The 55,824-nt window shown below is 61.2% G+C and carries 52 protein-coding genes and 2 pseudogenes (2 of these 54 only partly in view); 22 read left to right on the top strand and 32 right to left on the bottom strand.

Annotated elements, in window-relative coordinates; genetic code table 11:
- Nucleotides 1-554: the 3' portion of a class II aldolase/adducin family protein gene (locus CH92_RS14830; protein WP_025242555.1), read on the top strand. It extends 193 nt beyond the left edge of the window; only the last 554 of its 747 coding nucleotides appear in the window; its start codon lies off the left edge, out of view; the stop codon is at nucleotides 552-554.
- A 53-nt stretch (nucleotides 555-607) separates the two neighbouring features.
- A complete protein-coding gene (locus CH92_RS14825) occupies nucleotides 608-1,537 on the top strand; it encodes a 2-hydroxyacid dehydrogenase (RefSeq protein ID WP_025242554.1) in 930 nt (309 codons plus the stop codon).
- A 135-nt stretch (nucleotides 1,538-1,672) separates the two neighbouring features.
- Here CH92_RS14825 and CH92_RS14820 read toward each other — a convergent pair whose 3' ends face one another.
- The gene (locus tag CH92_RS14820; RefSeq protein WP_025242553.1) at nucleotides 1,673-3,238 is read right to left on the bottom strand and encodes a class I adenylate-forming enzyme family protein; all 1,566 of its coding nucleotides are present in this window, start codon (nucleotides 3,236-3,238) and stop codon (nucleotides 1,673-1,675) included.
- Between the two features lie 286 nt (nucleotides 3,239-3,524).
- Here CH92_RS14820 and CH92_RS14815 point away from each other — a divergent pair, with 286 nt between their 5' ends.
- Entirely contained in the window at nucleotides 3,525-3,863 is a 339-nt protein-coding gene (locus CH92_RS14815) for a hypothetical protein (protein WP_025242552.1), read from the top strand.
- Nucleotides 3,864-3,957: 94 nt separating this feature from the next.
- On the opposite strand, the gene CH92_RS14810 is transcribed toward CH92_RS14815, so the two are convergent.
- The 3 genes from CH92_RS14810 to CH92_RS14800 all read right to left on the bottom strand — a co-directional run bounded on the left by CH92_RS14810 (nucleotide 3,958) and on the right by CH92_RS14800 (nucleotide 5,793).
- Nucleotides 3,958-4,761 carry an OmpA family protein gene (locus CH92_RS14810; RefSeq protein ID WP_025242551.1) on the bottom strand — a complete coding sequence of 268 codons (804 nt, stop codon included), beginning with the start codon at nucleotides 4,759-4,761 and terminating at the stop codon, nucleotides 3,958-3,960.
- A 42-nt stretch (nucleotides 4,762-4,803) separates the two neighbouring features.
- On the bottom strand, nucleotides 4,804-5,199 hold the full coding sequence (locus tag CH92_RS14805; protein WP_038623048.1) for a DUF4398 domain-containing protein: 396 nt from the start codon (nucleotides 5,197-5,199) through the stop codon (nucleotides 4,804-4,806).
- 252 nt (nucleotides 5,200-5,451) lie between these two features.
- Entirely contained in the window at nucleotides 5,452-5,793 is a 342-nt protein-coding gene (locus tag CH92_RS14800) for a hypothetical protein (protein ID WP_025242549.1), read from the bottom strand.
- Between the two features lie 199 nt (nucleotides 5,794-5,992).
- On the opposite strand from CH92_RS14800, the gene ppc reads away from it, so the two are divergent.
- From ppc to CH92_RS14745, 11 genes are all read left to right on the top strand, one after another.
- Nucleotides 5,993-8,629, top strand: a complete 2,637-nt coding sequence (gene ppc / locus CH92_RS14795; protein ID WP_025242548.1) for a phosphoenolpyruvate carboxylase — start codon at nucleotides 5,993-5,995, stop codon at nucleotides 8,627-8,629.
- A 246-nt stretch (nucleotides 8,630-8,875) separates the two neighbouring features.
- Nucleotides 8,876-9,523 (top strand): adenylate kinase, encoded by a 648-nt coding sequence (adk, locus tag CH92_RS14790; RefSeq protein WP_025242547.1) that lies wholly within the window; start codon nucleotides 8,876-8,878, stop codon nucleotides 9,521-9,523.
- 427 nt (nucleotides 9,524-9,950) lie between these two features.
- Complete coding sequence (gene tsaB, locus CH92_RS14785) at nucleotides 9,951-10,628, top strand: tRNA (adenosine(37)-N6)-threonylcarbamoyltransferase complex dimerization subunit type 1 TsaB (RefSeq protein ID WP_025242546.1); 678 nt, start codon at nucleotides 9,951-9,953, stop codon at nucleotides 10,626-10,628.
- Nucleotides 10,629-10,687: 59 nt separating this feature from the next.
- Nucleotides 10,688-11,050 carry a hypothetical protein gene (locus tag CH92_RS14780; RefSeq protein ID WP_235206157.1) on the top strand — a complete coding sequence of 121 codons (363 nt, stop codon included), beginning with the start codon at nucleotides 10,688-10,690 and terminating at the stop codon, nucleotides 11,048-11,050.
- A 15-nt stretch (nucleotides 11,051-11,065) separates the two neighbouring features.
- On the top strand, nucleotides 11,066-11,941 hold the full coding sequence (locus tag CH92_RS14775; RefSeq protein WP_038623045.1) for a DUF72 domain-containing protein: 876 nt from the start codon (nucleotides 11,066-11,068) through the stop codon (nucleotides 11,939-11,941).
- A gap of 56 nt (nucleotides 11,942-11,997) precedes the next feature.
- On the top strand, nucleotides 11,998-12,690 hold the full coding sequence (locus CH92_RS14770) for an extensin family protein (RefSeq protein WP_025242543.1): 693 nt from the start codon (nucleotides 11,998-12,000) through the stop codon (nucleotides 12,688-12,690).
- 55 nt (nucleotides 12,691-12,745) lie between these two features.
- Nucleotides 12,746-13,528 carry a class I SAM-dependent methyltransferase gene (locus CH92_RS14765; protein WP_025242542.1) on the top strand — a complete coding sequence of 261 codons (783 nt, stop codon included), beginning with the start codon at nucleotides 12,746-12,748 and terminating at the stop codon, nucleotides 13,526-13,528.
- A gap of 349 nt (nucleotides 13,529-13,877) precedes the next feature.
- On the top strand, nucleotides 13,878-14,297 hold the full coding sequence (locus tag CH92_RS14760) for an HPF/RaiA family ribosome-associated protein (RefSeq protein WP_025242541.1): 420 nt from the start codon (nucleotides 13,878-13,880) through the stop codon (nucleotides 14,295-14,297).
- 327 nt (nucleotides 14,298-14,624) lie between these two features.
- Entirely contained in the window at nucleotides 14,625-14,885 is a 261-nt protein-coding gene (locus tag CH92_RS14755; RefSeq protein WP_021207567.1) for a hypothetical protein, read from the top strand.
- A gap of 166 nt (nucleotides 14,886-15,051) precedes the next feature.
- The gene (locus CH92_RS14750; RefSeq protein ID WP_025242540.1) at nucleotides 15,052-15,300 is read left to right on the top strand and encodes a DUF2789 domain-containing protein; all 249 of its coding nucleotides are present in this window, start codon (nucleotides 15,052-15,054) and stop codon (nucleotides 15,298-15,300) included.
- Between the two features lie 174 nt (nucleotides 15,301-15,474).
- Nucleotides 15,475-16,299 (top strand): inositol monophosphatase family protein, encoded by an 825-nt coding sequence (locus CH92_RS14745; RefSeq protein WP_025242539.1) that lies wholly within the window; start codon nucleotides 15,475-15,477, stop codon nucleotides 16,297-16,299.
- A 71-nt stretch (nucleotides 16,300-16,370) separates the two neighbouring features.
- On the opposite strand, the gene CH92_RS14740 is transcribed toward CH92_RS14745, so the two are convergent.
- The 3 genes from CH92_RS14740 to CH92_RS14730 all read right to left on the bottom strand — a co-directional run bounded on the left by CH92_RS14740 (nucleotide 16,371) and on the right by CH92_RS14730 (nucleotide 19,308).
- Nucleotides 16,371-16,850, bottom strand: coding sequence for a DUF3597 domain-containing protein (locus tag CH92_RS14740; protein WP_025242538.1), 480 nt, complete (start codon nucleotides 16,848-16,850; stop codon nucleotides 16,371-16,373).
- 130 nt (nucleotides 16,851-16,980) lie between these two features.
- Complete coding sequence (locus CH92_RS14735) at nucleotides 16,981-18,264, bottom strand: mechanosensitive ion channel family protein (protein ID WP_025242537.1); 1,284 nt, start codon at nucleotides 18,262-18,264, stop codon at nucleotides 16,981-16,983.
- Nucleotides 18,265-18,573: 309 nt separating this feature from the next.
- Complete coding sequence (locus tag CH92_RS14730; RefSeq protein ID WP_025242536.1) at nucleotides 18,574-19,308, bottom strand: sulfite exporter TauE/SafE family protein; 735 nt, start codon at nucleotides 19,306-19,308, stop codon at nucleotides 18,574-18,576.
- A gap of 233 nt (nucleotides 19,309-19,541) precedes the next feature.
- Between CH92_RS14730 and CH92_RS14725 the strand changes: the two genes are divergently transcribed.
- Nucleotides 19,542-20,435 (top strand): CAP domain-containing protein, encoded by an 894-nt coding sequence (locus CH92_RS14725; protein ID WP_025242535.1) that lies wholly within the window; start codon nucleotides 19,542-19,544, stop codon nucleotides 20,433-20,435.
- 9 nt (nucleotides 20,436-20,444) lie between these two features.
- Here the strand turns inward: CH92_RS14725 and CH92_RS14720 are convergent, their stop codons facing one another.
- Nucleotides 20,445-20,816: an STAS/SEC14 domain-containing protein gene (locus CH92_RS14720; RefSeq protein ID WP_025242534.1), complete on the bottom strand. Its 372-nt coding sequence runs from the start codon at nucleotides 20,814-20,816 to the stop codon at nucleotides 20,445-20,447.
- A gap of 347 nt (nucleotides 20,817-21,163) precedes the next feature.
- Nucleotides 21,164-21,445 carry a peptidylprolyl isomerase gene (locus tag CH92_RS14715; RefSeq protein ID WP_025242533.1) on the bottom strand — a complete coding sequence of 94 codons (282 nt, stop codon included), beginning with the start codon at nucleotides 21,443-21,445 and terminating at the stop codon, nucleotides 21,164-21,166.
- Between the two features lie 196 nt (nucleotides 21,446-21,641).
- On the opposite strand from CH92_RS14715, the pseudogene ppk2 reads away from it, so the two are divergent.
- Nucleotides 21,642-22,567: pseudogene (ppk2, locus tag CH92_RS14710) on the top strand (polyphosphate kinase 2).
- Here the strand turns inward: ppk2 and CH92_RS14705 are convergent.
- From CH92_RS14705 to CH92_RS14665, 9 genes are all read right to left on the bottom strand, one after another.
- Nucleotides 22,561-23,538 carry a PstS family phosphate ABC transporter substrate-binding protein gene (locus tag CH92_RS14705; protein ID WP_025242531.1) on the bottom strand — a complete coding sequence of 326 codons (978 nt, stop codon included), beginning with the start codon at nucleotides 23,536-23,538 and terminating at the stop codon, nucleotides 22,561-22,563. The pseudogene ppk2 and the gene CH92_RS14705 sit on opposite strands and share 7 nt — an antisense overlap.
- 20 nt (nucleotides 23,539-23,558) lie before the next feature.
- Nucleotides 23,559-23,786: a hypothetical protein gene (locus CH92_RS14700; RefSeq protein WP_021207578.1), complete on the bottom strand. Its 228-nt coding sequence runs from the start codon at nucleotides 23,784-23,786 to the stop codon at nucleotides 23,559-23,561.
- Between the two features lie 19 nt (nucleotides 23,787-23,805).
- Nucleotides 23,806-24,969: a Na/Pi symporter gene (locus tag CH92_RS14695; protein ID WP_025242530.1), complete on the bottom strand. Its 1,164-nt coding sequence runs from the start codon at nucleotides 24,967-24,969 to the stop codon at nucleotides 23,806-23,808.
- Between the two features lie 222 nt (nucleotides 24,970-25,191).
- Nucleotides 25,192-26,742 carry a glycerol-3-phosphate dehydrogenase gene (gene glpD, locus CH92_RS14690; RefSeq protein ID WP_051517564.1) on the bottom strand — a complete coding sequence of 517 codons (1,551 nt, stop codon included), beginning with the start codon at nucleotides 26,740-26,742 and terminating at the stop codon, nucleotides 25,192-25,194.
- A 611-nt stretch (nucleotides 26,743-27,353) separates the two neighbouring features.
- Nucleotides 27,354-28,112: a DeoR/GlpR family transcriptional regulator gene (locus CH92_RS14685; protein ID WP_025242528.1), complete on the bottom strand. Its 759-nt coding sequence runs from the start codon at nucleotides 28,110-28,112 to the stop codon at nucleotides 27,354-27,356.
- A gap of 144 nt (nucleotides 28,113-28,256) precedes the next feature.
- Nucleotides 28,257-29,768 carry a glycerol kinase GlpK gene (glpK, locus tag CH92_RS14680; protein ID WP_025242527.1) on the bottom strand — a complete coding sequence of 504 codons (1,512 nt, stop codon included), beginning with the start codon at nucleotides 29,766-29,768 and terminating at the stop codon, nucleotides 28,257-28,259.
- A 12-nt stretch (nucleotides 29,769-29,780) separates the two neighbouring features.
- Nucleotides 29,781-30,656, bottom strand: coding sequence for an MIP/aquaporin family protein (locus CH92_RS14675; protein WP_025242526.1), 876 nt, complete (start codon nucleotides 30,654-30,656; stop codon nucleotides 29,781-29,783).
- A 297-nt stretch (nucleotides 30,657-30,953) separates the two neighbouring features.
- Nucleotides 30,954-32,609, bottom strand: a complete 1,656-nt coding sequence (locus CH92_RS14670; protein WP_025242525.1) for an FMN-binding glutamate synthase family protein — start codon at nucleotides 32,607-32,609, stop codon at nucleotides 30,954-30,956.
- A gap of 98 nt (nucleotides 32,610-32,707) precedes the next feature.
- Nucleotides 32,708-33,133 (bottom strand): DUF1810 domain-containing protein, encoded by a 426-nt coding sequence (locus tag CH92_RS14665; protein ID WP_025242524.1) that lies wholly within the window; start codon nucleotides 33,131-33,133, stop codon nucleotides 32,708-32,710.
- Nucleotides 33,134-33,329: 196 nt separating this feature from the next.
- On the opposite strand from CH92_RS14665, the gene CH92_RS14660 reads away from it, so the two are divergent.
- The gene (locus CH92_RS14660; RefSeq protein ID WP_025242523.1) at nucleotides 33,330-33,641 is read left to right on the top strand and encodes a hypothetical protein; all 312 of its coding nucleotides are present in this window, start codon (nucleotides 33,330-33,332) and stop codon (nucleotides 33,639-33,641) included.
- Nucleotides 33,642-33,734: 93 nt separating this feature from the next.
- Here the strand turns inward: CH92_RS14660 and CH92_RS14655 are convergent, their stop codons facing one another.
- From CH92_RS14655 to CH92_RS14630, 6 genes are all read right to left on the bottom strand, one after another.
- Nucleotides 33,735-34,766 (bottom strand): potassium channel family protein, encoded by a 1,032-nt coding sequence (locus CH92_RS14655; RefSeq protein WP_025242522.1) that lies wholly within the window; start codon nucleotides 34,764-34,766, stop codon nucleotides 33,735-33,737.
- Between the two features lie 161 nt (nucleotides 34,767-34,927).
- A complete protein-coding gene (locus CH92_RS14650) occupies nucleotides 34,928-37,363 on the bottom strand; it encodes a helicase-related protein (protein WP_025242521.1) in 2,436 nt (811 codons plus the stop codon).
- A gap of 227 nt (nucleotides 37,364-37,590) precedes the next feature.
- Complete coding sequence (locus CH92_RS14645) at nucleotides 37,591-39,117, bottom strand: DHA2 family efflux MFS transporter permease subunit (RefSeq protein WP_025242520.1); 1,527 nt, start codon at nucleotides 39,115-39,117, stop codon at nucleotides 37,591-37,593.
- A gap of 13 nt (nucleotides 39,118-39,130) precedes the next feature.
- A complete protein-coding gene (locus CH92_RS14640) occupies nucleotides 39,131-40,333 on the bottom strand; it encodes an efflux RND transporter periplasmic adaptor subunit (RefSeq protein ID WP_025242519.1) in 1,203 nt (400 codons plus the stop codon).
- A gap of 9 nt (nucleotides 40,334-40,342) precedes the next feature.
- Nucleotides 40,343-41,809 carry an efflux transporter outer membrane subunit gene (locus CH92_RS14635; protein WP_025242518.1) on the bottom strand — a complete coding sequence of 489 codons (1,467 nt, stop codon included), beginning with the start codon at nucleotides 41,807-41,809 and terminating at the stop codon, nucleotides 40,343-40,345.
- Nucleotides 41,802-42,272, bottom strand: a complete 471-nt coding sequence (locus CH92_RS14630; protein WP_025242517.1) for a MarR family winged helix-turn-helix transcriptional regulator — start codon at nucleotides 42,270-42,272, stop codon at nucleotides 41,802-41,804. The genes CH92_RS14635 and CH92_RS14630 overlap by 8 nt, the downstream gene beginning before the upstream one ends.
- Nucleotides 42,273-42,556: 284 nt before the next feature.
- On the opposite strand from CH92_RS14630, the gene CH92_RS14625 reads away from it, so the two are divergent.
- Nucleotides 42,557-43,291 carry a DUF72 domain-containing protein gene (locus tag CH92_RS14625; protein ID WP_025242516.1) on the top strand — a complete coding sequence of 245 codons (735 nt, stop codon included), beginning with the start codon at nucleotides 42,557-42,559 and terminating at the stop codon, nucleotides 43,289-43,291.
- A gap of 45 nt (nucleotides 43,292-43,336) precedes the next feature.
- On the opposite strand, the gene CH92_RS14620 is transcribed toward CH92_RS14625, so the two are convergent.
- Together CH92_RS14620 and CH92_RS14615 are read right to left on the bottom strand one after the other, a co-directional pair.
- Entirely contained in the window at nucleotides 43,337-43,933 is a 597-nt protein-coding gene (locus tag CH92_RS14620) for a hypothetical protein (RefSeq protein ID WP_025242515.1), read from the bottom strand.
- Between the two features lie 209 nt (nucleotides 43,934-44,142).
- The gene (locus CH92_RS14615; protein ID WP_025242514.1) at nucleotides 44,143-45,006 is read right to left on the bottom strand and encodes an SDR family oxidoreductase; all 864 of its coding nucleotides are present in this window, start codon (nucleotides 45,004-45,006) and stop codon (nucleotides 44,143-44,145) included.
- A 244-nt stretch (nucleotides 45,007-45,250) separates the two neighbouring features.
- On the opposite strand from CH92_RS14615, the gene CH92_RS14610 reads away from it, so the two are divergent.
- Entirely contained in the window at nucleotides 45,251-45,688 is a 438-nt protein-coding gene (locus CH92_RS14610) for a hypothetical protein (RefSeq protein ID WP_025242513.1), read from the top strand.
- Between the two features lie 338 nt (nucleotides 45,689-46,026).
- Entirely contained in the window at nucleotides 46,027-47,214 is a 1,188-nt protein-coding gene (locus CH92_RS14605; protein ID WP_025242512.1) for a sugar transporter, read from the top strand.
- 188 nt (nucleotides 47,215-47,402) lie between these two features.
- On the opposite strand, the gene CH92_RS14600 is transcribed toward CH92_RS14605, so the two are convergent.
- Both CH92_RS14600 and CH92_RS14595 read right to left on the bottom strand, forming a co-directional pair.
- On the bottom strand, nucleotides 47,403-48,716 hold the full coding sequence (locus tag CH92_RS14600; protein ID WP_025242511.1) for a methyl-accepting chemotaxis protein: 1,314 nt from the start codon (nucleotides 48,714-48,716) through the stop codon (nucleotides 47,403-47,405).
- An 87-nt stretch (nucleotides 48,717-48,803) separates the two neighbouring features.
- Nucleotides 48,804-49,223 carry a septal ring lytic transglycosylase RlpA family protein gene (locus CH92_RS14595; RefSeq protein ID WP_025242510.1) on the bottom strand — a complete coding sequence of 140 codons (420 nt, stop codon included), beginning with the start codon at nucleotides 49,221-49,223 and terminating at the stop codon, nucleotides 48,804-48,806.
- Nucleotides 49,224-49,512: 289 nt separating this feature from the next.
- On the opposite strand from CH92_RS14595, the gene CH92_RS14590 reads away from it, so the two are divergent.
- Nucleotides 49,513-51,537 (top strand): TonB-dependent siderophore receptor, encoded by a 2,025-nt coding sequence (locus CH92_RS14590; RefSeq protein ID WP_235206229.1) that lies wholly within the window; start codon nucleotides 49,513-49,515, stop codon nucleotides 51,535-51,537.
- A 27-nt stretch (nucleotides 51,538-51,564) separates the two neighbouring features.
- Here the strand turns inward: CH92_RS14590 and CH92_RS14585 are convergent, their stop codons facing one another.
- Nucleotides 51,565-52,341 (bottom strand): transporter substrate-binding domain-containing protein, encoded by a 777-nt coding sequence (locus tag CH92_RS14585; protein WP_025242508.1) that lies wholly within the window; start codon nucleotides 52,339-52,341, stop codon nucleotides 51,565-51,567.
- On the opposite strand from CH92_RS14585, the gene CH92_RS22500 reads away from it, so the two are divergent.
- The gene (locus CH92_RS22500; protein WP_423832382.1) at nucleotides 52,229-52,477 is read left to right on the top strand and encodes a PPE family protein, SVP subgroup; all 249 of its coding nucleotides are present in this window, start codon (nucleotides 52,229-52,231) and stop codon (nucleotides 52,475-52,477) included. The genes CH92_RS14585 and CH92_RS22500 overlap by 113 nt on opposite strands.
- Before the next feature lie 32 nt (nucleotides 52,478-52,509).
- Here CH92_RS22500 and CH92_RS22405 read toward each other — a convergent pair.
- The 3 genes and pseudogenes from CH92_RS22405 to CH92_RS14575 form a co-directional block, all read right to left on the bottom strand.
- Nucleotides 52,510-52,638, bottom strand: a pseudogene (locus CH92_RS22405) (hypothetical protein); the annotation flags it as partial.
- A 336-nt stretch (nucleotides 52,639-52,974) separates the two neighbouring features.
- Nucleotides 52,975-54,864, bottom strand: coding sequence for an ankyrin repeat domain-containing protein (locus tag CH92_RS14580; protein WP_158491125.1), 1,890 nt, complete (start codon nucleotides 54,862-54,864; stop codon nucleotides 52,975-52,977).
- Nucleotides 54,865-55,472: 608 nt separating this feature from the next.
- A protein-coding gene (locus CH92_RS14575) for a hypothetical protein (RefSeq protein ID WP_025242506.1) crosses the window boundary here: on the bottom strand, nucleotides 55,473-55,824 show its 3' end. It continues 467 nt past the right edge of the window; 352 of the gene's 819 nt are visible here — the last part of the coding sequence; its start codon lies off the right edge, out of view; its stop codon occupies nucleotides 55,473-55,475.

Below are 55,824 nucleotides of genomic sequence, written 5' to 3'. Positions count from 1 at the left end.
CGTCGTTGGTCAAGGTCGACAGTGAGGGGCAAATCGTCCAGAGCGGCAGCCTGCATCGGGTCAATCCCGCCGGTTTCACCATTCACAGCGCGATTCACATGGGACGTGAAGACGCCGGAGCGGTCATGCACCTGCATGCGGCTGATGGCACGGCGGTCTCGGCGCATCGTGACGGTCTGCTGCCGCTGAGCCAGACGGCCATGCTTTGTCTGGATCACATCACCTATCACGAATACGAAGGCGTGGCGCTGGACCTCAGTGAGCGTGAGCGGCTGATAGCCGACCTCGGTAGCAAGCAAATGATGATTTTGCGCAACCATGGCGTGCTCACCGCCGGCGCAACCGTAGCCGAAGCTTTTACCTATCTCTATTTCCTGATGAAAGCGTGCGAAATTCAGGTACGTGCCCAGTCCTGCGGCCCGACCCACATGCCATCCGCCGCCGCCATCGAGACCACTCGCCAGCAATCGGCTGGGCTGGGCAGCGCCGCCAAGCTGACCTGGCCAGCCCTGTTGCGCCTGCTTGAAGCCAACGGTCACGTCTACGCCATTTAACGCTAGGCTGGCAGGCCGCATTTTTTTTTTAACCGAGCAGAAGCCGAGTGCCCATGAAAATCCTCTTCGTCGCCGCCGATCCCAAGCCCGAACGCTGGACCAATCTGATTCAGCAGCACCTGCCGGGGGCTGAGATCCAGGTCTGGCAGCCGGACATGCCGAGCTGGGGCGCCGATTACGCCATCGTCTGGCATCCGCCAGCGGCGCTATTTGACAAGGAGCCGCAGCTCAAGGCGATCTTCAACATGGGCGCTGGTATCGATGCGCTGGTACGGATGTCGAACTTGCCGCGCAATATTCCGGTGGTGCGCCTGGAAGATGCCGGCATGTCCGTGCAGATGGCCGAGTACGTCGCTTACCACGTGATCGGCATCAGTCGCGACATGGATGCCTACCGCGAGCAGCAGGCCGCCGGCCAATGGAAGCTGCGACGACCCATCGAGCGCAGCGAGTGGCCGGTTGGGGTGCTTGGGCTCGGTCAGATCGGCCAGCGAGTTGCGCGCACTTTCGCCGGGCTGGATTACCCGGTCTGCGGCTGGGCGCGCTCCAGCCACGCCATCGACGGCGTGCGCAGCTTTGCTGGCGAGGCGGAACTCGACCACTTTCTGGGTGAAACCCGGGTGCTGATCAACACGCTGCCGCTGACCGACAGCACCCGCGATCTGATCGATTACGAGGTGTTGTCGCGGCTCCGGCCCGACGCAGTGGTGATCAACGTCGGCCGCGGTGAACATCTGGTGGACGAGGATCTCTGTCGCGCCATCGAAGAGGGCCGCGTCTCCCGCGCAGTGCTTGATGTGTTCCGTGAAGAGCCACTGCCGACGACGCATCCGTTCTGGAGCATGCCGCAGGTGACCATTACACCCCACGTCTCGGCCCGCACCCTGCGCGAAGCGACCATCTCCCAGATCAGCGAGAAAATCCTCGCGCTGGAGCAGGGTCAGGCGATCAGCGGCGTGGTGGATGTCGAACGCGGCTACTGACAGCGCCCCGGCTGACCGTTGGAAGGACTAGGGCTGCTCGAGACAACGCATCGCCTGAGGGCTTTATCAGGTCTGAGCCCCAGAAAACAACCAGGCGCGCCCCGCCTGTTGGTGGCGAAAGCGGTGGCCCTGTCTTCAGTCCGCAGTGCCGTGCTCGGCCTGGTAGCGATCGCGCAGTTCGCGCTTGAGGACCTTGCCGATGGCGCTGCGCGGCAGTTCGTCGGTAAACGCCAGACGCGCGAGGCGCTGGGTCTTGCCCACGCGTCCGTTGAACCAGTCCAGCAGCGCTTCGGGTGTTTCCGTCGCGACGGCAGTGGGCACGACGAAAGCCACCGGCGTTTCTCCCCAGCGGGTGGATGGCACCCCGATAACGGCCACATCGGCAATCCCAGGATGCTCGCGCAGAATCGCTTCCAGATCGCTCGGGTAGAGGTTGAAACCGCCGGAGATAATCATGTCCTTTTTGCGGTCTAGCAGCGTAAGGAAGCCCTCGGCGTCGAAGCGGCCGACGTCGCCGGTACGGATGAAGCGTTTGCCGCTGGGATCGAACCATTCGGCCTCTGCGGTTTTCTCCGGCTTGTTCAGATAGCCGGTCATCATCGCCGGTGAGTGTCCGACTATCTCGCCGGTCGCGCCCTCGGGCAGTTCGTTGCCTTCGTCGTCGATAACGCGGATGTCGTGCCCCTCGGCGGGCTTGCCGACGGTATGCAGTTTTTCCGGGTAGTCATGGGCGGCAAGGATGCAGGTGCCGCCGCCTTCGGTCATGCCATAGGTGTCGACAAGCCCGCCTGGCCAGCGCGCCAGCACATCGGCTTTCAGCGCTGCATTGAACGGCGCGCTGGTGCAGAACTTGTAGCGAAAGCGGCTGAGGTCGTAGCGAGCGAAATCCTCGCGGGCCATGATTCGCTGGTATTGCACCGGCACCAGCATGGTATGGGTCACGCCATGCTGCTGCGCGAGCCGCAGGTACTCACCGGCCTCGAACTTGCCCATCAGCACCACGGTGCTGCCCAGGGCCACTGTCGGCAGAAAGGCGACCAATGTGGTGTTGGAATACAGCGGCGTGGAAATTAGCGTGGTGGCATCGTCGTAACCGTATGCGGCACTGCGGCGCACGTGGGCCCAGCGCATGGCATGGGACTGCACGATGCCCTTTGGCTCGCCGGTGGTGCCGGAGGAATAGATGATGTTGAACGCCCAGTCCGGTTGGATCGCCACGGGCGAGGTCGCCTCGTCGCCGAGCCATGCCGATAGCGCGTTCGTACTGGCCTGATCCAGGCTCAGGAGCGGGCAGGGCAGCCGCGCCATGACCGGGGACAGATGTTGGGCAGCTGACGCATCGACGAACAGCAAGCGGGGCGAGGCGTCGGCCAGCATGGTCAGCAGGCTCTCGGCGCTGGCCGAAGGAGCCAGAGGCGCCACCGCTACGCCGGCGCGCAATGCGCCGAGAAACACCACGGCATATTCGATGGAGTTGAAGGCGCAGATCGCGATGCTATTACCGGGTTTCATGCCATCGCGCTGCAAGGCCGCAGCGACACGGTTCATGCGCTCGTCCAGTTGGCCGAAGCTCAGCTGGCGGCCATCCTGGATCAACGCGGGGTGATCCGGCCGGTGTTTGGCCCAGTGCGCGATGAGCTCGGGCACAGCGGCGAAAGGCTGGTCGAGGCTGATGGTGTCGGGGCGGGCGGAAATATCCATGGCGGGCTCGTCCTGTCGTATGAAGTGTGGCGATGCCGTGGGGGCGCTGGCGCAGTCGCGCCGAATCTAAGCAACGATCAGCGTTAATCGCGCGCGGGTGAAGCGTTATTCGCGTCAGCGATGCCAGGCGATCAACACAGACTAGTCTGGCTGGCACGCTGCCAGCTGCGCTCGTGATCCGACAGTTCACACGTCATTGCTGGCGCGGAGGTGAAACGACGTAGCCTTCGCGCCGGGACTCGGTTTTTTGCGACAATGCCGCCTCTTTGATCAGGCGAATCCGTCCATGTCCGAACGCAATCCAATTCCGCTGATCCTCACCGCCATCGGCAGCGTCATCGGCACCGTTGCGGTGCTTTCCTACTATGGCTACGTGCATATCGCCAAGCCGGAAGACGCGCTGTTGCTGGCCGATTACACGATGCTCAAGACCGTTCCGGGGGAGGATTACCGCGTCTCGCTAAAGCCCGCACCGCAGATAGCCGACTGCATCGATGGCGTGCTGGTACTTTTCGACACCGAACAGAAGGGCTTGAGCGGCGTGCTGGTGGATAAGCAAAAGCGCGCGATTCGCTGCATGAGCCAGGGCGTTCCGACGGCGGCAGAGCCGGCAACCAAGCCCTGACATTTCGATTCGGCGAGGCCCGGCGTGAAACAAAAAGCCCGCCATGACGGCGGGCTTCGGCGGTTGATGTTGTCAACCGTCAGGCAGCGCGGCATTACCGCATCGACGAACGCGGTGCAACGCGTTGATTGTCGTTGGAGATGGTCACCTCGACACGGCGGTTCATCGCCCGACCTGAGTTCGAGTCGTTGCTCGCCACCGGATACTCTTCCCCGTAACCGACCGCCTGGATGCGCTGCGCATCGACCCCAGCATGGGTCAATGCACGCCGGACAGACTCGGCGCGCCGCTCGGACAGCTGCTGATTGTAGGAATCCGAGCCAGTGCTGTCGGTGTAGCCCTCGACCATCACCTTGCGCTCTGGATTTTCGTTCAGGAAGTCGGCGAGCTTCTGCACGCCGCGCATACCGGACGGCTTGAGGTCCGCCTTGTTGAGATCGAACAGGACATCACCGAAGGTGACCAGTGTGCCGCGCTCGGTCTGCTTGGCTTGCAGGTCCTGCTGGAGCTTGCGGATCTCGTCCTGCTGGCGCTTGAGTTGCTGCTCGCGTGATTCAAGTCGGGCTTCGGCGCGCTTGGCGGATGCCTTCTCGATGTCCTGCTCGGCAGTACGCAGGGCGATGGTCTGCTCGGCGAGCTCGATGCGGCGCTTGGCCAGATAGGCAAGCTGATCGACCTTTTCCTCGTCCGCGTCGTTCAGATAGGCCTGGTTGGCCTTTTCCAGCGACTTGCCGGCGTCTTCGGTTTCCAATGCGGCCAACTTGCTGGATCGGGCGTCGGCTTGCAGCTGAGAATACTGCCCACGCGCTTGCTCAAGGTTCTGGTTGGGCTGCGAAGAGCAGGCAGCCAGTCCGATGCTCATGGCCAGTACGGTAGGGAGCGTCAATAATTTATTCATAACGAATCATCCTGTGTTGAAGGCGAGAGTTGAGTGGGGTGATCACTGGACGCTGCGCATGCTTTCTTCGCGCAGCTCTTGAATACCCCGGTTGGCGTCCTCTACTGCCTTCTGCGCTTTGGCTGCCTGGGCCTTGCGCTCGGCGACGCGTGCATCCCACTCGGCCTGTTCGGCCAGCTTGCGCGCTTCGTCGTAGTTTTCTTTCTGCATGGCCAGTTCGGCCTGCTTCCATTTTTCCTGCGCGGCGCGCATTTCAACCGCGGCATATTCGGTACCGCCCGCACTGACCGCGCTGCGAACCGCGGATTCGGTCACGGCGAACTGTTCGTTCGGTGGATTGCCGGCACAACCAACCAGCAGTAAACCTCCCAATGCAACGGCTGCCAGCTTGGGTAACTGAAATCGCGATAGGGGGCTTTCGATGGTGTTCATTTTCATAGCCAGTCTCCAGTGGAAGATCGGAACGGTGCCCGTGAGCGTGTGTTTGGCCTCTACGGGAAGGCCCAGCAATCAGAGCGGGCATGTTTTTGTGAGGGCGTCAGGCCGCAATCGTTCCAGTTAAAAGACAAACGAAGCGCCTGGAGATGGCTTTTTAGAGCTGTCGAGGGAAAAGCGGGGCGGCTGCGTGAGGACGCCTCGCTGAGTTGAACGACTGGCTGGCAGGGGGCCAGCCATGCCCGCGGCGCCGTGTCAGGGCTGTTCCGACTGCTCTGCAAGCAGACGCTCGAGATGCTTGCGCGAAAGGGCGAGAAAGCGCGGCGTCGGGCCGACGTCTTCGTAGATCGGGTCGCCCTGTTCGTCGGTCGAAATCACCTTGGTGCCCCGTTGATAGGGGAGGCTGGTCTCGATGCCTTCGAGCGCGGCGCCGACCAGCTCCCCCAACAATTCCTCGGTACTGCGCTTGGGATACATCTCCGCCAGCGCGGCCAGCCGTGCGGCGCTTTCGACATCCAGTGGAATGGTGTATCGAGTGGCGCTCATGCGCCCGGTGGCGCTGCTTTCCCATTCACGGACCAGTTCTGAAATCTTCATCTAGCTCCATCCTTAGCCCGCCGTGGCGAGCGATATTGGCGTGTAATGCGAGCGACCGTCGAACAGACTTGCTTCGCGATGTCTTGTCTTCGACGAACACGCTGGGCACTCTGTTTGGAGGGTTCTTACAGCGTAGCCGTTCAGCATCGGTTGCAAATCGGTTGCGCGCCTTCGATGGCGCAGCCTGGGAGACAGGAACATGGCGAAGATCGACGCGCGGTTGCGCGAGAACGTTCATCTGCTTGGCGAATTGCTGGGCAACACCATTCGCGAGCAACACGGCGTTGCTTTCCTCGACAAGATCGAACGCGTCCGCAAGGGTGCCAAGGGCGCACGTCGTGGTTCGGCCGAGGGGGCCAGACTGTTGCAGGAAACCCTCGACGGACTGGCCGACGACGAGCTGCTGCCAATGACTCGCGCCTTCAACCAGTTCCTCAACCTGGCTAATATCGCCGAGCAGTATCACCAAGTGCGCAGGCGGCGGCCCGGCGAGCCGGCTCCGTCCGAAATCGGCGTGCTGGGTGGCTTGCTCGAGCGGCTCAAGGGCGAGAGTTTCGGTCAGGAATTCCTGGCGCGGCAGGTGGGGCGGCTGGAGATCGAGCTGGTGTTGACGGCGCACCCGACCGAGGTGTCAAGACGCACGCTGATCCAGAAATACGATGCCATCGCCGCGCAGTTGGCGGCACGCGACCATACCGATCTCGGCACGGCGGAGCTGGCGCGGATCGAATTGCGTCTGCAGCGGCTGATCGCAGAGGCCTGGCACACCGAGGAAATCCGTCGCAGCCGACCGACGCCGGTGGAGGAGGCGAAGTGGGGCTTCGCAGTCATCGAGAATTCGCTCTGGCAGGCGCTGCCCAATACGCTGCGGCAGACCGACCAGGCGCTCTACCGCAGTACCGGTCTGCACTTGCCGTTGGATGCGGCGCCGATCCGCTTCGCATCCTGGATGGGCGGAGATCGCGATGGCAACCCCAACGTCACGGCCAAGGTGAGCCGCGAGGTGCTTCTGCTGGCGCGCTGGGTGGCGGCCGACCTGTTCCTGCGCGATGTCGAGGGGCTGATCACCGCGCTGTCGATGCAAACCGCGAGCGACGAACTGCTGCGCCACACGGGCGAATCGGCCGAACCTTACCGGGCTTTGCTCAAGAATCTGCGTGAGCGGCTTCAGGCCACGCGGGACTGGGCCAGCGCTGCGGTAGAACGAGATCAGCCGGCGCCACCCATGGTCCTGCAAGACAACTGCGAGCTGCGTGAACCGCTGGAGCTCTGCTACCACTCGCTGCACGCCTGCGGCATGGGCGTGATCGCCGATGGCGCGTTGCTCGATAGCTTGCGTCGGGTTGCCGCGTTCGGCCTGTTTCTTGTGCGCCTCGATATCCGCCAGGACTCGACCCGGCATGTCGCAGCGATGGCGGAGATTACTGATTACTTGGGGATTGGCCAGTATGACCAGTGGGACGAGCCGCGGCGCTTGGAGTTTCTCCAGCGCGAGCTGAACAACCGTCGCCCACTGTTGCCGTCGCATTTCCAGCCGTCTGCCGATACCGCGGAAGTGCTGGCAACCTGCCGCGTGGTAGCACAGGCACCCGGTGCATCGCTCGGCTCCTATGTCATCTCCATGGCCCGCGGCGCGTCGGATGTATTGGCGGTGCAGTTGCTATTGAAAGAGGCGGGCCTGCAACGACCGATGCGCGTCGTGCCATTGTTCGAGACACTCGACGACCTGAACAATGCGGGCCCCACCATCGACCAGCTGCTGGGATTGCCCGGCTATCGCCAACGCCTGCACGGCCCGCAGGAAGTGATGATCGGCTATTCGGACTCGGCCAAGGACGCCGGCACCACAGCTGCCGCCTGGGCGCAGTACCGCGCGCAGGAAAGCCTCGTCGAGATCTGCCGTGAACATCAGGTCGAACTGCTGTTGTTCCATGGCCGTGGTGGCACCGTCGGGCGCGGCGGCGGGCCCGCTCATGCGGCGATCCTTTCACAGCCGCCGGGATCGGTGGCGGGGCGCTTCCGTACCACCGAGCAGGGCGAAATGATCCGCTTCAAGTTCGGGCTGCCGGACATCGCCGAACAAAACCTCAGCCTGTATTTGGCTGCGGTTCTGGAGGCGACGCTGTTGCCGCCGCCGATGCCGGAGCCGGATTGGCGCGAAATCATGGAGCAACTGGCTGGCGCAGGTGTCAAGGTTTACCGCAGTGTGGTGCGTGATCACCCGCAATTCGTCGAGTACTTTCGGCAGGCCACGCCCGAGCAAGAACTCGGCCGCCTGCCGTTGGGCAGCCGTCCGTCGAAACGCCGTGAGGGCGGCGTCGAGAGTTTGCGGGCGATTCCCTGGATATTCGCCTGGACCCAGACGCGGCTGATGTTGCCCGCCTGGCTGGGCTGGGATCAGGCGTTGCAGGCCGCGCTGGAGCGCGGCGAAGGTGATCGGCTGAAACAGATGCGGCAGCGCTGGCCGTTCTTCAGTACCCGTATCGATATGCTCGAGATGGTATTGGCCAAGGCGGATGGCGACATTGCCAAGCGCTACGACGAGCGCCTGGTCACTGTGCAATTGCAGTCCCTGGGTCACGATTTGCGTGACAGATTGTCGCAGGCGGTAGCGGCGGTGCTCGATCTGACCGGACAGTCCGAGCTGCTGGCACACAGCGCCGAGACCCTTGAGGCGTTCAGCCTACGCAATACCTATCTCGACCCGCTGCATCTGATGCAGACCGAACTGTTGGCCCGTTCACGGCAACAACGGAGCCCGGCGGAAAGCCCTCTGGAGCAAGCCTTGCTGGTCAGTGTCGCGGGTATTGCAGCCGGGCTGCGCAACACCGGCTGAGGCCGTGAAAGAGTGCTCGTGACGCGTCGGATAAACGTCGTCACGACCGTGCGGCGACGTTTTCCCGCCTTCATGTTTGGCGGCAGGCTCGCCGCACATGAGGCCATGAGGGTCGCTTGTCTGCTTTCTGTGCGCTGTGTATCGTGTTCAACCTTTTGTCGCATGGCGGCAAACCCGATTTTTTGATTCGCCAGAGGTATTCCATCGACCTGGCGGCACCCTTTGCAAAACTTGAGGACTCACTCCATGCGCGTAATTCTGCTGGGAGCGCCCGGTGCCGGGAAAGGCACACAGGCACGCTTCATCACCGAGAAGTTCGCCATTCCGCAAATTTCTACAGGCGACATGTTGCGTGCAGCGGTCAAGGCCGGCTCGCCGCTGGGCCTGCAGGTCAAGGATGTCATGGACAGCGGTGGCCTGGTTTCCGACGAAATCATCATCGCGCTGATTCAGGAGCGTTTGCAGCAGCCCGATTGCGCCAATGGTTTCCTGTTCGATGGCTTCCCACGCACTATCCCGCAAGCCGAAGCGCTGCGTGATGCCGGCGTGAAGTTGGACCACGTGCTGGAAATCGCTGTGGATGACGAAGAGATCGTCGGTCGCCTGTCCGGCCGTCGCGTGCATCCTGCGTCTGGTCGCGTCTACCACACCGAGCACAACCCGCCGAAGGTCGCTGGTGTCGATGACCTGACTGGTGAGGAGCTGATTCAGCGCAAGGACGATCTGGAAGAAACCGTTCGCCATCGCCTGGGCGTCTATCATTCGCAGACCAAGCCGCTGGTGGCCTTCTATCAGAACCTCGAAGCTACCGAAGGCACGCCCAAGTGCAATCGCGTCGAAGGCGTCGGCTCGGTGGAAGAGATCACCGCCAAGGTGATGGCTGCGCTCAGCTAAACGGTAATTTTGCTGTCGCTAACGGCCCGCTTTTGCGGGCCGTTGTCGTTTTAAGGCGGATAGGTAATCGAGGGTCGCTCTTGAAGCCGCACCTGTCTACGGTGCGCAAGCGCTAATCATCTGGCCGCTACCATGAGAACTATCTAGAGGTGGGTGCTCGGGTTGGCTATGAGCGTCGCGGCCCTGAGCGCTTTAGCCGCTACCGAGTTACAGCATTGGCTCAGCTAGGTGGCAATGCAAATCGAAAAAATGATCGCTGCCAATGCCAACAAGGATACCGATGCGGTGTGCGATATGGATAACACGTCCGGCCTTGTCCGCTAAGGCCTACGACACTGTAACCCGTCGTTCGTCGGGCCGCAGCGCTGGCAAAAAAAAACCTAAACCGTTTTAATGCCCGCCCACTCGGCCACCTGCATAAATCATCATGACTACTCTGCTGGCGCTGGACACTGCGACCGAAGCCTGCTCCGTTGCATTGCTGCATGACGGCAAGGTAATCAGCCACTACGAAGTGATACCGCGGCTGCATGCGCAACGGTTGCTGCCGATGATCAAGGACCTGCTGGCCGAGGCGGGCATCGCTCTCTCGGCGGTCGATGCACTGGCCTTCGGCCGCGGCCCTGGTGCCTTCACTGGTGTGCGTATCGCTGTCGGAGTGGTGCAGGGCCTGGCGTTCGCGCTGGAGCGCCCAGTACTGCCGGTCTCGACGCTAGCGACCATTGCCCAGCGGGCCTATCGCGAGCATGACGCGGCGCAGGTGGCGGTGGCCATCGATGCGCGCATGGATGAGGTCTACTGGGGCTGCTATCGCATGCATGAGGGCGAGATGCAGCTGGCCGGGATCGAAGCCGTGTTGCCGCCGGAACAGGTCAGTCTGCCGCGCGATAGCGCCGGAGACTGGTTCGCTGCCGGCACGGGCTGGCGCTATGGCGAGCGGCTTTCGGTGCAGCCTTCCGCGGCCGATGCGACACTGCTGCCGCATGCCGAGGACCTGTTATGTCTAGCGACCTATGGCTGGCAACGGGGGGAAGCGGTGGAGGCGGATCAGGCCCAGCCTATCTATCTGCGCGACAACGTCGCGACGCCGAAGGCGGTGCGCTGACGGACGGCATTGCCAATTTGAAGGCAGCCCGATAGAGTCGGTTCCACTTCGAAAGGTGAATGATGCGTCTTAACGGTCTCGCTCCCTCAGCCTATCCCATCGAACGCGCTCCCCTGCGGGAAAGCGCGCCGGTACCTTATCGCGAAAGCGAAAAGGCTGCGGAGCAGGCGCGCGAGTCAATCGTCACTCCGTCGAGCCAGACCGACGCTACCTACGAACACCTGTCCCGGCAAAACCGTAGCGAGTCCATTGACTATGGCTCGGTCATTTCCGGTGACTTCATGCCGGCGCGCTTCGAAGCCATGATGGAGCGGCCGTTGAACAACCGTGCGGCGCAGGCGCTACATAGCTATGGCACTACCGCCAGCTTCAGCGCCAATCTCGATGCCCATGAAGTGCTCGGTCTGGATCTCTACGCCTAGGCGTACTAACCGCGTTTGAATCTTCCTTATTTTCTCGGCTGCCCATCCTGGAACGACGCCGCTTGGCGTGGGTCGCTCTATTCGCCAGGATTGCCCGCAACCGATTTCCTTTCCCGCTATTGCTCTGTCTTCAACACCGTCGAGGGCAATACGACGCTCTACGCTTGGCCATCGGTGCAGAAGATCGAACGCTGGACGGCCTTGATGCCAGAAGGGTTTCGCTTTTGCGCCAAGCTGCCACGGGAGATCAGTCAGGCGCCGGATCTTCGCGACGTGTTGGAGCTGGTTCTATCGTTCCGCTCGTTGCTGGCGCCGCTGGGATCGCGAGTCAGCCCGTTCTGGCTGCAATTGCCCGCCAACTTTGGCCCGGCTCGTCTCGGTGAGCTGGCGCAACTGATCGAGACCCTGAACCGACCGCTCGCCGTAGAAGTAAGGCACAGCGCGTTCTTCGCTAAAGGAGAGGAGGAGCGGTCGCTGAATCGATTGCTGCTTGAGCGGGGCGTGGAGCGCATCTGCATGGACACCCGCGCGCTGTTCAGTTGCCAGACGCGTGATACTGCCGTGCTCCATGCGCAAAGCAAAAAGCCGCGGCTGCCGGTGCGTCCGGCGGCGTTTAGCCAGTCGCCGCAGCTACGCTTCGTCGGGCATCCCGAGCTCGCGGCGAACGACCGCTTCCTCGCGCCCTGGCTGGACAAGGTGGCGGGCTGGATCGAGGCGGGCATGCGTCCGCATGTCTATCTGCATACGCCTGACAACCGGCTGTCGCCCGATCTGGCCATGCGATTCCATGAGCGACTCGGCGAGCTATTGCCAGGTCTGCCGCCGCTTGCCGTGGCGCCGATGCAGAGCGAGTCGCAGCTGTCGCTCCTGAGTAGCGAACGTCGCTCGTGATGTACCGGTAGCCGGCATCGCTGCAACCTTGGCGTGCCGGTGTTGCCAAAATCGACATGACTTTTGGCCGTTTCTTTCTGTTGCTGCTGCTCGCGTTGGGCGGGTTCGTCTACGCGGTATGGCGTGGTCACGTCGACGTCCCGCCGAAGTGGAACCCCTGGGCGCCGCTGAATATCCGCGAGGCGCCAAACCTGCTGACGTCTTTCAAACTGAGGCGTCTGCAGGAGGATCGGGGGTTGTGCGAACAGGCGCTGGCGACCTCGGATCTGAAATACGTAGCCGTGCCGGACAGCACGCCTCAGCCTGGCTGTCCGGTCGAGAACGCCGTGCGCGTGACCGGCTCGGCCGTGCGCTTCAACAACGCCTTTCTCGCGACTTGTCCACTGGCGGCGGCGTACGCGCTGTTCGAACGCCACGGCTTGCAACCTGCGGCGCAACAGGTGTTCGGTCAGCCGGTAGTGCGCGTCGATCACTTTGGCAGCTTCGCCTGCCGCAACATCGCGCGCAGCAATCGGCGCAGCCAGCATGCCTCGGCCAATGCGCTGGACCTGGCCGGGTTCAGATTGCAGGACGGCACGCGCATCACCGTCGCACGCGACTGGAAAGGCGATGACGACAAGGCGCGCTTCCTTCGCCAGGTCAAGGCGGCTGCCTGCGAGGCGTTCAGGATCACCCTGAGCCCCGAGTACAACGCTGCTCACCACGATCATTTCCATGTGGATATGGGTGGTTTCGGCCTGTGTCGCTGAGGCATGCCGGCGCTCGCTCTGGCAAAATGCGGCGTTTCCCGCCACCGAGCTGCGTATGACTGCCTCATCTCCTTTGGTTCGTGTCGAAGCCCTTGCGCCTCAGTTCGCCGAGCAGGCCGGTGTCTGGGCGTCGCGGCTGGGCTTACCTTTACAAGCGGATGAGGCAGATTTCGCCCTGCAGCTGGGCGAAAGCGGGTTGCAGCTGCAGTTCCTCGGCCCCCAGGCGCCGGGCGCGGTCCGGGTGGATTTTGTCGAGGGTGGCGCCGCACATCGTCGTCAATTCGGCGGAGGCAGCGGACAGATGATCGCTAAGGCGGTCGGCATCCAGTCTGGGATTCGCCCCAGCGTGCTGGACGCAACAGCCGGGCTCGGCCGCGATGCTTTCGTGATGGCAACATTGGGCTGCGACTTGGTGCTGTTCGAGCGTCAGCCGCTGATTGCCGCGTTGCTGGAGGACGGTCTGAGGCGTGCGTGCGAAGACACCGATGTGCGAGCGATCGTCGAACGCATGCGCCTTCGGCACGGTAATGCCATCGAGCTGATGGCGCAGTGGCAGGGAGATCCGCCTCAGGTGATTTATCTCGATCCAATGTTCCCGCACCGTGAAAAGAGCGCGTTGGTGAAAAAGGAGATGCGCCTGTTCAGGCCCTTCGTTGGGGACGACCTGGACGCGGGTATCCTGCTCGAGCGGGCGCTGGCGCTGGCCAGCCATCGCGTGGTGGTGAAACGGCCGCGTAAAGCGCCGACCATCGACGGCCCCAAGCCGGGCTATTGCTTGGAGGGCAAATCCAGCCGCTACGACATTTACCCGAAGAAGAAGCTATCCGCCGGCCAATGATCACTGGCTGACGATGATCCGATTCGGCGGTGGGAACAGGGCACCCTGATGAGTCTTTGCAATCTTCTGTAACCAAGCGGCTGGAGGCCTTGTGTGCTGGTGCTCGGCTGTGGCCGCACGGAAGGCGGGTTCGATTGCCCGGCCTTCGTCGTGCTCGCGGCGTTGCGTTGGCCTTGCTTAATGTCGCCAACAATGGCATTTCTAGCCCGTGCTCCCGTTGCTTCGCAAGCGGTGTAACTGCGTCTGTCGCCGCGCACCGTGCGGCCACCAACGAACCGGGGGCACGTTCTGGATCAGGCCGTTTGTGGGCTGAACGGTGGTTACCTAGATCGCGTAGAAGGAAGAGCATATGCAGATCCAAGTACATAGCGATAACCACATCGAAGGAAGCGCCCGTCTCGTAGACTGGGTAAGCGGCAATGTAGCCGACAAGCTCGACCGGTTCGACGATGAAGTCACCCGCGTCGTGGTGCATCTGAACGACGAGAACGGCGTCAAGGCCGGCGCCCACGACAAACGATGCCAGATCGAGGCCCGCCCGAAGGGGCAGCAACCGGTCTCTGTTACGCATAAGGCGGCCTCCTTGGAACTGGCCGTGGATGGTGCCATCGACAAGCTCAATAATGCCCTTAAGCACCAATTCGGCAAACTGCGCAGCAAGCGCGTGTCGGCACCGACGCCGATCGAAGGTGAGACCCTTGAAGTCGAAGACCGGGACGCCTTGTTGGAAGCAGATTTCCTCGCTGACGAGCAATTGCGCACCTCCTGAAGTTGGCTATCCATCGTTCTTCCGGGACGTAGCCTGATGGCTGCGTCTGCCACTCATTTCCCATCCGAGCCGGCAGGCATCGCTCCGCGGTGCCTGCGCCTCGTTCGCAAGTCTGCCAGCCAAAGCCTGCCCGACCACAACCTCCTCCCGAGCGACCACCGGACCTGTCGCACCCCAGCGCTTGTGCTATACCCAATCCAGGTACTGCGCGAGGAGCGTCGGCTAACGGCGCGCTCGGCTCGTGGCGGACCGTGACGAGAGGGGGGCAATCGGCCGTGTGTGCGTTGTTCAGGAACTGCCCACGGCTATCAGCAGCGAGGTGACAACATGACCATGATGCAATGCGAATATCGCGATCACGTCATTACTGCCGAAGTAATGGAACATCCCGGTACCCCGACTCCTTGGGCCGGCGGTTGCCGAATCAGCAATCCGCAGGGACAGGTCACTCGGCGTATGGCGCTTCCGGTCGGACACGCCTTCATGGCGGAGCTTGAGCAAGCGCAGCGGGCATCCATCGCCCACGGCAAGTGGCTGGTGGATCAATGCCTGGATCAAGGCAGGCAACTGTTCGACAAGGCAGCCTGAATTTCTTGCGGGCCGCGCCCATGGGTGATGCCCGCTTCTTTCTTTCGGCCAATGTTGATCCGCGTGGCAGAGCGTTCCGTTGAACTGTTGGCCGTGCTGAAGCCTCTACTGGGAGTATCGCCTGCCTCTGAGCAGCGCCAAATCGACCTGGATGAGGAGCCGTTCGATGGAACTTCCCAACAAAGACATGAGCACATTATTCGAGCAGCTGGGCCTGCCTTCAGATCCAGACAGCATTGACGATTTCATCGCCGACCATGCGCCGCTGCCCAACCACGTCAAGCTTGCCGAAGCGCCGTTCTGGAGCGATGCGCAGCGTGCTTTCCTGGCCGATGAGTGGATAGAGGACGCCGAATGGGTGCCGATCGTCGATGAACTCAACGCCCGCCTTCACGAGGAGCAAGCGCAGCCCTGACCGGTCAGGCGTGGCAAGCTCTGCGCACAACATTCCAATGTGGAGCGCCAGCCGGACGCGCTGTGTGGCGAAGGCTGACGAGGCGGGCGTTTGCCTGCCAGTAATGATTCACTAGAATTCGCCGCTACCGCGCGACGCTGCGCTTCGTTGTCGACCCGTGCAAGAAGGACAACCATGAATTCCGACCCATCGGCCGCCAGTTCTCTCGATATCGCAGCCCGCTACGCATGCGCCAAAGCCCTCTCGCTAGAGGCGGCGCAGCTGGGCATGGACTACTACCGCAAGCGCGATGTGCTGACGGTGGAGCACAAGGGTGACGATCTGCAGGACGTGGTGAGCATTGCCGACAAGCAGATCGAAGATTTTATTCGTGCCCGATTGGCTGAGCGCTTTCCCGAGGATGGCTTCCTCGGCGAGGAAAGTGGTTCCGCCGATCTCGGCGCTCGCTGCGTGTGGGTGATCGATCCCATCGACGGCACGGCCTGCTTTGTCAATGGGCTACATAACTGGTGCGTCTCGATTGGCTTGCTGATCGACGGCGAGCCGTATCTAGGCGCCATCGCCGATCCCAATCACAACGAACTGTTCCATGGCTGCCTGGGGCAGGGCGCGTTCGTCAACGACACGCCCTTGAAGGTGAGCGACGCCTCTCATGTAGGGCAGGGCGTGACCGCCACTGGCACCTTTCACCCACGTGGCAAAGAGCACTTCATTCCCTTTCTCGAAAAACTGTTGGCCGAAGGCGGAATGTTCTTTCGCAACGGCTCCGGCGCGCTGATGACTGCCTACGTAGCGGCTGGGCGATTACTTGGTTATTACGAGACCGAGCTGAAGAGCTGGGACTGCATGGCCGGGCTGGTCATGGTGAAGGAGGCGGGTGGCTGCATGAACGATTTCTTCCGCAATGACGGGCTGCTACGTGGCAATCCCTATCTGGTTGCCTGCCCGGGCGTCTATTCGCAGCTGGCGGAAATGATCGGTCCTTCGCTGGACGGTTGAGGTCGCAGCGGACGTCGAAGCGCCCGCAGCTGCGTTCGCACGGCCGCGTGCGAACGGACCCTGGCTCGGTATCAGGTACGCAGCTCGGGCGGAACCGTACCGCCGTGTTCGGCGAGTTTGTGCATGACGGTGCGGTGCAGCCAAATGTTCATCTGCGCCGAGTCGGCCATCTTGTCTGGCGGGCAACCCAGCTCAGTGGCGAGCTCTTTACGCGATTCAAGGCTGCTATCTAGACCTAGCAGTTTGAGCAGATCGACGATGGAGGTGCGCCAGTTCAGCTTTTCCGGGAAATTTGCGGCCATGCCGTCGAGTTTCGCCGGCACGTCGACCGCGCTGGTGGTACCCCCCGCCGTACCAACTGTACCGACGCTCGCTCCACTGGCGCTTGATGGAGCGGTGGTCGCGTTGTTGGCCGCAGTGGGCCGCTCGGAATCGACCACCGTATCGGTGGCGTGCTGATTGATGCCCGAGTCCGGCGCAGCAGGTTTGTGCGCCTCGTTGCTAACGTCACCCATGCCAAGCGCATCTTTGATTTTATCGAACAGGCCCATTGCATATTCCTCGGTTGATGTAGGTCTCCGTTGGACCTTAGCTGCGCTCAAGTCATTCACCGCCGCAGGTCGGAAGCCGGTGGGTGGCGTCGCTCAGCGGGCGTTCCATGCGAACCTGTACCTCGGCTGCTCAGCCCTTCGGCGCGTGCAGCACCAAATGTTGCTTCGCCTGATCGGGCAGTCCTACTCCGGCGGCTCGCAGGGCGGCGACCAGCCCTTTGCGAACCTCGGATGCAGTGATGACGAAGTCCGATCGGCGCGAATCGCACCAGAACTCAACTTCAAACACCAGCTCGGACGTGCCGAGGTCGTTGAGCCGTACAGAGGCGGATGGTGTCGCCAGCACGCCTGGCGTGTCCTGTGCGGCCTGGCGCATGATCTGCGCCGTTGCATCGATGTCCACGTCGTAGCCGAGCGCACAGACGACCTTGCCGCGCCGGATCGGTGCGGCGGTATTGTTGGTTACTCGGGAAGTGAAGGTCTCGGCATTCGGCACCAGTACGCGGCGGCCGTCATAGGTGCGAATCTGCGTCGCGCGCAGTTCGATGCGCTCCACGCTGCCCTCGGTTTCACCAATGATGATCTGGTCGCCTAGTTTGAAGGGCCGCAGTGTCAGGATCAGCAGCCCGCTGACGAAGTTGGAGAGGATGTCCTTCAACGCGAAACCCAGCGCCAGGCTGGTCAGCCCCAAGCCGGTGGCGAGCGTGCCTGGCTCCAGGCCGAAAGCGCTCGCCGCTACGATCAGGCCCAGTAACCATACCGTGTAATAGCTGACCTGACGGACCAGATTTTCCACAGTTCGATCATCACTCAAGCGCCTGAAAATCATGCGCATCAGCGCTCGCACGCCGGCGGCCAGGCCCCAGAACAACAGCAATACCAGCAGCGAGGCGAGAATCCGTGGAATGATATCGATCGCCGATTCGAGCAGGCGGGCAAAGGCCGTCTCGACGCTTGCCTGGACCGAAGTGATGAAGCGCCCGCGCTCAGAGTCGCGTCGCTGGACCGCCGTGGCCAGCGCGCCGTCGATTAGCGCGGCCCATTGCCGGGCAAGTGGGTCGATCGCTGCGCCATTGGCTTCTGCATCCATTGAGGTGACTTCAACCAGTTGGCGGCCGGCGACGCTGATCTGTCGGTTCTCACCGTCTTCGCCGGCCTTTTCGATGCGCGCACGAGAGATACCCTGGGGCGTTTCCAGCACGGCGGCCAACTGTTTTTCGATCTGCCGAGCGCGTGGTCTGGCTTCCAGTTCGTCATTGGCGCCAATACGAAACAGCGTACGACCGTCGAGGCGCACTGTGGCAACGCCCTCCTGTGCCACCAAGGGTGCCGGCAGCAGCGCCTGACAAACAAGGATCAGTAAGGCGAGCCAGATGAAGGGCAAGCGCTGCGAGTTGGCTAGATGCTTTTGCATGAAGGGATGTGGGTTCCGCAATGGCTGGGCCGCCGGCAGATACAAGCAGGCCGCCGATACCGCGGCGGCCTAGCGTGTGTGCGTCGACTCGGCTGATCCCCTGGCCGTTGCGCTGCCCGTCTGGAGGATGTCAGAACACCAGCATGAACAAGCCGATTACTACCAACAGACCGATGAGAAAAATGATGCCAATGGTGCTGCCCAGAAACTTCAGCATGAAGATGACTCCTGTTGCAGTGGGTTCATTATTCCGACTGGAACGGGCGGAGATCGTTCAGACAGCAGCAAGTGAGCAGCGCAAGCGTCGCGTCAGAAATGCTTCCAGATCAGTTGCAAACCGGCGAGCAACATGCCGATCCGGGCGATTCGGTAGAACCATGCGTGATCGATGCGTTTGTGCAGCCAGAGCCCGGTCCAGACGCCGAAGGGCACGATGGGCGCGAGCATCAGGCTAAGCAGGAGGTTCTCGCGGCTGAACTGGCCGAGAGCCGCGTAAGGCACCAGCTTGATCACGTTGGTCATCAGGAAGAACAGATTAATGGTCGCCACGTAGCGCAGCTTGTCCAGCTGTTGCGGCAGCAGGTGCATCATGATCGGCGGGCCACCGGCATGGGCGACAAAGCTGGTAAAACCGGCAATCGACGAGAGCAGCGTGCCGCGCCCTCGCTGTAGCGGCCGTGGTTTGTCGTTATTGGTGAACAGCCCGAGCACCACGAAACCCACCGCGATGCCGCCCATCATCAGGCCGATCATGCGCTCGTCGAGCACGCCGAACGTGAGCGAACCCAGAGCAATGCCGATCAGCGCACCGGGAAGCATGACCTTGAGATTAGCGATATCCCATTTACCGAAATAAGCCTTCAGACCCACCACGTCCGCCAGGCAGAGAATCGGTAGCATCACCGCAGCGGCCTGTTTGGGTGAAATGGCCAGCGCCAGTAAGGGCACGGCGATGCCACCCAGGGCTCCGCCGAAGCCGCCCTTGGAAAGCCCGGTGAGAAAGATTGCAGGCAGCGCGAACAGCAGAAAATCGGCAAGGGTCATGACGGGTGGTGGCGCTCGGCAGAAAGGGATTGCAGATAGTCGTTTCGGCGACCGATCAATCATCGCATTTTTATTGGCCGATCAGCTTGTCGGATGAAGTGGCTGGCCCAGGTACGCTCGGTGGTCGTATCGGATGAAAACCATGGTTCGGGATCGGTCACGCCTGTATGTGGTCAGCATGGAATGGCGGGTGCGCCTCATCGACCTGTCTGCCCGCTCAACCGAGGTACCGGATGGACTTACGCAACCTTGCTTTTTGGTCAATCACCGCCCGGACGCCGTTGCGCCGCGTTATGGTCGGTTCAACAGTGCTGGCAGCCATGCTCGCTAACGGCGCGAACGCGGATGAAACAGACGAGCTGGTGAGTCTGGTCAACGAGTTCCGCGCCTCGGGCGAGGGCTGTGGCGGCGGCAAGGGGGAACAGGTCGGCCCCCTTGCACCCGCTGCTGCATTGGCGTCGATACCTGCCGGTGCTGGTGCACAGATTCAGCAGGCGGTACGGGATTCGGGCTATCAGGCGGCCAGCCTGCAGGCCATGGCGGTCACTGGGCCTGGAGATGCAAACACCGTGATGCGCGTCTTCAAGCAACGTTACTGCAGTGCATTGGTGAACGACGAATTCGCTGAGATCGGCGTCTCGCACGAGGGCAATACCTGGCAGGTGATCTTGGCGAAACCGCTGCTGTCCGCTGACCTTGGCGACTGGCAGCAGGCCGGCAAGGCAGTGCTCGAACAGGTCAATCGAGCACGCGCCGAGCCGCGTCGCTGTGGTAGTCAGCGGTTCGACGCCGCACCCCCCTTGACTTGGAACCAGCAACTGGGCGAAACCTCGCTGGCTCACAGCCAGGACATGGCCAAGAGGGACTACTTCAGTCACCAAGGGCATGACCAGAGCCTGGCCGGTGACCGTGCCCGCCGTCAGGGCTACCACTGGCAGCGCATCGGTGAAAACATCGCGGCCGGTCATGGTTCTGCCGAGCAGGCGGTGTCGGGCTGGCTGGCCAGTCCAGGCCACTGCCAGAACATCATGAACCCGGGTTTCACCGAAATGGGCGCCGCCTATGCGACTAATCCACAGAGCGCAGCCACCATCTACTGGACGCAGGTGTTCGGTACGCCGCGTTAGCCTGTCGCGCTACAGCGCGCCTTCCAGCCAGTCGTGCGCTTCGGTTGACTGATGCTGATCGAAGGCTCGTACCGTCAGGCCGGGAATAAGCGCCCCTTCGATTTCGCTGGCTTTCCTCACCCATTCCTTGGCGCAAACGACTGCGCAGCGGTCGAAGCGGCGCATGAAGCGGAACATCTGCGGAATTCGCGACAGCTCGACGCCGACCGCGCCGAGCGTGGGCATGTCGAAGTCTCCGACTCGGAAGAGCATTTGCCCATGGGTAATGCCTTCGGACTTTCTCATCAACTCATCAAGCGCGAAGCGCATTTCGTTGCTGTCGAGCTTGCCGGAAAAATCCACGTCGATACGCTTGTCACCTATGCGCGTTACATGAAACATCACGTCGCTCCCTTAGAAGGGTGAATGAGTTCGGTCTCGTTTCCTTGACCATAGCCCCCGGTGGCGCGTTCGCTCGAGAAAAGCGCATCGCTGACCGTGTCATTGACGTTCGTCAATGCCCAGAGACGACCATTTCAAGGTGGCGTTAAACGGCTCATACAGTCGTCTGGATCGGATGTTTCGCGGCATGCGAGGCGGCAGGTGAGGCGGACGGAGAGTGCGTGTGGATGGCCGGGTAGGCTGAGGGAAGTCGAGCGAGGCGGCTCGATCGATCGGATGTGGGGAAGCGTGAAAAGCGTTCGAGGTGACGGCAGGCAGCCCCCGCGCGTTGACGCGGGGGCACAGGATCAATCCTGGCGGCTGGTCACTTCCAGCAAGTGGTAACCGAACTGCGTCTTCACCGGGCCCTGCACGACGTTGATCGGCGCGCTGAACACCACGGTGTCGAACTCTTTGACCATCTGACCCGGGCCGAACGAACCCAGATCACCGCCCTGGCGGCTGGAGGGGCAGGTGGAGTTGTCTTTGGCAACCTGGGCGAAATCAGCGCCGCCTTCGATGGCAGCTTTCAGCTCGTTGCATTTTTCTTCGGTGGGAACCAGGATGTGGCGGGCAGTGGCTCGGGCCATGGGGTGTACTCCAGTGAGAAAGTTGCGAGCCTACCGGATTTGCCCTGTGATTCAAACGCTGCCTCCATCCAAGTATGTTCGCACGCCCGCTATCGGCGCCGAGGAGGCGCCGGTCATGATCTCGTCACTGCTGTTCACTAGCGTGAGTCCGAGCCACCAAACCTGGCTTTTGTCTCACGCTTAACGGAAGCCGACCATGACCGATGATCTGCGCAATTCGCTCCAGATATACGAGCACCTGTTGCACGAGTTTCAGGATAGCCTCGACGAAGAATTTGAAATGGAGCTGGACGATGCGCGCATGGATGCGTTGATAAGGCGCGAAGGCATGCCGCATCCGTCGGATGGTGGATTGTCCCGGCGGGTCTATTTCTCCGAACTGCTGCGTCTGCAAGGTGAACTGGTCAAGCTGCAGGACTGGATGGTGCATCACAAGCTACGCGTGGTGGTGCTCTTCGAGGGACGGGACGCGGCGGGCAAGGGAGGGGTCATTAAGCGCGTTACCCAGCGGCTCAATCCGCGCATCTGCCGAGTTGCTGCCTTGCCCGCACCCAACGACCGCGAGCGCACCCAGTGGTATTTCCAGCGGTACGTCTCGCACCTTCCCGCCGCGGGCGAAATGGTTCTGTTCGACCGCAGCTGGTACAACCGCGCCGGTGTCGAAAAGGTGATGGGCTTCTGCAGCGACGACGAGTACGAGGAGTTCTTCCGCTCGGTCCCGGAGTTCGAGCGGATGCTGGTGCGCTCGGGCATCATCCTGATCAAGTACTGGTTTTCCATCTCGGATGATGAGCAGAACCGCCGATTCCTGGCGCGCATCCATGATCCGCTGAAGCAATGGAAATTGAGCCCCATGGATCTCGAATCCCGGCGTCGTTGGGAAGCCTATACGCGGGCCAAGGAAATCATGCTCGAACGTACCCACATCAGCGATGCGCCCTGGTGGATCGTCGAAGCGGACGACAAGAAACGTGCACGCCTGAACTGCATCAGCCACCTGCTGAGCCAGTTGCCTTATGGAGAGGTGGAGCGCACCCCGGTGAAGTTGCCCGAGCGCGTCTACAACCCGGACTATTTGCGCAATCCGGTGCCGGACAACTGGTCCTGCCGACGCTCTATTGAGCGCCGGTTCGGTTTGCGTCGGTCGTGCTCGGTTCCTGCGCTTGCTGCAGAGCTGCAAGGCTGCGCGCATAGCGCTCGGCCTTGAGTGGCATGTAGCCGGTAAAATGGATCCAGCTGGGCAAGCCGTCCAGGTAGTGTTCAACGAATGCCTGGGTGATGGGCTTGCGCTGAAGGCTCTGTTCGTTCAAGTACAGGAACAGTGGGCGTGTCAGCGGCCTGTAGCGGTCCTCGCTGACCGTTTCGAGCGTTGGAAAGATCGGACCGCTGCCATTGTCCACGGCGAGCAGCTTCAAATCCTCCCAGTGCCGATGGTAGGCGCCGATGCCGAAGAAGCCGAGCGCGTTGGGCTCTGCAGCGATGCCCGCGGCCAACTGTTCTTCATCTTCGCTGGCGGTGTAGTCCTGGCGGCTGCGATGGGTGATTCCCACGATCTCCTGAGTGAAAACATCATAGGTACCTGAATCCTGTCCTCGCCCAAACAGCTTCACTGGGCGATCCGGCCAATCCGGGCGGATCTGGTTCCAGCGCATGACATGCTCTTCTGCAGCAGGTGCCCACAACGTCTTCAGTTCATCCACCGTGATGTCGTTTGCCCAGCGGTTGCTCGGATGTACTACCACGGCGATGGAATCCATAGCCAGCGGAACCTGGCGATAGCGGATGCCATTCTCGGCGCAATGCGCTTGCTCTTCAGCGTTCATCTCGCGCGAAGCGTCGTTGATGTCCGTTTCGCCGGCGCAGAAGCGGCGAAAGCCGGCAGTGGTTCCGGAGAACTTGACCTCTATGGGATGGCCGGGCCGGGCGCGTTGAAAGCGTCGTGCCGCTTCCCTCGTCAGTGGGTAAACGGTGCTGGATCCATCGACGAGCAGCCCGTCGGACACCGGCTCAACGGCATGTGAGGACGGGACGAGCACCGTGTGCAGACTCAGCGTGAGGCTGATCAGCAGCAGAGGGCCTGGTTTGACGCGCATGTGTCGTTCCTCTACGGGTGTCAGGATTTCGCTTTCAGCCATTCGGCCTTGAGGGTGGTCCAGAACAGCTGAAGGCTGTTGAAACGGGTATCCACAGCATTTATGTACTCGTCCAGGTGCTCGATTTCACGGTGCTGCGCACGTTGCTCCTGAGCATCGATGCGTTCCAGCTGGGCTTCGAGCTCATTGAGTGATTCGCGCAATTCGCGGATGCGGTTTTCGGTCTGGATGCGGCGTTCGCTTTGCATGATTGGGCTCCAGGCTGGGTCAGAGTTGGCTGCCGCCGATCAGCAGCAAGGGCAGGCCGAAGAACACGCCGCCGATATACGCCCCGACATACAGCTTGCTGCGTTGCGCCAGATCCGCGAGGTAGTTGGCAATGGCCGGAGGCACGCCACGCAGGAAGGGCAGCACATAGATGATCGAGATACCGAGCAGATTGAACAGCAGGTGTACCAAGGCGATCTGCATCGCGAGTTCTGCCGTTGGTCCAGCAATGGCCGTGGCGGCCAGCAGGGCAGTGACGCAGGTTCCGATATTGGTGCCCAGCGTGAAGGGGTAGACCTGCTTGAGGGTAAACACACCGGTGCCCGCCAGCGGCACGATGAGCGCTGTTGTCGTCGAGGAGGACTGCACCAGCATTGTGATCAACGTGCCCGAAGCGATGCCCGACAGCGGGCCGCGCCCGACACTGGCGTGCATGATGTCCTTGGCGCGCCCGACCATCACCTTGCGCAGCACTTTGCCGATGGCCTGCACCACGAAAAGGATCAGGACGACCCCGATGGCGATCAGCGCGATCCCGGCCCATACTTGGTTCGGCAGCCAGGAGACGCTGGCTTCGAGCAGGTCGCTAGCCGGAGCTAGCAGCGTTTTCATGAAGTTCATGCTCTTCATGTCGACCCCGGCGCTGTCGTGTACGAGCAGGCCCGCCAGCACCTCGGACATGCGCTGCAGAGGATGGAAAAGCAACTCCAGCGGTAGCAGAATCGTCACGGCGGTAATGTTGAACGCATCGTGCACGGTCGCCGCCGAGAAGGCTCGATGAAATTCCGGCCCGCTGCGGATGTGGCCCAGACTGACGATGGTGCTGGTCAGCGAGGTGCCGATGTTGGCGCCCATGATCAGCGGAATCGCAATCGGGATCGGCAGCCCGCCGGCGACCATGCCAACGATAATCGAAGTTACCGTGCTGGAGCTTTGGATCAGCGCCGTGGCCGCCAGGCCGATCATCAGGCCGACAAAGGGGTTGGTGGCAAAGGCAAACAGCTCCTTGGCGTTATCGCCAGTGGCAGCTTTGAAACCATCGCCGATCGCGCCCACTGCAGCCAGCAAGAGGTAAATAAGCGTGATGACCAGAAGCCAGGACAGCCATTGGCGCGAGATCGGGGAGGAGGGGGTTTCCGCCAAGGCACCGATATTCGTCGTCATCAAGCAACTCCCGTAAGCGTGTAGGTCGCTTAACGGTGCCGCGCTGGTGTGAACGCTTGATGACCGCAGCGGACTGCGGGGATGAAGGGTAGGTTGAGCGCGTTTCGATTCGCCAGGAGGGCAGCTTATGCGTAAGCGATACGTTATCGCGAACACTTCCCGAACAGTTGCAGGCTACCCGTCGAGCTAACGTCGGGCGTGCTATGGGCACGCTCGATCGAATCAGGCGGCGTCGCTGCTGCGCGCGGAACTCTCATTGGGCTGCTCGAGCAGATAGCGTTGCAGGCGCGCCTTCTGCGGCTCGCTGAAGGCCAGACCGAGTTTGGTGCGACGCCAGAGAAAGTCGTCTACTTCGCTCGCCCACTCCTCGCGGCGAAGATAGTCGACCTCTTGCGCGTAAAGTTGCTGGCCCAGGTCCTCACCCAGCGCGTCGACCGAGCGCGCATCGCCCAGCATGTGCCAAATGCGATTGCCGTAAAGCGTTGCCCAGCGCTTGGCCAACGCAAAGTCGATGCCCTGCACCTTGCTCATCAGTGCTTCGATGAGTGCTTCGACGGTGCTCATCTCTTCGCCGCCGGGTAGCGGGGCGCTGGCCGTCCAGCTCGGCTCCATGTTCGGGAAGTACGGTTTGAGCTGCGCCATCGCCGATTCGGCCAGCTTACGGTAGGTGGTGAGCTTGCCGCCAAACACCGACAGCAGCGGGGCCTGCTTGTGCTCGGCAGCCAGCGATAGCGTGTAGTCCCGGGTGACGGCCGAGGGGTTGTCGGATTCGTCGTCACACAGCGGCCGCACGCCAGCGAAGGTGTGCAGAATGTCCTTGGGCTCTAACTGCGTGCGGAAATGCGTGTTGGCTATACCCAGCAAATAGACGATCTCTTGCTCGGTAATGCTGACCGTAGCCGGATCGCCATGGTATTCGCGATCGGTGGTGCCGATCATGGTGTAGCGGTCCAGGTAGGGAATGGCGAAGACGATACGCCGATCCTCGTTCTGCATGATGTAGGCCTGTTCGCCTTCGTACAGCCTGGGCACGATGATATGGCTGCCCTGGATGAGGCGGATGCCGTAAGGCGAGCGCTGCTGCAGGTTCTCTCCGATGAACTGCGCCACCCAGGGGCCGGCCGCGTTGACCAGCGCTTTGGCCCGCAAAGAGAAGCGGCTACCATCCTGACGTTGCATTTCGACGTGCCAGATGGCACCGGCGCGCTTGGCGCTCAGGCACTGGGTGCGGGTATGGATGTGCGCGCCTTTTTCGCGAGCGGCCATGGCGTTGAGTACGACCAGCCGCGCATCGTCGACCCAGCAATCGGAATATTCGAAACCGCGGCGGATGGCCGGCTTCAGTGGGCTGTCGTTGCCGAAGCGCAAGCTACGCGAAGCCGGCAGCTTCTCGCGCTTGCCGAGGTGGTCGTAGAGGAACAGGCCAGCACGGATCATCCATGCGGGGCGCAGGTGAGGGCGATGCGGCAATACGAAGCGCATCGGCTTGACGATATGCGGCGCCTTGGCCAGTAGCACTTCGCGCTCAGCCAGCGCTTCGCGCACAAGACGGAACTCGTAGTGCTCCAGATAGCGCAAGCCACCGTGGATCAGTTTGCTACTGGCCGAAGACGTATGGCTGGCCAAATCGTCACGCTCGCACAGAAATACTGACAGGCCGCGTCCGGCTGCATCGGCAGCGATACCAACACCATTGATGCCGCCGCCAATGACGGCGATGTCGTACAGCTCGGAGACGGTCTCGGTCACGGAATTCTCCTCAGGAATGAACATCTATGTTCGAATGTGAACATCCTAGCGCAGAAGCGAACACCTCTCTAGAGGTGATGTTCATTTTTTATATCAAAAGAAAATAATCGAACCGATATGAACTAACAATTGGTGCTGAATAGCGCTGTGGAAGACCCCTGGCATTGGGAAGAAGATAAGAGCGGTTTGTGACATTGAGATGGCGCTTGCTTGCTCCGGCGTTTCACCGGGCACGCGGCCTGGTCGTTGATCAGCAGAGCGTCCTTGTAAGAGCGAGGGGACGCCTTGCTGGCGCCGCCGGGTGATCACCATCGCACCGTGCGGTGATGGATCGCGAGCAAGCTCGCGCCTACGAAAAGCGGCCCGTGAGGTGCGGCGATTGAAGGAATACGGACTCAACTTGGTAGGGTGGGCTGGACATGGCCTTGCGGCATGGGCGACCAGCTTCACCTTGTGAGGGACTCAGTCCCGTAGGGTGGGCTTCAGCCAACAGAGATACCGGCTTCGCTTAAAGCCCACCCGCTACAGACGATGCAGACCCTCAACCGCACCCGAGTAGCGGGCTGGAGCGAGCGAACGCTAAACCGCTACGAAACTTGGAAACCTCTTCACCTAAATACGTGCATTCACCAAGTTCAATCGGTGATTTCGAGTTTCACTTTGTGCTGCGTCAGCAACTCAATGAACGCTTCCGGTGGCCGGGCTTCGGTGAACAGCATGTCGATCTGCTCCAGCGAGCCGAGTCGGGTCATGGCGCTGCGGCCGAACTTGCTCGAATCCGCCGCGAGAAAGATCTTGCGCGCGTTGCTAATGATGGCTTGGGAGACGCGTACTTCTTGATAATCGAAGTCCAGCAGCGTGCCGTCTTCGTCGATCCCGCTGATACCGATCAGGGCGAAATCCACCTTGAACTGACCAATAAAATCCGCCGTGGCCTGACCGACCACGCCACCATCGCTGCGCACGTTGCCACCGGCAATCAGCACGTCGAAATCTTCCTTGGGGCTGAGAATGCTCGCCACGTGCAGGTTGTTAGTGATCACCTTGAGGTCGCGGTGATTGAGCAGGGCGTGGGCAATGGCTTCGGTGGTGGTGCCGATGTTGATGAACAGCGAGGCCTGATCGGGAATGTGTGCCGCCATGGCGTCGGCGATGCGGCGTTTCTCGTCTCGCATCTGCCGGGCACGCTGGGTGTAGGCGGTGTTCTGCACGCTGGAATCGTGGGCGGCGCCACCGTGGTAGCGGCGGAGTAGGCCGGCTTCGCCCAGCTGATTGATGTCACGGCGGATGGTCTGGGGCGTCACCGAGAACTGTTGCGCCAGCTCTTCAATGCTGACATAGCCGCGTTCGCGCACCAATTCGAGAATGCTCTGCTGTCGTGGGGCCAGACTCATGAAGGCTTCCTTCTTATCAATATGCCGGGAAGCATGCCGCAGTCTGGTCTGTGATTAAAGAATTGTTCGTTTTCGAATAGACGCGCCCGGCGCGGAATCAGATCCGGGCCGGGCGCGATGTGGATGCCAATTGCGGAGTCGGGGCTATTCCTCTGCCCAGTCGCGAGTGCGGCCCACCGCCTTCTTCCAACCCTGGTAGAGCGCTTCGCGCTTCTCGTCATCGCAGGCCGGTTCGAAGATGCGCTCGATGGTGGCCTTGCTGCGCAACTCGTCAAGGCTGCTCCAGAAACCGGTCGCCAGGCCTGCCAGGTAGGCGGCGCCGAGGGCGGTGGTTTCCTTCATCTGCGGACGTTCCACATGCGTGCCGAGCAGGTCGGCCTGGAATTGCATGAGGAAATTGTTGGCCACTGCGCCGCCGTCCACCCGCAGTGAGCGCAGGCGCTCGCCGGCGTCCTGCTGCATGGCGTCAAGTACGTCGCGGGTCTGGTAGGCGATCGATTCCAGCGCGGCGCGGATAATGTGGTCGACCTTCACCCCACGGGTCAGGCCGAATAGCGCACCGCGGGCGCGAGGATCCCAATAGGGCGCGCCAAGGCCGGTAAACGCCGGTACCAGGTAAACGCCATTGCTGTCCTGAACCTTGGTCGCGAAGTACTCCGAGTCCAGCGAATCGTTGATCACCTTCAGCTCGTCGCGCAGCCACTGCACCGTGGAGCCACCGTTGAAGATGGCGCCTTCCAGGGCATAGTTGACCTCGCCCTTCGGCCCGCAGGCGATGGTGGTGAGCAAGCCGTGCTTGGACTGAACGGCCTTGGTTCCGGTGTTCATCAACAGGAAGCAGCCGGTGCCGTAAGTGTTCTTGGCCTGGCCCGGCTCGACGCACATCTGCCCGAACAGCGCGGCCTGCTGATCACCCGCGATACCTGCGATCGGAATGCCGGTACTCTGCCCCGAGCCCAGATAGGCGTGGCCGTAGACTTCGGATGAGGAGCGCACCTCCGGCAGCATCTCGCGCGGAATATCCAGCGCCTCCAGCATCACCGGATCCCATTCCAATTTATGAATGTCGTAGAGCATGGTGCGTGAGGCGTTGGTGTAATCGGTGACGTGAGCCTTGCCCTGGGTCATTTTCCAGATCAGCCAGCAATCGACGGTGCCGAACAGCAGCTCCCCGCGCCGGGCACGTTCGCGACTGCCCTCGACGTGATCGAGAATCCACTTGATCTTGGTGCCGGAGAAATAGGGGTCGATGACCAGGCCAGTAGTGCTGCGGATGTGCTCTTCCATGCCGTCACGCTTGAGCTGATCGCAAATCGGCGTGCTCTGGCGGCTTTGCCAGACGATGGCGTTGTAGATCGGCCGGCCGGTGTTCTTGTCCCAGACGATGGTCGTTTCGCGCTGGTTGGTGATGCCAATGGCGGCGACCTGCTCGTTGGTGATGCCGGCCTGTGCCAGGGCTTCGACGAACACGCCGCTCTGGGTGGCCCAGATTTCCATGGGGTCGTGCTCGACCCAGCTCGGTTGCGGATAGATCTGCGCGAATTCGCGCTGAGCAATGGTGACCACGTTGGCGTTGCGGTCGAGCACGATGGCACGGGAGCTGGTAGTGCCCTGATCGAGGGCGACGATGAATTGCTTGTTGTTTTGAGTGCTCATGGTGACGATTCCTTAACGAGCTTCTTGGGCAGTGACATCGTGTGCGGTGTAGCGCTCGGCCTCGTGGTCCGGCTTGGCGGAGCAAGCGCCTCCATCCAGATTTGGCAGATGCTTGCAGATCAGCACCTTGTAGCCTGCGGCGCCGATGCAGGCGCCCAGCACCGGGGCGATCAATGGAACCAGAAAGTAGGGGATCTCCCGGCCACCGGTAAAGGCCACCTCACCCCAACCAGCGAAATACGTCATCAGCTTCGGTCCGAAATCACTTGCCGGGTTCATCGCGAAGCCGGTCAGAGGGCCCATCGCGCCGCCGATCACCGCGATCAGCAGGCCGATCAGCAAGGGTGCTAGTGGGCCGCGAGGCAGGCCGTTGCCGTCATCGGTCAGGGCCATGATCATCCCCAGCAGGATAGCGGTAATCACTACTTCTACCAGAAAGGCCTGGCCAATCGAGAGCGACGGGTGTGGGTAGGTGGAGAACACCGATGCGAGCTCGAGGCTGGCGACGCTGCCTCGGGTCATGTGCTGTGCCTGTTCGAAATCGAAAAACAGGCTGCTGTAAAGACCATAAACCAACGCAGCGGCGCAGAAGGCGCCCGCTGTCTGAGCGAGGATGTAGGCAGGGACCTTGTTGCGCTCGAACGTGCCGAACAGCCAAAGCGCGATGGACACGGCGGGATTCAGATGAGCGCCAGAAACACCGGCGGCAAGGTAGACCCCCATGCTGACCCCGATACCCCAAATAACGCTTATCTCCCAAAGACCTAGCTCAGCACCGCCAATCTTTAACGCGGCCACGCAGCCTGTGCCGAAGAAGATAAGCAGGGCGGTGCCGAGGAATTCGGCAATGCATTGCCCCCGTAGCGTCGGGGTGGACGGGTTGCTCATGCGCAGGACCTCTTCTGAGTCTGTTGTTTTTATAATCCGAATGTCGCGTCGGTTCGGAAATGTTCGGAATCGAAAACTTAAAGACAAACTATCAGGCTGTCAAAGTAAAAAATTGAACATTTCAACGGAAAAATGACGAAAGGCGACTGTGCCTACTGTTGATGGCGGTTTTCTGGCATGGGGGTTATTGGCCGTACAGGTCGGTTCGATGCCTAACAATGACTGCGTGCTACGGGCCAGGCGGAACATGCAAGGCGGATCGCGCCGGGGATCAGCGGCGATCCGCTGCGGCATGGCTTAGCTGATCAGCGGTTCCTCGACTTGTGCGGCGCCGCGCTCAGTCTTCTGCGGCATGGCTTCGAAGCTGTCTGCCTGAGCCATGCTCCAGATCCTGGCGAAGAATTCGCTATCGATATGTTTTTCCAGCAACGCACCTGGTTGGACGAAATAGTACAGCTGCGAGAACAGCTTGATTTCAGTCGAGCTGATGCGGCGGATCAGGTGGTGTGGCCCCAGCTCGGCCGGGTGCGACAGACCGGCCGCCGCGAGCAGTTCAGCCAGTGCATGCACGGTGTTGCGGTGGAAACTGAAGACCCGGTCGGCCTTGTCCGGCACCACCAACGCGCGTTGGCGCAACGGATCCTGGGTGGCAACGCCGGTGGGGCATCGGTTGGTGTGGCAGTGCTGGGACTGGATGCAGCCGATGGCAAACATGAAACCGCGCGCCGAATTCACCCAGTCTGCGCCCATGGCCAATACGCTGGCGATATCGAAGGCACTGACGATTTTGCCGCTCGCGCCGATGCGGATGTGTTCGCGCAGGTTGCAGCCGACCAGCACGTTATGCACGAACAAGAGACTTTCACGCAGGGGCATGCCGATGTGGTTGGTGAACTCCACCGGGGCTGCGCCGGTTCCGCCTTCCTTGCCATCGACCACGATGAAGTCTGGATAGACACCGCTCTGCAGCATGGCCTTGACGATGCCGACGAACTCCCATGGATGCCCGATGCAAAGCTTGAAGCCGACCGGCTTGCCACCCGACAGTTCGCGCAGTTGCGCGATGAATGCCATCAGTTCAAGCGGCGTGGCGAAGGCGCTGTGGCTCGCTGGCGAGATGCAGTCCACGCCTTCCGGTACACCGCGGGTGGTGGCGATTTCGGCGTTGACCTTGCGCCCTGGGAGGATTCCGCCGTGCCCGGGTTTGGCGCCCTGGCTCAGCTTGATCTCGATCATCTTTATCTGCGGGTCACGCGCCTGTGCAGCAAAGCGGTCGGGGTCGAATCCGCCGTTTTCAGAGCGACAGCCGAAATAACCGCTACCCAGCTCCCAGACCAGATCCCCGCCGTGTTCGCGATGGTAGCGGCTGATACTGCCTTCACCGGTGTCATGGTAAAAGCCACCGAGCTTGGCGCCACGGTTCAGCGCCAGGATCGCATTGCCGCTGAGCGAGCCGAAACTCATCGCCGAAATATTGAACACCGAAGCGGAATACGGCTGCGGGCACTGCGGGCCGCCAATCGACACGCGGAAGGTTTCGGGATCGCTGACCGCTGCGGTACGGATCGAATGGCCGATGCACTCGTAGCCAGGCTCGTAGACGTCGATCAGGGTTCCGAAGGGCTTGTCGTCCACCTCGTTTTTAGCCCGGGCATAAACCAGCGACCGCTGCGCACGGGAGAACGGCACGCGGTCCTGATCGCTTTCCAGGAGGTACTGACGGATTTCCGGGCGGATGCCTTCGACCAGGTAACGGATGTTGCCAAGGATCGGATAGTTGCGCCGTACCGCGTGTTCGCACTGGCGCAGATCACGAATGCCCACGAGCGTCAGCAGCGCGGTGAGAAGGAATAACGGCCATACCCAGGAATGATGCAGAAACGGCAGGCAGAGCAGGGTGGTCAGGGCGCAGAAGACAAAAAATGCGTAGCGGCTGAACAGCGAGATATTCATCTGGAGACCTGTCGGTGAGGGGCGGCGGGGCCTGCCTGGTAGCTGGAAGCCTAACGCAGATGCCTCGACCCGCCTATCGACCGTCGGGCGCAGTCCCGTTACCGATCCAGGCGCGACAGTGTCGCCGTGTCGGGCCGGGCTGCGTAGAAGGCGTCCAACACTGCCTGGAACACGGTACGCTCGGGCGCGACGGTGGCGAACAGAGTCATGCTCGAATGCAACTTCATGTCGTCCGGCGAGCCCAGAATCCGCCGCGCTGGGCGCCCGGCATGTTCCAGCAAGGCTTGCGCACATTCTTCGAGGCGAGGCCCGAGGAGTGAATGCTCCAGATAGGCCTTAGCCTCTTCCGCGCCGCTGATCGCGTAGCGCCGGGCCATGTCGCTGTGGCCCAACCCGGCGATCTGCGGAAAGACGAACCACATCCAGTGGCTTTGCTTCAGCCCGGCTTTCAACTCAGCCAGTGCGCGTTCATAGACGGTTGCCTGCGCCTCGACGAATCGTTGCAGATCGTGTGGGTCGTTCATGGTGGCTCCTGGAGCTGATTGCAGGTGTTCTGTTGAGAACGACCCGGTGGGTCATTGATTCCCTTCCCGTCTTGCAAAGCCCGGTCGGAGTGCCGGCTGTTTACCGCTTGTTTACACCCTGCTGACCTCAGCTGACGAAGCGGTGGGGTTAGATGGATGCAGGGAGAACGACTCCCGTCCGCTGAGGAGAAACGCCATGTTCAATCGAATACTCAAAGTCGCCTTGCTTGCGGGTTGTCTGGTCGCCGCCGGAACCGCGTCAGCTGCGGATCGCAACGTTGTGGTACCGGTGCTGGCCGGAGCGGCGGTTGGTGCCGTGGTGGGGGCGGTGCTGGCGAACGCCTCCAATGATGACCATCGACACCAGCCGCCTCGCCATGCCTATCAGCCGCCGAGACCGGTGGTCCGCTATGCCCGCCAGGCGCCGCGGCGCGTCGTGAGATATCAGCCGAAGCGGGTGGAGTACGTCGTGGTTGAACGCAGGGACTGGAAGAGAGGGCACCGCTAGCCGCAACAAAACAGAAAGGCTCCTCGGAGCCTTTCTGTTTTGGTGGGCTCCTGCTGCTTCGAGCGCCGATCGTGAGCGCTGAGTGGTTCGAGGTCAGCTGCCGCTGTCCAGCCCGCCGAGCCGGGCGGAGGCGATATAGAAAAGCTCGCCACCGCGAACGAGTGTGTCGTTGGCCGGATTGATCGATGGCTGGGTCTGGCCGTCAGCGCGGTAGCCGATCAAGGTTGCGTTGTGCTTGTCCTTCAGTTGCTTGTACAGCGTGCCGACTGTGCTTTCGAAGCTATCGGGCAGTTGCAGGCGGTACTGCGTCGCGCCCTGACCGACGCTGAGCAGCTCGTTGATGATCACCGACGAACCCGGGTCTTGGGACGATCGCACCAGCATTTCAATGGCCATACTCGAGGTGCATTCCAGTTTCGGCGCGTAGCTGCGAGCCAGCCGGGCGGTTTCGCTGCTGCTGAAATGCGCGACCACGTGGCCGACGGGATCGAGCTGGTTGATCGTCAGCACCACGGCGAGGGTCAGATCGTCCGAGCCGGTGCGCACCAGTGTGCGTTCGGCGCCTTTCACCCCGGCGCGCTGCAGCAGTGCCATGGAGGACAGGCTCTCGCCGCGGATGAATTCGGCCTTGCCCGGCATCGGGTTTTCTTCGAGCACCGTATCGCAGATGACAATCAGGTGGTCGTTGGAGGTTTCGTCCTCGTGCAGCAGTTCGACGACGCGTTCGCTGATGGCGCCTTCCCAGCCCACCACGACGGTATGGCCCGTGCAGGTAGCGAACGTCCCTTTGCCTTTCATGCCTTTTCTCCAGACTTCGATGATGGAATTGGTGGTCTTGCCGATGATGGCTGTCAGCAGTGCGATGCCGCCCATCATCAACCAGGTGGAGACGAAGATCCGGCCGCCGGCGGTCTGCGGTGAGAAGTCGCCGTAGCCGACGGTCAGCGCGGTGGTGAAGTAGAAATAGATGAAGGTTTTAAACTCGGTGAGCGGTATTTCCCCGAACAGGCGCAGGCCGGCATAGGACACGCCCGCATGCACGCACAGCGCGAGTATCAATGCGGCCCAGCCGAATTTGCTGGTGATCGCGGCCAGTTGCTGACGCAACTGAATAATGATCGACATTGGCCCTGACTCCTTGGCAAGCAGCGGTGTCGCGGCAGGGCTTGGAAAGGTCCTGCCATTGGATAAACCTGCCGCATCCTAAGGGCCAGCTCAGTAGCTGGCCAGTCTTAAACCTTCGTGCGTTAGGCGATGCCGCCGCACAACGTTGCCTGGAATCGCGCTCAACGCTGCTCGCGGAAACAGCTCTGGCATAGACGAAACTTGCGCGCCGCCATCGGCATCTCCTTGCCGCATTGCTTGCAGTTCCGGTTGTCCCTCGACATCTGGCGTCGATCCGAACTGCGGGGCTTGCGCTGACGCGACAACTCACGGGTGATAGCGCCGTTGAGCAGGCTACGGTGCTGCTCAGCCTGCTCCAGCGCCGGGAAATGCGCCGGCAGCGTGCGGGCCAGATGCAAGTAGGTTTCGATGACGTGCAGCGAGCTTTCCAGCGTCGCCAGGTCCGCGTCGATGATCAGCCTTGGCAGCGAAATTTCCTTGTCCTGCGCGACTTTCTTCAGCCATTGTTGGGCGAATTGGCTGGCCGGGCTGTCCAGCCCGCCGCGGATCGGCGTGCAGGCGAAGATCCAGCGCAGCGGCAAGTCGATGGTCGGGTCGTCGATCAGCTTGATCCACTCAGCCAACTCATCGGGCAGGATCGAGATGAATTCATCGCCGTAGTTGATGTTGCGGTTGAAGGTCAGCCAGGCGCGTAGCAGGCTGGGCTCGTTCATCAGCTCGGAGATGGCTTGCAGGTGTTCGATGGAGGGCCGTACCTGAAACTGAGACAGGTCCACCGGCTGGTCTTCGCTATGGAACAAGCGCTTGATCGATTGCAGCGTCTGCCCATCGAGTGCGGTGATGAGGCCACTGTCGTGGTGTCCGAAGCGCCCGGCGCGCCCGCCGATCTGCTTGACCTCCTGCACCTTGAGCTGACGATTCTGGATGCCGTCGTACTTCTCGTCGGTATAGAAACACAGGGTGTGCGCTGGCATGTTCAACCCCATGCCCACGGCATCGGTCGCGACCATGATGTCCGCCTCGCCTTCACGGAACCGACGTGCCTGCTCGCGGCGCACCTCCGGGGACAGCGCACCGTAGACCACCGAGACGCTCTTGCCGGTCATCTCCAGCATCGCTTTGAGTTCGAGCACCGTCTTGCGGCTGAAGGCAACCAGCATGGAGCCGGCATCCAGCGCCTTGATCGAGGTTGAGCGACGCGCCACGTCCACCGGCGACAGGCGCTTGGTGCGCTTGACCACCAGCGTGTCCTCGCACAGGTCGCAAAGCGTTTTCAGCGATGGTCGGATCAGCTCCGGGCCGGTCATGATCAGGTCCTGTGTGTAGGCGCTGACCAGCGCATCGACCCAGGCCCAGCCGCGTTGCGAGTCGGCCATCATCTGCACTTCATCGATTACCACCACATCCCAGGATTCGTGACGGAAACGGGCGAATTCCTCGACCGTGCAGCAATAGTGCGTGGCGCCCTCACGGATGATTTCTTCCTCACCGGTAACCAGCGAGCAGGGCACGCCCATGGACTCGATGCGCTCCTGGTTTTCCAGTGCCATCAGGCGCAGGGGTGACAGATAGATGGCGTGCTCGACGCCGGTCATGGCCTCGATGGCCTGGTGCGTTTTGCCGCTGTTGGTCGGGCCGAGCAGGGCCGTCCAGGTGCGGGTCAGGCGCCGTGCGGCATAGAGCTTGTGGTAGTGAACGAAGCGCGGGTTGTTCTCCAGCAGCACCGCAAACGCCATCTTTTCACGGTTGTCCTCGCGGGCGAAGCGGATGGTTCGACGCAGCTTCTTCGGCTCCATCATGAAGATTTCGGTCAGGCGCTTCTCGCCGAGCAGCTGAAGATCGAAGTCCTGCGCTTCCTCGACCATCATCTCGAACTTGGCGACCATCGCCTGTCGGTCGTCCTCCTTGAGCGCCGCCACTTCGCGTTCGCTGAGCACATGGCCCTGGCCACCTGGAATGCGCCGCTGCATGTCCAGCGCCAGCTCGCCGTGGCGCAGCTCCACCACGTAGCGCAGCTCATGCTTGACCTCATTGACGATGTCCACGGCGCGGGCGGCAAAATCATCGAGGCGTGACAGCTTGGCAGGCAGGCGACCCAGGCACAGCGCCTTTTGCTCGTCGGTCATGTCCTCGAAGGGCTTTTCCAGCACATGCAAACGGTCACGGACCAGCGCTTGCACCGCGTCGCTCACGTTGCGCTCGAACTGCTCGGCGCTCGTGCTATCGGCGATGCGCAGGGCGAATTCCGGCTCTAGAAGAGTCTGCACGGGCCCGCAATCGAGGGTTTTTTCGATGCGGAAGATGTCGACCGTGCAGCTGAAATCATTCACGTCCCGATTCATCAGGCGGCCGAGCAGGCTTGTCGAATCAGCAGGCTCCAAGTTTGCCGCGACGGCGTGCTCATCCAACCCCAGCCAGAACAGCCGCGCTGCGCGACCAATCTCCGGTGGCTGATGACCGAGGTAGGTGCTGAACCATTTTTCCTGGTGATTTTTCTTCGGTGTGAAATCCGGGTGATGATCGGTGGTCCAGCTCAGGAAGCGCTGTAGTCGTTCAAGCTTGGTGGTGTGGCGGTGTTTGGCTTCGGCCTTGCGCATGATCGACGCCTCTCTGATCAGGTGTGCTCCAGAGTTTGGACAATCGGTTGTCGTAATACGAGCCTTACGCCCGGCTGCCATGCGTCGGGCGTTGCGATCAACACCCACTTTTGAAGGCCAACCGCAGAAACCTGGGGCTGGATCGCAGGTGCGCCAACGGTCTTCGGCGCGCCGTCAGGCGCGTAGAGAAGACTCATGCGGCTGCGATCGCACACGGGTCACTGGCTTTAGTGATCACCGCCTGATGGCGCGCCTTTTGCGGCGAATGGGGGTTTGGCCATCCAGATGATCAGCACCAGACCGACGAATATCCAGCCCATCAGGGTGAAGTAGTCCACCGTCGAGAGCATGTAGGCCTGGGCTTCCACTACCCGGTCGATCTGCGCGTAGGCCTGCTGTGATGGTCCACCGAGTTGGTCGAGGTAGTGCTGAGTGGTCGGGTTATAGGCCGTCACGTGTTCGGTTAGTTGGGCATGGTGGAAGATCTCCCGACGGTGCCATAGCCAGGTCGTCAGCGACGAGGCGAAGCTGCCACCGAGTACCCGCAGGAACGTGGCCAGGCCCGAGCCGTCGGCGATGTCTTTCGGCGGCAGGCTGGAGAGCAGGATGCTGGTGGTCGGCATGAAGAACAGCGCGATACCCAGCCCCATGAATACCTGGATTTCGGCAATGTGGCGGTAATCCACTTCGGTGTTGAAGGTCGCGCGGACGAAGCAGGAAGCGCCGATCACCAGAAAGGAGCCGCCGGCCAGCAGGCGGAGGTCGACCTTGTGGGCATATTTGCCTACGAGGGGGGAAAGAAACACCGGCAGGATGCCGATCGGCGCTGCGGCCAGGCCCGCCCAGACCGGGGTGTAGCCCAGCTGCGTCTGCAACCATTGCGGCAACAACAGGTTGATGCCGAAGAAACCGGAATAGCCAAGTACCAGTGCCAGGGTTCCGAAGGTGAAATTGCGGTACTTGAACAGCCGCAGATTTATGATCGGATGCTTGTCGGTCAGCTCCCAAATCACCAGCGCCACCAAGGCCACCACGGAAATCGCCGTGCTGATGCAGATGAAGTTCGACTCGAACCAGTCCAGGTCGTTGCCTTTGTCCAGCACCACCTGGAGCAGGCCGACGCCGAGCACCAGCAGCGCCAGGCCGATGTAGTCGATCGGCTGGTGGACGATGCGCTCGGGCTTGTTGCGCAGCTGCGCCCAGACCACCAGCGTCGCGAAAATGCCGATCGGCACGTTGATGAAGAATATCCACGGCCAGCTGTAGCTATCGGTGATCCAGCCACCGGCGATGGGGCCGATAATCGGCGCCACTACCGTGACCATGGCCAGCAGCGCAAGCGCCATCCCGCGTTTGGCGGAAGGGAAGATGGCCAGCAGCAGGGTCTGCGCCATGGGATAAAGCGGCCCGGCGAAGAAACCCTGCAGCGCACGGAACACCACCAGCTCGGGCATCGAGCGTGCAATACCACAAAGAAATGAGGTAAGCACGAAGAGCACCACGGCAGCGAGGAACAGCTTTACCTCGCCGAATCGTCGCGCCATCCAGCCGGTCAGGGGCAGGGCGATGGCGTTGCACACCGCGAATGAGGTGATCACCCAGGTGCCCTGTTCGGAACTGACCCCGAGGTTGCCCGAAATGGTCGGCAACGCCACGTTGGCGATCGTGGTGTCGAGCACCTGCATGAAAGTCGCAAGCGACAGGCCGACCACGGCGAGCAGCATGCTCGCCGGGCGAAAGGTGTTATCGCTCATGGATGCTCCGCGCTCAGCGCTTGGCCAGATCGGCGGCCGCTGGGCCGTTGTCGTGGATGGTGCGTTCGATCAGGGCATTGGCTTCGCCCAGCTGATCGTCGAAGACGGCGGTGGAAAAGCGCGGCTGCTGCGCGCTGCGCTGTGACAGCTGGGGGCCGTCCTGATCGTGCAGGTCCACGGTGACGTCGGTGGACAGGCCGATGCGCAGCGGGTGCTTTTGCAGGTTGTCCGGCTCCAGGCGGATGCGTACGGGCAACCGCTGAACGATCTTGATCCAGTTGCCGGTCGCGTTCTGCGCCGGCAGCAGCGAGAAGGCACTACCAGTGCCCACACCCAGGCTCTCGACGGTGCCGCGGTAGTGCACATCGTCCCCATAAAGGTCGGCGCTGATTTCCACCGGTTGGCCGATGCGCATGCTGCTGAGCTGGGTTTCCTTGAAGTTGGCGTCGATCCAGATCTGATCCAGCGGCACCACTGCCATCAGTGCCGCACCGGGCTGAATGCGACCGCCGACCTGCACGGCACGCTGTGCCACGTAGCCGCTGACCGGTGCCACCAGGGTGCTGCGCCTATGGTTGAGGAACGCTTGGCGCAGCTGGGCCGCAGCGGTCTTCACGTCAGGATGCGAGGCGATGATGGTGTCATCGACCAGGGCGCGGTTGGTGTCGAGCTGTTGCTGGGCAGAGGTCAGGGCATTTTCTGCGCTCGTCAGGGCGTCCTGGGCGTGCGCCAGCTCTTCGCGGGAAATCGCGCCGCTCTTGGCCAGCTTGCTGCGCCGCTCGAAGTCGGCCTTGGCGCGCTGCACCTCGACCTTGCGCGAGGCGACCTGCGCCTTGTAGCTGTCGACATTGCTGAACAGGCCACGGACCTGGCGCACCGTACGGGCCAGGTTGGCCTCGGCGCTCTGCAGGGCGACTTCGGTGTCCGAAGGGTCGAGCCAGACCAGTGGCTGACCGGCTTCGACATAGTCGCCGTCGTCCACCGCGATGCGGATGACGGTTCCGGTGATCTGCGGGGTGATCTGCACCAGGTTGCCGTTCACGTAGGCATCGTCGGTGTTTTCGTAAAAGCGGCCGTAGAGCGTGTGATAGAGGTACACGCCAGCGACGCCGAGCACGACCACGACGGCCAGGATCAGCAGGTAGAGCTTGCGCTTGCCAGACGCCTTGGGCGTTTCGGGCTGGGCGTTTGCAGTGTTTGCGGTGGCTTCTGACATGATCGGTACTCAGCGTTGAATAACGTTATCGTTGGAGGCGGGCAGCGGCGTCGAGGGTTCGAAGCCGCCACCGAGGGCCTGCATCAACAGCACGGAGCTGTCGACGCGCTCGGCATGCAGCGCTGCCAACTGGCGGTCGGCTTGCAGCAGTTGCTGCTCGACGCTGAGGGCGTCCAGGTAACTGCCAATGCCGTTGGCATAGCGCTCAAGCGCCAGGTCGTAGGAGTGCTTGGCGATGTCGCGGGCTCTTTGCTGTTGCGTGATCTGCTGATCGAGCGAACGCAGACGGCTGACGCGTTCCCCGATGTCGCCCAGCGCACCCGTCAGGATCTGGTTGTATTGCGCTACCGCTAGGTCGTAGTCGGCATCACGACCAGCCAGGTCGGCGCGCAGCCGTCCGCCATCGAAGATCGGCAGCGACAGGGCCGGGCCGACGCTGAAGAAGCGGCTCGCCGAGCCGAACATCGCATCACCCAGCAGGGATTTTGTACCGGCGGCCGCGCTCAGGTTGAGGTTGGGATAGAAGTTGGCCTTGCTCGCCGCGATCTGTTTGTTTGCCGCCTCCACCCGCCAGCGCGCTGCGACCAGATCGGGACGCCGACCGAGCAGTTCGGCTGGCAGCTGCGCGGGCAACTCGACGGCGCTCGGCGCGATCAGCTTGGGTTGCGGTAGCGATTCGCCGCGGTCCGGCCCCTTGCCCAGCAGGACGGCCAGCCGGATACGCGCGCTTTCGACCTGTTGCTGGGCATCGGTCAGGGCTGCTTCGGCAGCGGCTTCCAGACTCTGGGTCTGTTGCAGCTGGTAGTCGCTGTCGATGCCCGCATCCACTCGGCCTTGGGACATTTTAAGGATGTCCCGACTGCGCTTGAGATCCTGTTCGGCGATGGCCTGAGTGGCATACGCCAGGCCCAGTGTGTTGTAGGCCCGGGCTACCTCGGACGCCAGGCTCAGGCGCGCGTCCTGACGGTCCACTTCACTGGCGCGGGCCTGACCGACCGCCGCTTCCCAGGCGGCGCGCTGGCCGCCCCAGAGATCGAAGGTATAGCCGGCCTCCAGCGAAAGGCTGCGCAGTGTGCTGTAGCGCTCGCCCTGGCCCAACGGGTCGTCGACACGGGCCAGCCGCGAACGGGTGGCGCTGGCGTTGGCATCGAGCCGTGGCTGACGTGCCGCGTCGGCAGCCAGCACTGCGGCGCTGGCTTGCCTGGCGCGGGCATCGGCGACCTGCAGGTTGGGGCTGGACTGCAATGCTTCCTGAATCAAGCTGTCGAGCTGGCTATCGCCGAGGCGGTTCCACCAATCCTGGCGGGGCCAGGCAGCCGGCGAAAGCGAGGCGCCCAGGGTGCGATCGGCTTCGAGCGAGGCCGGGTCGATCAACTTGCCTTCGCTGTGCAGCCCTTCGAAGGATGCGCAGCCGGCTAGCGCCAAGGCCGCCGCCAGCAGGCTCAAGGGGCGAAAAAGACTGTTCACGTTAGGCATCTCCACGGGGGTGCGGCAGCGCGTCGACCGCCACGAGCATCTTTTTCAGTACGCGCTCAAATTCGCTGACCTCGGCACCGCTAAGGCACTCGGTGAGCTCGTTCATGGCGTCGGCTGCGATTGCAGGTATCTGTTCACTCAATGTCGTTCCGCGCTCGGTGAGCACCAGCTGTACCTGGCGGCGATCGTTGTCGCAGCGCTCGCGACGCAGCAGGTCCTTGCCTTCCAGGCGGTCGAGCATGCGAGTCATGGCGCCGCTGTCGATACTCAGGATGCGGCTGAGCTCAGCAGGGGTGGACGCGGAGCGGTGGCCCATCAACAGCACCACTTTAAATTGCGCGGCCGTAAGGTCGTGGTCGGCCAGCTTCCGCTCGAGAATGCGATCCTTCAGCTGGTTGATCAGCGCGATGAGGTGGCCGAGGGAGTTCTCGACGGAATAGTTATTGCGATCGAAATGCGGCATGAAATAGCTGCCTAGGCAAGTAATTCGTGAAAGGTTACTGCCTAGGCAGCTAAATGCCAAGAAACAATTTGAAATAACCAGCGAGAAAGGACCCGGTTAGGCAATTGATTCAGGGCCTGAGGCGGACGGTTTGCAGTTCACTTGCGCCCGAAGGAGGCAACGGTGGCGCAGCAGCCACTCCAGACAAGGCGCGCATGTGCGCTCCTCATACGAATGGAAACTGGATCATTTAGCCGCGCAGAGTGGTCATCTGATGTAGCCCATCGCCTGCGAGGATTTTGTTGATGTCGACCACACCTGTATTGCTCGGCACGGCGGGCTGGAGTCTCCCGCGTGAGCAGTGGCCAGAGTTCGCGGCCGAGGGGACCCATCTGCAGCGCTACGCCAGTCGTTTATCGGCGGTGGAGATCAACAGCGCGTTCTACCGCCCACATCGACCGGCAACCTATGCAAAATGGGCCGATTCCGTGCCGGAAGCGTTTCGTTTCTGCGTGAAGGTGCCCAAGCAAATTACCCATGAACGGCGGCTAGTGGATGGTGAAGAGTTGCTAGAGCGCTTCCTCGACGAGTGCGGACATCTGGGCGTGAAACTGGGCTGCCTGCTGGTGCAGTTGCCACCGTCGTTGTCTTACGATCTGGCGAGCGCCGCAGCCTTCATCGAGGCGCTGAGAGATCGCTATGAGGGGCCAGTTGCCATCGAGCCGCGCCATGCCAGCTGGTTGGATGCCGAGGCATTACTGCAACGAGAGAAGGTCGCTCGCGTTGCCGCGGATCCGGCTCCCTTTCCTGAAGCGGCAGAACCAGGAGGCTGGGCGGGCTTTCGTTATTACCGGCTGCATGGCTCGCCACGCATCTACTTCTCTTCCTATGGCGAGCAGTGGTTGAAGTCGTTGGCCGAACGCATGAGGGGCCGATCCGAGGGCGTGACCAACTGGTGCATCTTCGATAACACCGCCAGTGGGGCGGCAACGGCCAATGCGCTTGCGCTGCAGCGGCAAATCGTGGCCCGGTCCAATTGATCTGCCGAGCCCGATGCCTGACGGCGCATAGGGCGCCTTCGAAGCTTATCGCGGGATGATCCGTACCCGACCGGCAGTGTTGTCGCGGCGAGCCACTTTCTCGTTTTCGGCCCGGCCGGGAATCGAGCCGTCATCGGCGCCGCGATCCGGTGTGGCCATCCCGTTGAGCTTGCGCTCGTCCTCGCTGATCGACGAAGCGTCAGGGTAGCCAGTGGTCAGGGTTTCAGTGCTGGCGGTGACCGGCGTTGCGTCGTCGGTACCCCAAGTGGCGCTGCGCTCGTCGATGTCGATCGCGCCGTTGCGCTCCATCAGCTGTTCGACGACAGCGACCTGGCCTTCATCTTCAAGCGTGACAGTAACGACCGTTGAGCCGCGACGGGCGGCCTCCGGATAGCGGCCGGCGTGCTTGCTCGAATCGTCACCGAATACCTTGCTGAAGAAACTGCCAATCTTTTCGGCAACCGAGGCATCGTCGTCCGGCTCCTCGCCGATCACCTCGACGCGGCTGCTATCGACGTTATCCGGATTGAAGGAAGCCGAGATCTGGATCGCGTCGCTCGGTACTCCCTGGCCAAGGAGTTCGGTTTTGACTTGTTCGGCTTCGGCGTAGCGGTCGAAGGCCGCGATGAGAATCTGGGTCATGACTTCACCTTGTTATGAGCAGCCTGGCTGCGGTTGTGTACGTGGTGAGCGTCTCGCCTGATCAGGTCAACGCGCACCGTCCTGACTGTTTGGCGAGGGACGAGGAGGGATGGTTCCGTGCGCCTCATTACGCGATGCTTCGGCACGGGCGGGCAGAAACGAAAACCGCGCCTGGGCCACGGCGCGGTTTCGACGTCAGGCGTGGCGGATCAGCCGTTCACGACTTTGCCGCCGTTGATGTGTATCGTCTGGCCGCTGACGTATGACGAATCCTCGCAGGCCAGGTAGACATAAGCCGGGCCCAGTTCCGATGGCTGGCCGCAGCGCCCCATGGGCATCTGGCTGCCGAAGTCTTCCAGCAGCTGCGGGTCGTGCTTGCCGAGAGACGGCGGTTGCAAGGGCGTCCAGATGGGACCCGGCGCGATCTGGTTAACACGTATTTCACGCTCGATCAGCTGCTGCGACAAGGCGCGGGTGAATCCGTCGATGGCGCCTTTGGTCGCGGTGTAATCGACCAGCATCGGATTGCCGATGAACGAATTGATCGAGGTCGTGTTGATGATCGACGCGCCGGCTTTCAGGTGGGCCAGGGCCGCACGGGTCAGATAGAAATAGCCGTGGATGTTGGTGGCGAAAGTCTTTTCCCACTGCTCATCGGTGATGTCTTCGAGTCGCGTCTGCACTTCCTGGCGTCCGGCGTTGTTGACCAGGACGTCCAACCGACCAAAAGCCTTCACGGTTTGCTCGACCGCATCGTTGCAATGGCTGCTGTCGCGGATATCTCCGGGAAGCAGGAGGCAGCGCTGCCCTTCGGCTTCGATCATGCGCTTGGCATCTTCGGCGTCCTCGTGCTCATCGAGGTACATGATGGCGACATCGGCTCCTTCACGTGCGAAGTGCACTGCCGCTCCGCGACCGATGCCGCTGTCACCGCCGCTGACCAATGCCACCTTGCCGGCCAGCTTGCCGCTGCCTTTGTAGCCTTCACGAATGAATTCAGCAGGCGGGTCCATTTCGCGTTCCCGGCCGGGTAAACGGTCCTGCTTTTGCGCGTGAATTTTGGGGTAGGTCATGCGTCCTCCAGAGTTGGTTGGGATCTGTAAGTACGGCTGGCACTCAGCGGGAAAGTTTCGGCAGAACGCCGAGCGGTCGTGGCTGACCGGTGATCGGAAAAGGATACTTCGGCGATGGTGGCGCTTGGCCACGAATCCTTCGTGCCCTATAGTGCCGCCCGCCAAGGACGGACGACGACTCCCAACGTAGGGGTCAGTTCAGCGCTGTCCACGTCTACCACGTCACTGCAAGGGAATGAACGAAATGAAGGCCAAGCAACTCCTGGCGCTGCCGCTGATCGCCGCGCTGCTGTCTGCCTGTACAGCTACCACATCGCTGCGCGCCAGTGATCCGAACCTGGCTGTCAAGATCAATGACGATGCGCCGCTGATTTTGAAAAACCCGGTCAGCAAGACCTACAAAGCTACCAGCTTCGGTCAGTATCGTTTCCGCGCCACGCAGGACGGCATGGAGCCGATGTACGGGATCGTCCCGCTCAAGTTCAACGGTGGCTATCTCGTCGCCGACATCCTCTTCTTTGCGCCGGCTGCCTTTTACAACCTGCGCGAGGTCTACCCCTTCTATGAGTTTGATGTGGCACAGGGCGTCGTGCGCTACAAGAAAAACGAGGCGGACCAGTGGATCAGCTACAAGCCGACCGCTGCAGAAGCCGAGCGGGCGCAGGCGTATTTCGCCAAGTAACCGTTTGTTGACTTACTGCCTACGCTACCCACGCGTGTGCCGGATGCCGACAGCCAGTCGGCATAATCCTATGGCTGCCGTTGCGGCCGCTCGTCGCAGATCGCTTTCGCGGCCTGACATCGGCATGGTGCGGGCGTAGAATCCGCGCCGCTCCGGCTTCCCGTTTCGAACCTCTCATCGCTCCCGCTGCTATCCCGCGCTTTCTCGAAGCCTCGGGCCGCGTGCGTTGTGGCGGCCGAACAGGGTCGGCTACTTCTTACACCCTCATTCGTCACACTGCGGTGCGCCTTTCTGGCGCGCTGCGATTGCCGAGTGGAGCGCATCCAGACATCACCTACATGAACGAATCGAATACCCGCGACGGGAGCTGGATCAGCGTCGTCGCGCTGGCCTTGGCGGCCTTCATCTTCAATACCACCGAGTTCATCCCGGTGGCCTTGCTCAGCGACATTGGCCGCTCTTTCAACATGCCGCCGTCCCAGGTCGGCCTCATGTTGACCATCTACGCCTGGGTGGTAGCACTGATGTCGCTGCCGATGATGCTGCTGACCCGCAACATCGAGCGCCGCACCTTGCTGATCTTCGTCTTCGTGGTGTTCATCGGTAGCCACCTGGTGTCGAGTGTGGCCTCGAGCTTCGGTATGTTGATGCTCAGCCGCATCGGCATCGCGCTGGCGCATGCGGTGTTCTGGTCGATCACCGCATCGCTGGCCGTACGCGTCGCACCGCAAGGCAAGCAGGCACAGGCGTTGGGCCTGCTTGCCACCGGCAGCGCCTTGGCCATGGTGCTGGGCATTCCACTGGGCCGGGTAGTTGGTGGGCTGCTGGACTGGCGCACGACTTTCCTGGCGATTGCCGTAATCGCCGCACTGGTCGTGGTCGTTCTGGCGCGCGCGCTGCCGCTGCTGCCGAGCCAGAATTCCGGTTCACTGCGCAGCTTGCCGATGCTGTTCAGGCGGCCCGCACTGGTCGCGGCCTATGTGCTGACAGCGCTGGTGATCAGCGCGCAATTCACGGCCTACACCTATATCGAGCCCTTCGCGCAGGCTATCGCGCACCTAAGCGGTGACATGACGACCGTATTGCTGTTGTTGTTCGGCGGTGCCGGGATTCTCGGCTCGTTCCTGTTCAGTCGCTACAGCGGGCGCTATCCGCGAGGCTTCATGATCGCGGCGATTTCGACCATGGCGCTGTGCCTGCTGCTGTTGCTCCCCGCGGCGCGCGATCCGTCGATGCTCGGTGCGCTGGTGATGGTCTGGGGGATCGCCGGGATGTGCTTCGGCCTGGCGTCGCAGTCCCGCGTGCTGAACCTGGCATCCGATGCGACCGACGTCGCCATGGCGATGTTTTCCGGCATCTACAACATCGGTATTGGTGGCGGGGCGCTGTTGGGTAGCCTGGTTACCCAGCAGCTGGGTCTGAGCAATGTGGGCATCGTAGGAGGGTTGTTGGCATTAAGCGGCGTGCTGCTGTGTTGCTTTTCCACCTACCGCTTTGCTCGTCCGGTGGGGTCAACGGTGAGCTGAGGCTGGCGGTAATCGCTTCTCTGGCAATGTTTGCCAGGCGCGAAATTGATGGAAGCGCTGCAGCCGTCGGCTGATGTTCAGAGCGGCGAAAACAGCGACACCTTTACCGATCCGTTGCCGAGGATCGGATAGCAAACGCAAGGTTGGGATGCGAGACCCGATCACTCGCCTCCCGGCCTGTTAAGCGGTTACTTCAACTCGTTGGCAAAGCGGCCCACGGCGCTGACGACCTGCTTGGCACCGTCCTGAATTTCGACAATCACGGCGCCGGCCTGGTTGGCTAGCGACAAGCCTTGGGCTGCCTGCTCACGGCTGTTGGCCATCTCCTGCACCGCTTCGTCGACCAATGCCTGATTCTTTTGCACCACGCTAACGATTTCCTCGGTGGCAGCGCTGGTTCGACCAGCCAACTGGCGTACTTCATCCGCGACCACGGCGAAACCGCGGCCTTGCTCACCCGCGCGTGCCGCTTCGATGGCAGCGTTGAGTGCGAGCAGGTTGGTCTGTGCAGCGATGCCGCCGATGGTCTGCACGATGGAGCTGATCAGATGGGATTGCTGGCCCAGCGCCTCGATGCCATGGGTGGCCGATTCAACCTCTTTGGCAATGCGTTGCATCGTCGCGACCGTATCTTTGATCACGACGGCACCACGCTCGGCGCTGGTGTCAGTTTGCCTGGAGACGTCAAAGGCAATGGTTGCGGCTTCGCGCACCTCTTGTTCACGAGCGACCTGTTCACTGATCACGCTGGCGAACTTGACCACCTTGAAAAGTTTGCCCTCGGTGTCGTGTACTGGGTTGTAGCTTGCCTCTAGCCAAACGTCTCGTCCCTGGCTGTCGATACGTTTGAAGCGATCGGCGACGAATTCGCCACGATTGAGCGTTTGCCAGAACGTTTTGTATTGCTGAGACGAGACCTCCGCCGAGGTGCAGAACATGCTGTGATGCTTACCGACGATCTGCTTGAGCGAGTAGCCCATGCCTTGAAGGAACCGTTCATTGGCAGTAACGACCGTGCCGTCGAGATTGAACTGAATGACAGCGGTGGAGCGAAGCAGGGCATTGATGAAGGCTTCGTTTTCCTTCGCTTGCTGCAACTCTTTGCTCACTTCACGGGCGAGGCCGCGAATATGCAACAGGCTGCCTTGCTCATTCTTGATGGGGTACCAGTCGATGTGCAGCCAGGCGAGGCTGCCGTCTGTATGTAGAAACCGGTAGTTGTCGCTGATTGAAGCCAATCTGGACATGGCGGAGCGAAAGTTCTGGAAGCAAGGCAAGGTTTTCACGTAGGCCGGCACGATGTCCGACATGGCGCGACCCTTCAACTGCTCAGCGCTGTAACCAAGCGTCTGTGCAAACTTATGGTTCACGCTGATCATCCGAAACTCGGGATCGAGCATGATGCATAGCTTGGTATCGCTCATCTGGTCGCGCAGCTGTCGTAACAGGGACAGCTCCGCTGATTGTTCTTCAAGTTGCTTTTTGAGATGACCGTTGAACATGGAAGCACCAAGTGCTGAGGGGATATGGCTATCTATCGGCACATTGTTCCCTTACTTGATGCTATCTAGTGCTAGAAGGTGTTCACGTCAGTCGACCTTTTCCAGGCGCACCCGAAGAACTCCGGAGCGGATATTGCCGATGCTCTGGAACGCTGCTTTCGACAGATCGATGATGCGCCCCCGCACGAACGGTCCGCGGTCATTGATACGCACGACCACGCTATTGCCGTTGCGGGTATTGATGACGCGGACCTTTGTGCCGAAGGGCAGGGTGCGATGGGCTGCGGACAGTGAGGTTTGATCGAAGCGTTCGCCGCTGGCGGTCAGCTTGTTGTGATGCTGGCTGCCGTAATACGAAGCCTTGCCCGAACCGATGACGTCCCCCTGCTCGGTCGAAGGCTGGGGTTTGGCGCCTGGTAGTGGCTCCTTGGGCGGAGGTGTCGAGCAACCGAAAAGCGTCGCGATCAGCGACAACGCGACGATCCAGCGAATTGACCCATTGAGCATGTTCGTTCCTTGTTTTGCCATGAGAAACCGCGCTATTCGTCATTTGACGAGATCGAGAAGTTTGCGCCGGCTCCCCTCGAGCCTGGATGGTTATAAGAATTATTCTTAAATGCGAGCCATATTCGTTTGCTGGTGTTAAATTGCGGCCCCTTATCAGTCGGCTCGGGATTCGTTCGTGCATTTTTTGCTTTCAAGTCGCAACGGCAAACGCGTTTCGCGTTGCCTGCTGCTGTCTTTTACCATTAGCCCGTCAGCGCTTGCGGTTGCTGACGAACAGCAGACAACGGTATTGCCTGAAGTTCAGATTGTCGATGCGCCTGTCGAGTCGGACCAGGGCTATGGGGCGCGGCAAGTCAGCAGTGCAAGCAAGGGCAGCGTGCCGATCCGTGAAGAGGCACAATCGGTTAATGTGGTGACGCCCCAGATCATCGACGACTTTGCCGTGCAATCGCTGGACGACGCGATGAAGTTCGTCAGCGGAGTCAGTCAGAGCAATACCCTCGGTAATACCAAGGATGCGTTCATCAAGCGTGGCTTTGGCACCAATGCGGACGGGTCATTCCTGCGCGACGGCATCCGCTCAAGTCTCTCGCGCAATTTCAGCGCCACCACCGAGCGTGTCGAGGTGCTCAAGGGACCTGCTTCGCTGCTCTACGGCGCGCTTGATCCGGGCGGCCTGATCAATGTGATCAGCAAACAGCCGCTGTACAGCCAGAGCACCACGCTCGGTGGTTCGCTGTACAGCGAGGGCGGCGGTAGCACCTTTCTCGACACCACCGGCCCGCTGGGCGACAGTGGGTTCGCTTATCGGCTGATCGCCGAGCGTCAGCACGAGGATTACTGGCGCAACTACGGTGTTGACGAGCACACCCTGGTCGCGCCCTCGCTGAGCTGGGTCGGCGAGCGTGCCAGCCTGAACCTGGCCTATGAATACAACGACTACGCCACCCCCTTCGATCGCGGCACGGTGTTCGTCGACGGCCGTCCTGCTGATGTGGACTACGACAAGCGCCTGGATGAAACCTGGGCGAAAGCGGTGGGAATCAGCGAGACCGCCACGGCGCGCTTCGAGTACGAGCTCAGCGACCGCTGGAAGACGCGCCTCAGCTACGGCTGGAACAACGACCGCTACGGTCTTTCCATCGCCCAGCCAATCTCCTTGTCAGCTTCCGGCCAGTTGACCCGTGCGGCCAACGGCGCGCACTACGACTATGAAACACGCTACGCCAGCTGGGACTTCATCGGCCAGTCCGAACTGTTCGGCCAGCGTCACGACGTGCTGGTCGGCGTCGACAATGAAGTGTCGGACCAATACCGCGGCAAGACCTACCGCAACCCCAACGCGACCCGCCGCGCCATCGATATCTACGACCCGGTGCTAGGCGAGCTGGCTGCGCCAAGCGTGGTCAGTTCGACGCAGAGCAATCAGCGCAGCGAGCTGGAGTCGACATCGCTGTACTTCAAGGACAACTGGCATCTGGATGACCGCTGGATAGTGGTGCTGGGTGGGCGCTACCAGGCCTACGAGCAATATTCCGCCCAGGGGCTGGGTGCCGATCACGTGGTCAACCTCGACGAGCGCGATCACACCTTTGTGCCCTTCGCCGGGTTGGTCTATGAGGTCAACGATGCGCTTTCGCTGTATGGCAATTACAGCCGCTCGTTCGTACCCAACACCAGCCTGGACGATGCCGGTAACACCTTCGAGCCAGAGCAGGGGCGCAGTTACGAGCTGGGTGCCAAGTACGCGATCATGCCGGGGCTGAGCGCGAATCTCGCGCTGTTCGACATAAAGAAGGACAACGTAGTAACCACCACGACCGTCGCCGGCGTGAGCATCAGCGATGCCGCCGGAACCGTCGGTTCGCGGGGGCTGGAGCTGGATATCAGCGGTCGTATCGCTGACCGCTGGGACCTCATCGGCACCTACGCGTACACCCGCACCGAAATCCTCGATGACCCGCAGGACGAAGGCAATCGCCTGACCCAGGCGCCAGAACATACCGCCAGCCTGTACCTGACTCACCACCTGCGTGTACCGACCGAGCTGGGCGAGTGGCATGCCGGTGGCGGCGCGCGCTACGTGGGCGAACGCGCTCGCAACAACGCCAACGATTACTGGATGAGCAGCTATACCGTGGCCGACGCCTTTCTGCGTTGGGAATATCCGCTGCTGGGCCAGAAGACCCGGCTGCAGTTCAACGTCGACAACCTGTTCGACAAACAGTACTACCCGTCGAGCACGGGCAGCGAGCTGCAGGTCAACGTGGGTGAGCCGAGAACCGCACGCTTGAGCGCCAGTGTGACCTTCTAGCGGTGCGGCTCGGTCAGGTTCGAGTCGTCACTCGCCGGGTTTTGCCAGCCACTTGTCGGCGATGCGCTGGTATTCGCCGGTGGCTTTGCTCAGGTGCAACCACTGATCGACGTAAGCCTTGAATGCCACATCGTCACGTGGCAACAGGAAAGCCTTTTCACTGTATTGCAGTGGCTTGTCGGGGTTCACCGCGCACAGCGTCTGGTAGTTGCGTTGCTGATACTGCGCCTCGGATGAGTCTGTGATCATCACGTCGGCCTTGTTGTCGGCGACGGATTTGAAGATCACGGTGTTGTCATGGAACAACTCCAGCTGCGCCTTGGGCAATTCGCGATGTACGAAGGCCTCGTTGGTGCCGCCCGACGGCTCGATCAGGCGGACCGAAGGCTGATTGAGCTGTTCGATGGTCTGGTACTTCTCGACCTCGTCGCAGCGGACGAAGGGAATCTTGCCGTCCACCGCAATCGGATCGCTGAAGAAGGCCTTCTTCTGCCGCTCGAGCGATATGGAAACACCGCCGACTGCCATGTCGCACTGTTCCAGGAAGTCCGGCATCAGCGTCTTCCAGGTCGTCGGAATCCACTCAACCTTCACGCCCAGCGATTTGGCGAGCGACTCGGTAAGGGCGATGTCGATGCCCTCGTACTGCTTGTCGTCGCGCAGGAAGGTGTAGGGCTTGTAATCGCCCGTCGTGCAGACCTTGAGTGTGCCACGCTGCTGGACGTCATCGAGCAGCGAAGAAGAGGGCGCGGCGAAACTCGCGCCACTGGCCAGCAAGACGCCAGCTGCAATCAGAGATCTCATGGTGTTTCCTTGCAAGGGCGTGCCAGGGAAGGCAGCGGTTATTGTTCTGGCCCGCCAGTTACGCGGGCATGTCGAACGTACCGGACGGCGGCCTCGAATCACAAGGTTTTTACGGAGCGGAACCGCAGGCGCCTGAGGGTGGACGCCGTAACGGTGCCCGCCTGTTGCTCAGGCGTGCGGCTTGCTACGGATGGTCTTCATCAGGTCGGCCGGCGTGATGTGGCCGACCACGCTGGCCGCACTGCCCGGCTGTGGCAGGTTGAGGATGTTGCCCTTGATCTTGCCGATCACGTGCATCTAGGTCGATACCTGGCGACAAGCACTACTACCCGTCGAGCGCCAACAGCGAACTGCAGGTTTAATGTTGGCGAGCCGAGAACCGCACGGTTGAATGCCCGCGCGACATTCTGAGCTGCTAGCCGTGCCAGTCGCAGAGCGGTTGTCAGTTGGACCAGGCCGTGGTTCCCCCTCTTGGGGTCAAGCTCCGCGTGCGGGCAAAATCGCAAGTCGCTGTTTCAATGCATCTAGCACCGGCGCGCCGCGCCGCAACACCGCCAACATCGTCTCCCAAGCGGAGCCGTCCTGCGTGGCGCTGGTATCTCGTAGGTTGCGGATGGCGGTATCAGTAACCTGTCAGTCGGTGGGCTGACGCGGCGAGTCGGTACTGTCGAGTAGAGCCATCATGTCGTCTCTGCGCGCACGGACCAGGGATTCCAAGAGGACATCTTTTCCACGCAATCCACAGCGCTGCCCAAGCGTAAGATCAGCGCCTGCTTTCAGCATTTTTGCGAAGGATGCAAGACTGACGCGCCGTGTTTCATCGTCATGGCTGCGCTCAGATTGCGATGCATTGGCTAAAAGTTGGATTGGGCTGTAGGCGGTATCCATGTTCTTGCAATGCAGGCGACCATCAAATAGCTGGTTGGGCTGTGCGCCAGCGTCCAAAAGCATGTCGGCAGCCTTGAAGTTGCCCGCGGTTAGTGCGCGCTGCATAGCATTGTTGCCGTCCTTGTTTCGATGGTCGACGTTCTGCCGATGGCGCAACAGCTCCTCCAACACTCGCAGGTCGCGGGGATTACTTGCGTATTGCATGAGTAAAGTCTGATCGTTCAGCTCTGGCTCTTCGAACGGTGCGCCTGCAGCTGCCAGGAACCTAAAGCGTGTCGGGCGGGCGAGTTCGGGATCTTCCTTCAAATCCAATGCGAGCGCTTGTGCAAGCTGCGTTCGGTAGGGATAGAGCCCAGTTAGTCGGGCACCGGCTGCAACCAGACGTTGGGCTATTTCTAGGTTGGGCTTATGCAGTGCCAGCATCAACGCACTTTGACCATCGTCGCCCACGACATGACCGGAAACGCCTTGGTCAAGAAGACGTTGAACCAGAGATAGATCGTCTGCTCTGACCGCGTTTAGCAGCGGCCAATGTGGACGACATGCCTGTTCGCTGGCTTCGCTCAGCTGGAGACGCTCCAATACCCGCTTCGGAATAGAAAGTTGGCGGGTTAAGCGCAGACCGCAATAGATTCGGTAGCGTTCCAACGCACGGGCTTCATAAAGGCCGAGGTTAGGGTTCAGCCGATAAAGCTGCCAGTCGATGTCGGCCAGATTAAGTTGCACGGCGATACGATCTGGCTCCCGCTGTAGAACTTCCTCAAGCAGTGGCCGGGCGGCCTCGGGGTCTCCGGCAGCGGCTAGCCAGAATGCAATATCGTTTAGCAGGCGAGGTACATCTCGTATGCCAACACCTAACTGCCGATAGTCGTGCTTGGTCAGGAAATCACGGAGGGGTTCCAGGGTTTCTGCGTTGCCTTTGTGGGCGAATGCGTTCGTATGCAGGCGACGTAGCTTCCTGAGGGCTTGTTCACCGTCTTCGGAAGGCATGGTTTGGTCGAGCATGAAATAGGTCGGCGCGCTTGGTAATGAATAATGTCGCGCGCCCGAATCCCCGTTGAGGCGCTTTAGCCACTGTTCTCCGAGTCCTTCGGGCATAGGCTGCAGAGGCGTCAGGCTAATCTGCTCGGCAGTGGTGGGGCGGCCAATCGCCAGTAACGGCGTGCCTGGGGTTCTCGTATCGAGCAGAATGAAACGATCGTCCTGCCAGTGGCGATAGTCGGCACAACTTACGCTGTAACCAAGCAGGAGCAAGCCCTCCGAGGGGCTGAACTCACCGGCCCAGTTATCCGCGTCGAAGCGCCGGCCGTCTCGGATACAGTGCTGCAACTCTGATCGTTCAAAAAGTGGCAACGGCCCGAATTTGTACGCCCGCTCGCGGTAATCAGGATCGCGGTAAATATTCAGGTAGAGCAGCTGCTGATGTGCGCTCAGCAGTGTTTTATGAGGCCTGGGTTCGGTGTCTTCCGTTTCCGCAAATAGTAGGCTGCCTGAGCTGGCACTGACAGGCGTCTCGGGGGCATCTAGCTGGACACGTGAAGTTAAACGTATCCAGCCGATGTCGATACTGTGTGCCTCTGCTGGCATGCATGCTAGCCAGAGCGTTGCGAGCCCGATTTGAAACTGTGTTCGCATGAGCATAGGTCCTTCCTTGGATCGAGCGGGTGCGAATCATAGTGAGAAAAACGGCAAGCGAATGCGAACTGGGTTGTGCCGGAAGGCACGCGGCTTCTCTCCACCAAATTCAGCGTGCTTATCTATCGCTTGGGTATGGGGCCAAACAAACGCTGGCAACGAAGAAAATGCTGATCCGGCTCTTCGTCAGTGAGCGGTTCGCATGCGAGAGGCCGAGACTTTGCTGAAGCCCGATGTGTTAGCAGAAAGCTGATTTGTTCTGGTGAGGCCCAGTTCCATCGCTGTAGATCACGTACCTGTTCGGCTATCCAGCTGGGGTGACCTTCTTTTTTGAAGATGTCTTCTCTAAGCGCACTCGGCCGATGGGCGATCCATCTGCCAACTTCCGACTTGATTTGGTTCAGTTGGTGTCGGTCATGCGAGGCGGGCCCGAACAACTTCTTGCAGCGCGCGAAGTGCGTCTCGGACGCCTCACCAGGTAAGGGATTCCAGGCTGGTTCATCTATGGTGTCTTGGGCATACAGGTAGGTGCGCACCAGTAGCTCCATCTGATCCTGGTGTTGCCACTTCCAGCGGTAGAGCTTGTTTGAAATATCGCTTACCCAATCCTAAGCGTTTGCTCTTTCGAAGATTGCCGGCGTGTCTGGGCCTGAGTGCGCCCAGTAGGTGTTGGTCACCTTTGCATGTAGCACGGCAAGGGCCATGACTTTTGACGGTTCGATGCCATGCTCGCAGGCGGGGTGGCTATTGCAACTAAGCCCATCGCGACGGATTTCCACGAGTTCAACTCGGGCCATGCCTGGCCGTTCGTGAACCAGCTTATAAGGGATGTGCTGACCACCGATCCTGACCCAGCGCCCTAGGTAGCCCGGTTCCGCTGGGAGCTCCAGGCGTACGTGCAGAGGGGCGAGCCGGGAGGGGCTACTAACATGCTTTACCGACCAGCCTATGTCCGTCTGC

Origin of the sequence: Stutzerimonas stutzeri (genome assembly GCF_000590475.1) — a bacterium.
Taxonomy (GTDB): domain Bacteria; phylum Pseudomonadota; class Gammaproteobacteria; order Pseudomonadales; family Pseudomonadaceae; genus Stutzerimonas; species Stutzerimonas stutzeri_D.
The sequence above is the reverse complement of the archived record's forward strand: the minus strand, read 5'-3'. Positions and strand labels throughout refer to the sequence as shown.

Excerpts from the sequence above, each read along its gene's own strand:
- CH92_RS14825 (WP_025242554.1), top strand. The coding sequence starts at position 608 with ATGAAAATCCTCTTCGTCGCCGCCGATCCCAAGCCCGAACGCTGGACC.
- CH92_RS14820 (WP_025242553.1), bottom strand. The coding sequence starts at position 3,238 with ATGGATATTTCCGCCCGCCCCGACACCATCAGCCTCGACCAGCCTTTC.
- CH92_RS14815 (WP_025242552.1), top strand. The coding sequence starts at position 3,525 with ATGTCCGAACGCAATCCAATTCCGCTGATCCTCACCGCCATCGGCAGC.
- CH92_RS14810 (WP_025242551.1), bottom strand. The coding sequence starts at position 4,761 with ATGAATAAATTATTGACGCTCCCTACCGTACTGGCCATGAGCATCGGA.
- CH92_RS14805 (WP_038623048.1), bottom strand. The coding sequence starts at position 5,199 with ATGAAAATGAACACCATCGAAAGCCCCCTATCGCGATTTCAGTTACCC.
- CH92_RS14800 (WP_025242549.1), bottom strand. The coding sequence starts at position 5,793 with ATGAAGATTTCAGAACTGGTCCGTGAATGGGAAAGCAGCGCCACCGGG.
- ppc (WP_025242548.1), top strand. The coding sequence starts at position 5,993 with ATGGCGAAGATCGACGCGCGGTTGCGCGAGAACGTTCATCTGCTTGGC.
- adk (WP_025242547.1), top strand. The coding sequence starts at position 8,876 with ATGCGCGTAATTCTGCTGGGAGCGCCCGGTGCCGGGAAAGGCACACAG.
- tsaB (WP_025242546.1), top strand. The coding sequence starts at position 9,951 with ATGACTACTCTGCTGGCGCTGGACACTGCGACCGAAGCCTGCTCCGTT.
- CH92_RS14780 (WP_235206157.1), top strand. The coding sequence starts at position 10,688 with ATGATGCGTCTTAACGGTCTCGCTCCCTCAGCCTATCCCATCGAACGC.
- CH92_RS14770 (WP_025242543.1), top strand. The coding sequence starts at position 11,998 with ATGACTTTTGGCCGTTTCTTTCTGTTGCTGCTGCTCGCGTTGGGCGGG.
- CH92_RS14765 (WP_025242542.1), top strand. The coding sequence starts at position 12,746 with ATGACTGCCTCATCTCCTTTGGTTCGTGTCGAAGCCCTTGCGCCTCAG.
- CH92_RS14760 (WP_025242541.1), top strand. The coding sequence starts at position 13,878 with ATGCAGATCCAAGTACATAGCGATAACCACATCGAAGGAAGCGCCCGT.
- CH92_RS14755 (WP_021207567.1), top strand. The coding sequence starts at position 14,625 with ATGACCATGATGCAATGCGAATATCGCGATCACGTCATTACTGCCGAA.
- CH92_RS14750 (WP_025242540.1), top strand. The coding sequence starts at position 15,052 with ATGGAACTTCCCAACAAAGACATGAGCACATTATTCGAGCAGCTGGGC.
- CH92_RS14745 (WP_025242539.1), top strand. The coding sequence starts at position 15,475 with ATGAATTCCGACCCATCGGCCGCCAGTTCTCTCGATATCGCAGCCCGC.
- CH92_RS14740 (WP_025242538.1), bottom strand. The coding sequence starts at position 16,850 with ATGGGCCTGTTCGATAAAATCAAAGATGCGCTTGGCATGGGTGACGTT.
- CH92_RS14735 (WP_025242537.1), bottom strand. The coding sequence starts at position 18,264 with ATGCAAAAGCATCTAGCCAACTCGCAGCGCTTGCCCTTCATCTGGCTC.
- CH92_RS14730 (WP_025242536.1), bottom strand. The coding sequence starts at position 19,308 with ATGACCCTTGCCGATTTTCTGCTGTTCGCGCTGCCTGCAATCTTTCTC.
- CH92_RS14725 (WP_025242535.1), top strand. The coding sequence starts at position 19,542 with ATGGACTTACGCAACCTTGCTTTTTGGTCAATCACCGCCCGGACGCCG.
- CH92_RS14720 (WP_025242534.1), bottom strand. The coding sequence starts at position 20,816 with ATGTTTCATGTAACGCGCATAGGTGACAAGCGTATCGACGTGGATTTT.
- CH92_RS14715 (WP_025242533.1), bottom strand. The coding sequence starts at position 21,445 with ATGGCCCGAGCCACTGCCCGCCACATCCTGGTTCCCACCGAAGAAAAA.
- CH92_RS14705 (WP_025242531.1), bottom strand. The coding sequence starts at position 23,538 with ATGCGCGTCAAACCAGGCCCTCTGCTGCTGATCAGCCTCACGCTGAGT.
- CH92_RS14700 (WP_021207578.1), bottom strand. The coding sequence starts at position 23,786 with ATGCAAAGCGAACGCCGCATCCAGACCGAAAACCGCATCCGCGAATTG.
- CH92_RS14695 (WP_025242530.1), bottom strand. The coding sequence starts at position 24,969 with ATGACGACGAATATCGGTGCCTTGGCGGAAACCCCCTCCTCCCCGATC.
- glpD (WP_051517564.1), bottom strand. The coding sequence starts at position 26,742 with ATGTTCATTCCTGAGGAGAATTCCGTGACCGAGACCGTCTCCGAGCTG.
- CH92_RS14685 (WP_025242528.1), bottom strand. The coding sequence starts at position 28,112 with ATGAGTCTGGCCCCACGACAGCAGAGCATTCTCGAATTGGTGCGCGAA.
- glpK (WP_025242527.1), bottom strand. The coding sequence starts at position 29,768 with ATGAGCACTCAAAACAACAAGCAATTCATCGTCGCCCTCGATCAGGGC.
- CH92_RS14675 (WP_025242526.1), bottom strand. The coding sequence starts at position 30,656 with ATGAGCAACCCGTCCACCCCGACGCTACGGGGGCAATGCATTGCCGAA.
- CH92_RS14670 (WP_025242525.1), bottom strand. The coding sequence starts at position 32,609 with ATGAATATCTCGCTGTTCAGCCGCTACGCATTTTTTGTCTTCTGCGCC.
- CH92_RS14665 (WP_025242524.1), bottom strand. The coding sequence starts at position 33,133 with ATGAACGACCCACACGATCTGCAACGATTCGTCGAGGCGCAGGCAACC.
- CH92_RS14660 (WP_025242523.1), top strand. The coding sequence starts at position 33,330 with ATGTTCAATCGAATACTCAAAGTCGCCTTGCTTGCGGGTTGTCTGGTC.
- CH92_RS14655 (WP_025242522.1), bottom strand. The coding sequence starts at position 34,766 with ATGTCGATCATTATTCAGTTGCGTCAGCAACTGGCCGCGATCACCAGC.
- CH92_RS14650 (WP_025242521.1), bottom strand. The coding sequence starts at position 37,363 with ATGCGCAAGGCCGAAGCCAAACACCGCCACACCACCAAGCTTGAACGA.
- CH92_RS14645 (WP_025242520.1), bottom strand. The coding sequence starts at position 39,117 with ATGAGCGATAACACCTTTCGCCCGGCGAGCATGCTGCTCGCCGTGGTC.
- CH92_RS14640 (WP_025242519.1), bottom strand. The coding sequence starts at position 40,333 with ATGTCAGAAGCCACCGCAAACACTGCAAACGCCCAGCCCGAAACGCCC.
- CH92_RS14635 (WP_025242518.1), bottom strand. The coding sequence starts at position 41,809 with ATGCCTAACGTGAACAGTCTTTTTCGCCCCTTGAGCCTGCTGGCGGCG.
- CH92_RS14630 (WP_025242517.1), bottom strand. The coding sequence starts at position 42,272 with ATGCCGCATTTCGATCGCAATAACTATTCCGTCGAGAACTCCCTCGGC.
- CH92_RS14625 (WP_025242516.1), top strand. The coding sequence starts at position 42,557 with ATGTCGACCACACCTGTATTGCTCGGCACGGCGGGCTGGAGTCTCCCG.
- CH92_RS14620 (WP_025242515.1), bottom strand. The coding sequence starts at position 43,933 with ATGACCCAGATTCTCATCGCGGCCTTCGACCGCTACGCCGAAGCCGAA.
- CH92_RS14615 (WP_025242514.1), bottom strand. The coding sequence starts at position 45,006 with ATGACCTACCCCAAAATTCACGCGCAAAAGCAGGACCGTTTACCCGGC.
- CH92_RS14610 (WP_025242513.1), top strand. The coding sequence starts at position 45,251 with ATGAAGGCCAAGCAACTCCTGGCGCTGCCGCTGATCGCCGCGCTGCTG.
- CH92_RS14605 (WP_025242512.1), top strand. The coding sequence starts at position 46,027 with ATGAACGAATCGAATACCCGCGACGGGAGCTGGATCAGCGTCGTCGCG.
- CH92_RS14600 (WP_025242511.1), bottom strand. The coding sequence starts at position 48,716 with ATGTTCAACGGTCATCTCAAAAAGCAACTTGAAGAACAATCAGCGGAG.
- CH92_RS14595 (WP_025242510.1), bottom strand. The coding sequence starts at position 49,223 with ATGCTCAATGGGTCAATTCGCTGGATCGTCGCGTTGTCGCTGATCGCG.
- CH92_RS14585 (WP_025242508.1), bottom strand. The coding sequence starts at position 52,341 with ATGAGATCTCTGATTGCAGCTGGCGTCTTGCTGGCCAGTGGCGCGAGT.
- CH92_RS14580 (WP_158491125.1), bottom strand. The coding sequence starts at position 54,864 with ATGCGAACACAGTTTCAAATCGGGCTCGCAACGCTCTGGCTAGCATGC.